The sequence below is a fragment of the Mesorhizobium sp. B2-3-7 genome (assembly GCF_006442695.1).
In the GTDB taxonomy this organism is placed as follows: domain Bacteria; phylum Pseudomonadota; class Alphaproteobacteria; order Rhizobiales; family Rhizobiaceae; genus Mesorhizobium.
The window spans coordinates 1-57,157 of sequence record NZ_VFVV01000020.1 but is presented as its reverse complement, the minus strand read 5'-3'; the positions used below and the strand labels follow the sequence as shown (position 1 = coordinate 57,157).

Below are 57,157 nucleotides of genomic sequence, written 5' to 3'. Positions count from 1 at the left end.
CCGGCCGCGCCGTCACTGATGCTCTTGCCGTCCTTGCCACAGTCGGCGCCCGCCGCATCGGTGCCGTTGCGGCAGTCGATCTTTCCCCGGTTGGCATTGGCGTCGTTGCCCTGCGCCGACGCAGGCCCGGTGGCGATCGTCATCGCTGCCGCAAGAATTGCCGCAAATCGGATGACCGCCTCAGCCGCCATCGGCCGGTTTCCTTCCCTCGATCACGGTGTCGGTGAAAGGCTGGGCGGCAACAAGGCCGAGTTGCCTGGTGTAGTCGGCCGCGTTGGCGGCCGGAATGCCGAGCCGGAACACGCCCCCGGCGGTCGGTCCGTCCAGGATCTTCAGGCCGCTGCTGCCGAGAAAGGCGGCGATGTCGGACATTTTCGCGTCGGGCTTGAACTTGACCAGGGCGAACGGCATCTTCGCCATCTCGTCCTGCGCGCCCGCGATCTCGAAATTGCCGTCCTTGCCGCCGGGCTGCACGAACGACTGCACCATGACCAGCGCCAGCAGAGCCGCGGCCGCCGCCCAGGCGACGCCGACCGGCAGCGCCATGAAACGGCCCCAGGCCTGCGCCAGCCAGGACGAACCGGCGGCGGCGCGCGCCGGGCCAGCCTCCGCATCGAGCGCCCTGGAAAAGCGGCTCAGCGCGTCGGCCGGCGGACGGATCGCCTCATTGGCGGCCGCGGTGCTGGAGAATTCAGCCTCCGCCTCGCCAAGGGCGGCCATCGCCGTCGGATCGCTGGCCAGCCATTCCTCGACGGCCTCCAGTTCCGAGCCTTCCAGCGAACCGTTCAGGTAGAACGGCAGCAACGTTTCCATTTCGTCGCGGCGCGACATCTTTTCAGCGGCGCTCATGGCCACCCCCTGTCGTAACCGGCGGCCTTGAGGGCTTCGCCGAGTTTCTTGCGGGCATAAAACATGCGGGTCTTGACGGTCGCGACCGGGATGTCGAGCACCTCGCCGATCTCGGTCACCGATTGCCCCTGATAATAGGCGAGATCGATGACCACGCGATGCTCGCGCGGCAAGGCATCGATGAAGCGGCGCAAGGCAGTGCTCTTGTCCTCCTTCATGGCAACGATCTCGGGCGTATCGGCGCCGTCGGGCACCGCGGCTGCGGCCTCGTCGTCGATCCAGTCTTCCTTTTTCTTGCGCAACAGGGACAGCGCCTTGAAGCGGGCGATGCCGAGCAGCCATGTCGAGACTTCGGAACGTCCCTCGAAACCCGGCGCCTGGCGCCACAGTTCGAGGAACACCTCGTTCGCGATGTCGTCAGCCATCATTTCCGATCCCGTCTGGCGCGCCACGAAGCGGTATATCCGCGCGTGGTGGCGCATGAACAGGAGCCGCACGGCGGCCCGGTCGCCCTTCGCGACCCGCTCGACAAGCGCGCGATCGGTCTCCATCGCGCCGGTCATGACCGATCGAGCCGCCTGGCTCCTGCCTGCTCTGTCGCTGATCGGCTCAAAAAGGTTCATCCTCCGCCAAGGAATTTGCGGAGGCTAACCGAAGAAGATGAGCCTTGCCAGTGGGTGAAGGGGAAGCTAGCTCAGGAAGGGCTTCGCCTTCATCGTCTCGGGTATCGCCACCCCAAGCCGGCTCAGAACCGTCGGTGCCAGCTGCAATTGGTCGAGCAGCGTGTCGGCATCCGGTCCGTTGCCGCCGCCGAAATAATACAGCGCGAAATCCTGCATCTCCTCATCATGGCCGCCATGGTGGCCGCGGTCGGTCTGGCCGTGATCGGCGGTGACGATCACTTCATAGCCGGCGTCGCGCCAGCGCGGCAGGAAAGCGGCCAGCATGCCGTCCATCGCGTAGCAGGCATGGTCCATCTCGTGACAGTCATGGCCGAAACGGTGGCCCATCGAGTCCAGCGTGCAAGTGTGCAGGATGCCGTAGTCGATGCCGTGGCGGCTGCTCAGCATGGTCAGCGTGGCGAACAGGTCGACGTCGCTCGGCGTCATCTGGTTGCGCGCGTTGTAGCCGGTCATGGTGTGGAAGCGGCCATGCGTGATCGGCCCGCCCGGCTCGTCATACTCCATGTCCTCGACGAGGTCGAACGGGTAGGAACGGAAGAACTCCGACCAGTAGGAGTGGGTGACCGCGCCGGTTATTCCCCCGGCCCTGGTGACCTCCGAGAAGATGTCGGGCTGGCTGACGCGGAAGCGGTTCTCGTTGGAAAGAATGCCATGCGCCTGCGGCGGCACCCCGGTGTGGATCGAAGCATAACAGCAGGCCGAGGTCGACGGCAGCACCGAGCGCATCCTCCATACCCGCGCTTCGCCCGACTGCACCCAGCCTTCGAGGTTGCCCATCAGCCGGCGCCAGTTCCGGTAAGGCACGCCGTCGAGGATGATCAGCAACAGTTTGGTCTTGAGCGCCACGAGCTGCTCCATGCGATTGTCGGGGGAACGAGCACGCCACGTGTCGCACGGACACGCGGCGCTTTCGGCGGGAACTTGATGTCAGGCGTTCAGCCAGCATTCGGCGAGCGCGTAGCCGTCCATCATCTCGCCGATCGGGCTCTTGGCGAAGCCGCCGATCTTGTTGGTGGCGGCGTCGATGAACTGGTTGAAGAAAGGCACGATCAATCCGCCTTCGTCGCGCATCAGCACGGCCATGTCGTGATAGATCGCCTTGCGCTTGTCCTGGTCGAGCTCGCCGCGCGCTGCAAACAGCATCTTGTCGAACTCGGGCCGCTTGAAACGCGTGTCGTTCCAGTCGGCGTTCGACACATAGCCGGTGGAATACATCTGGTCCTGCGTGGCACGCCCGCCCCAGTAAGACAGCGAGAAAGGCTGCTTGTTCCAGACTTCCGACCAATAGCCGTCGCCAGGCTCGCGCTTGATCTCGATCTTGATGCCTGCCTTGGCGGCGCTCTGCTGATAGAGCTGTGCCGCATCGACGGCCCCGGGGAAGGCGACGTCGGAGGTGCGCAGCAGGATCGAGCCGCTGTGGCCCGACTTCTTGTAGAGCGCTGCAGCCTTTTCCGGGTTGAACTTGCGCTGTTCGATGGCTGAAAACAGCGGATAGGCCTCGTTTATCGGGAAGTCATTGCCGACCGAACCGTAGCCGCGCAGGATCTTTTCCAGCATCTCGTCGCGGTCCATGGCGAGCTTGAGCGCCATCCTGAGATCGCCGTTGTCGAAGGGCGCGGTGTCGCAGAACATGTTGAACGGGTAATAGCCCTTGCCCGAAACGTTCTCGATGCTGACGCCGGGGATGCGCTTGACTAGGTCGACCACCTTCGGCTCGACGCGATTGATCATGTGCACCTGGCCGCCTTGCAGGGCCGCCAGCCGCGCCGTCGCATCGTTGATGACGACGATCTCGACCTGGTCGGCATGGCCCGCCTTGTCGCCCTGCCAGTAATTGGCGAAGCGCTCGCCGCCATGGCGCACGCCGGGCTGGTTGACGGTCACCTTATAGGGGCCGGCGCTGATGCCCGCGTTCGGATCGTCCTTGCCGCCATTGGGCTGGATGACGAGATGATAGTCGGCCATCAGATAGGGGAAGTCGGCATCGGCGTCGGCAAGCGTGACGACGACCTCCTTGCCGTTGGCCTTGATGCCCTTGATGTTCTTGAGAATGCCGAGTGCGCCCGACTTCGACTTCTCGTCGGCGTGGCGCTCGATGGTGGCCGCGACATCCTCCGCGCCGACCGTCTTGCCATTGTGGAACTCGATGCCGTCGCGGATCTTGATCGTCCAGGTCTTGGCATCCGGGGAAGCGCCGATGTCCTCGGCGATCAGGTTGACCAACCTGTTGTCGGGGGTGAGGCGAACCAGATATTCGCCCCACTGCTTGCCGAAGCTGAAGGTGACCTGGCTGAGGTTCAGCGCCGGATCGAGGCTGTTGGTCGATTCGCCGCCCTGCAGGCCGGCCTTGAGAATGCCGCCCTTGACCGGCGTCTGCGCGAAGGCTTTCCCGGCCAGCGTCGTTGCCAGCGCCGCCGACATGCCCAGCGCCGCGGTGCGCCCGAGAAAGTCACGCCGCGATATCCGACCTTGGCCGGCGAGTTCAGCGAGATGGTCGAGTTCAGTCTTCATGTCCTACCCCTTTTTGAAACAACCGCACACAGGCGATGCCGTCCGAAGGACGTCTGGCCCTCCAGTGTTGCATCCGGATGACGTTCGTCATCTCCTTGACTGGCGAACCGCTGGCTAGTTCCCGGCGCTCGCCATGCGTCGCCCCTTGATCGCCTTTTCCAGCCAGCCGATCTCCATTTCCGGAACCGAGGACAGCAGGAGGTCGGTATAGGCATCGAAAGGCGGTGTGAGCACCTTGCTTTTGGAACCGTAACGGACCACCTCGCCGCGATACATCACCGCGATCGAATCGGCGATCGACCTTACCGTCGCAAGGTCGTGGGTAATGAAGAGATATGCGACCTTCTCGTGCTGCTGCAGGTTCAACAAAAGCTTGAGAATGCCGTTGGCCACCAGCGGGTCGAGCGCCGAGGTCACCTCGTCGCAGATGATCAGCTTCGGTTTGGCGGCGAGCGAGCGGGCGATGCAGACGCGCTGCTTCTGGCCGCCCGACAGCTCCGCCGGATAGCGGTCGAGGAAGCCTTTGCCCATCTCGATCTCGTCGAGCAATTCGGCGACGCGCCGGTCGCGCTCACGTCCCCGCATGCCGAAATAGAACTCCAGCGGCCGGCCGATGATGGTGCCGACGGTCTGGCGCGGGTTCATGGCCACGTCGGCCATCTGGTAAATCATCTGCAGCTGCCGCAGATCCTCCTTCGGCCGGTCGGCAAGCCGGTTGGCAAGCGGGCGCCCGTCGAAGGTCACCGTGCCCTGTTCGGGCGGCAGGAGCCCTGTGATGGCGCGCGCCAGCGTCGACTTGCCGGAGCCGGACTCGCCGACCACCGCCAGCGTCTGGCCGGGATAGATATCGACGGAGACGTTCTTCAGCACCTTGACATGACCGCCGCCATAAGCGGCGGTGACGTTCTTCACGGACAGGAATGGCGAGACGCCGGGTTTCTGCTCGGCGTGTTCGATCTCGTGCACTGACACCAGAGCGTTGGTGTACTCCTGGCGCGGCTCCTTGATGATCTGGCGGGTGCCGCCCCATTCGACCAGCCGGCCGTGGCGCAGCACCATGATCTCGTCCGACACCTGGGCGACGACGGCGAGGTCGTGGGTGATGTAGAGCGCGGCCACATGCGTGTCGCGGATGGCGTCCTTGATCGCCGACAGCACGTCGATCTGCGTCGTCACGTCGAGCGCCGTCGTCGGCTCGTCGAAGACGATCAGGTCCGGTTCCGAGCACAGCGCCATCGCCGTCATCACACGCTGCAGCTGGCCTCCGGAGACCTGGTGCGGGAAACGCTCGCCGATGGTTTCGGGATTGGGCAGGCTCAGCTTCTTGAACAGCGCGACGGCGCGTTTCTCGGCCTCCGCGCGCGTCGCCCTGCCGTGCAGGAGGGTGGCTTCGACAACCTGGTCCATCAGCCTGTGCGCCGGGTTGAACGCCGCTGCCGCCGACTGCGCGACATAGCAGACCTCGCGGCCGCGCAGCCTGCGGAAACCTTCCTTGCCGCCCTTGAGGATGTCGCGGCCGTTGAGGAGCACCTCGCCGCCGGTGATGCGCACGCCGCCGCGCCCATAACCCATCGAAGACAGGCCGATGGTCGACTTGCCGGCACCGGATTCGCCGATCAGGCCGAGCACCTTGCCCTTTTCCAGGGTCAGCGAGACGTCGTGGACGAGCGTGATGGTCTTTGGCGCTTCGCCCGGTGGGTAGACCATGGCTTCGATGCGCAGGTTGCGGATATCGAGGAGCGGGCTGGATTTCGCTTTGCTGTCGGCCATCATCCGCGTCCTCCTTTCAGGCTTGTCGTGCGGTTGAGCACCCAGTCGGCGACGAGATTGACCGAGATCGCAAGCGCCGCGATCGCGGCCGCCGGTATGAGCGCCGCGGCAATGCCGAAGACGATGCCGTCCTTGTTTTCCTTGACCATGCCGCCCCAGTCGGCATCCGGCGGCTGTACGCCGAGGCCAAGAAAGGAGAGCGTCGACAGGAACAGCACGGCATAGATGAAGCGCAGGCCGAGTTCCGAGACCAGCGGCGACAGCGCATTGGGCAGGATCTCGCGGAAGATGATCCAGGTGCTGCCTTCGCCGCGCAGCTTGGCGGCTTCGACATAGTCCATGACGTTGATGTCGACGGCCACCGCGCGCGACAGGCGGTAGACGCGGGTCGAGTCGAGAATGCCCATCACCAGGATCAGCGTCACCAGGTTTGTCGGCAGCACCGAGAGCACGACAAGGCCCATGATCAGCGTCGGGATCGACATCAGGAGATCGACGAGGCGCGACAGCAGCGTGTCGAACCAGCCGCCGAACACCGCCGCCGAAAAGCCGAGAATGGCGCCAAGCGAGAAGGACAACGCCGTGGCGAGCACTGCGATGAAAAGGGTGATGCGCGCACCATAGATCATGCGCGACAGCAGATCGCGGCCAAGGTTGTCGGTGCCCAGCCAGTGCGCCGCCGACATGGGCTCCCAGACGTCGCCGACGATCTCGCCATTGCCGTGCGGCGCAAGCCACGGCGCGAAGATGGCCGCCAGCACGAACAGGGCCGTCAGCACCAGGCCGACCAGCGCGGGCACGGGGATGCGTTTGATGTCGAGCATGCCCGCCCTCTTCATTTGGGATGCCTCAGGCGCGGATTGGCGACGATTGCCGCTATGTCAGCGATGATGTTGAGGCCGATATAGACGGCGGCGAAGATCAGTCCGACCGCCTGCACCACCGGCACGTCGCGCTTGGTGACGTGATCGACCAGATACTGCCCCATGCCGGGATAGACGAAGATCACTTCGACCACGACCACGCCGACGATCAGATAGGCGAGGTTGAGCATGACGACGTTGATGATCGGCGCGATGGCGTTCGGGAAGGCATGTTTGCGGATGACCGCGAAAGCCGAGAGCCCCTTGAGCTCGGCGGTCTCCACATAGGCCGATTGCATGACGTTTAGGATCGCCGCGCGCGTCATGCGCATCATATGGGCAAGCACCACCAGCGTCAGCGCCGCCGCCGGCAGCGCGATCGCCTGCATGCGTTCACCGAAAGGCATGCCGTCATAGACGGTCGAGATGGCGGGGAACCACTGATGCTGAACCGCGAAGTAGAAGACCAGCAAGTAGCCGATGAAGAATTCCGGGAAGGAGGTCGAGGCGAGCGCCAGTCCCGAGATCAGCTTGTCGACCCAGCCATTGCGGTAGCGCACCGCGATCAGGCCAAGCGTTATGGCCAGTGGAATGGCCACGATCGCCGCCCAGAAGGCGAGGAAAAGCGTGTTCCACAGCCGGCCCTTGATCGATGTCGCGATATCCTGTCCGCTCGACATGGCGGTCCCGAGATCGCCGGTCAAAACGCCGCCGAGCCAGCGGAAATACCTGATATAGGCCGGGTCGTTGAGCCCAAGCTGCTCACGCAGATTGGCGAGCGATTCCGGTGTCGCCGACTGCCCTAGGATGGCTTGCGCGACGTCGCCGGGCAGGATCTGTGTGCCGGCGAAGATCAGGACCGAGACGGCCAACAAAAGGAGGATGCCCAGCGCAACGCGCTGGGCCACCAGTTTCACGATGGGTGAGGACATCTGGGCAAGGCCGGCTCAGGCTTCGAGCCAGCACTTTGCCAGGGCATAGCCATTCATCAACTCCTGGTGCGGATCGTCCACCCAGCCGCCCACCTTGGCGCCGGTGGCGTCGATGAACTGGTTGAACATCGGCAGGATCAGGCCGCCTTCGTCGCGCACCATGACGGCCATGTCGTGATACATCGCCTTGCGCTTGGCCTCGTCCAGCTCGGCGCGCGCCGCCAGCACCATCTTGTCGAAATCCGGGCGCTTGAAACGCGTGTCGTTCCAGTCGGCGGTCGACAGGTAGGCGGTCGAGTACATCTGGTCCTGGGTCGAGCGTCCGCCCCAATAGGAGGCGCAGAAGGGCTGCTTGTTCCAGACCTCGTTCCAGTAGCCGTCGCCCGGCTCGCGCTTGAGCTCGATCTGGATGCCGGCCTTGGCCGCGCTCTGCTGGAAAAGCTGGGACGCGTCGACGGCGCCGGGAAAGGCGACGTCGGAGGTCCTGAGCAGCACCGCACCGTCATGCCCCGACTTCTTGTAGTGGAACTTGGCCTTGTCCGGATCGTATGTGCGCTGCTCGATCTCGGTGAACAGCGGGTAGGCGGCATTGATCGGGAAATCATTGCCGAGCGAACCGTAACCGCGCAGCACCTTCTTCAGCATTTCTTCGCGGTCGATCGCCAGCTTCAGCGCCATCCTGAGGTCGTTATTGTCGAACGGCGCCGTGTTGCAGTGCATGATGAAGACGTAGTGGCCCGGTCCCGCATGGTTGCGGATGGTGACGCCCGGCACGCGTTTGATCAGGTCGACGATCTTCGGCTCGACGCGGTTGACCATGTTGACCTGGCCGCCCTGCAGGGCTGCCGTACGGGCCGTGGCGTCGTTGATGACGATGATCTCGATCTGGTCGGCATGGCCCATCTTGTCGCCCTGCCAGTAGTTGGCGAAGCGCTCGCCGCCATGGCGCACGCCGGGCTCGTTGGTGGTGATCTTGTAAGGGCCCGCCGAGATGCCGGCATCGGCCTTGTCCTTGCCGCCATTGGGCTGGACGATCAGGTGGTAGTCGCTGAGCAGGTAGGGCAGATCGGCATTGGCCTCCTTCAGCGTCAGCACCACTTCCTTGCCGCTGGCCTTGATGCTTTCGATGCCTTTCATGTAGCCGAGCGCGCCGGACTTCGACTTCTCGTCCGAATGACGCTCGAGCGTGGCGGCGACGTCTTCGGCGGTCACCGTCTTGCCATTGTGGAATTCGACGCCGTCGCGGATCTTCAGTGTCCAGACCTTGGCATCGTCGGACGAGCCGATCTCCTCGGCGATGCGGTTCTCGAGCTTGCCCTCGGGGGAAAGCTCGACGATCAGTTCGCCCCACATCTTGCCGAAGGCGAACGGCACCTGCGTCATGAACAGGGCTGGATCCAGGCTGTTGGTGGACTCGCCGCCAACCAGGCCTGCCTTGAGCGTGCCGCCCTTGACCGGGCCGGCTGCGCGCGCCGCGCTCGAAAGCAGCGAGTTGGCGAAGGTCGCGGTGACGCCGAGCGCTGCCGCCCGGCCGAGAAAATCACGACGGCTGAGCTTGCCTGAAGCGACACGTCGGCTAAGGAATTCCAGTTCGTTTGACATTTTGAGTTCCTCACTCTGTTGGTTCGACCTTAGTGGTCGTTTTCTTGTTTCTTGTGAGGGGAATAATGACCGCAAGGGAAAGCGGTAAGCAAGACCGAATGCGACATGCCGTGGCGTAAATGGCACGTCGCATTTGGACCAATGCCTTGCCGCTCAAACAAGCGAGCGCGGAACCGCCTGTTCAAAATCGCGTTCGAAGACGAGTTTTTCGCCTTCGTAAGCTTCAATTCGGGCGCTTACGATGAAGTTTTTGGCGTCCGAGCGTATTTCGGCCGATGTTTCGGTGCGCACCGACCATCCGCTTCGCGACAGGGTTTGCGTCCAATGCGTCCGTCCCCCAGCCGACAACGGATCGTCCGGATGGATCGTCCAGGTCTCGCGGGCGATGCTGCCGTTCGCCAGGCCATGTGCAAGATCGCGCACCTCGCCGAAATCGTCTTCTATGGAAAGCGTGACGATGCCGGTCTTCTCGTCGCGGTCGACGCGGCGTTCCGAATTGGCCGGGCGGATCGTCTCGGTTGCCCAGGGGGAAGCAGCCTCCGGCGCGGCGAACGTGACCTCGTCGCCCGTCGCCAGCGGGCGCAGCGGCAGCTTCAGCGTCGCCGCCGACAGGCTCAGGCGGACCGGCTCCGGCGAGGGCCAGATCATGGGCCAATAGGCGTTCGAGACGGCTATGCGCAAATGGTGGCCGGCCGGCACGCGATAGGCGCACTGGTCGAGCACGACGCGTGCCGAAACGCTCTCGCCGGGGACAAGCGCTTGCGGGAATTCGTGCGAGAGGCGATGCGTCAGGTTGAGCACGCCATAGGAGATCAGTTCGGAGGCGCCATCGGGATGCACGTCGCAAAGCCGCACCGCGATGTTGGCCTGCGGGCGGTCGCAGGATAACCGGACGTCGACTTCCGGTGCGCCGACGACGTCGATCGCCTCGGCGAGTTCCGGCTGGTCGAAACACACCGACAGCGCGTCGTCGGGACGCTGGTCGCCCGGCAATTCCGGGCCGAAGGTGAACGGGAAATACTCACCGCCGGCCAGCCCACAGCTTTGCGGCGAAGCGATGGTGACGGATTTACCGCCCGCCGGGATCAATTCGATCGTTTGCGTCTTGATGTCGGGCGAAGGCCACTGCCGCTCCGCCACCCAGCGGCCCGGCCGTTCCGGATGCCAGCGCGCCGGCCGCACGCTGTCCATCACATAGGCGCGGTAGGCCGGGTCGGCCTCGACGCCGGTCTCGACGCCCTTTAGCCAGCGGTCCCACCAGCGTAGCGCTTCCTGCAGGAAGCCGATTGCCGGCTGGGGCCCGGCATAATGCGGGTATTTGTGGATCCAGGGGCCGACGATGCCTTTGACCGGCGCCTCGATGTTGGCGACGAGATGCGAGATGGTGTTGCGGTAGCCGTCATGCCAGCCGCCGATCGACAGCACCGCGGCCTTGACGGCGGAGAAATCCTCGCAGATCGAGCCGCGTTTCCAGTAGGCGTCGCGGTGCTGGTGGCCAAGCCAGAGCGGCAAAAGGAACGACTGGTTCTCCAGTCGGCTGAGCCACAGGTCGCGCCATCTGTTGTCGCCCGCCAGCAGCGGGTCCGGCGGCCGTGACGAATAGGACAGCATTGTCGAGGCCCAGCCGAAATTTTCCAGCAGCAGGCAGCCGCCCTTGTAGTGGATGTCGTCGGCATAGCGATCAACGGTCGAGCACAGGCTGATGACCGCCTTGAGCGCCGACGGCTGCATGGCTGCCACCTGCAGGCAGTTGAAGCCGCCCCAGGAAATACCCATCATGCCGACATTGCCGTTGCACCAGGGTTGAGCCGCCGCCCAGGCGATGACGTCGCAGGCGTCCTGCAACTCCTGCTCGGAATATTCGTCGTCCATCAGCCCTTCGGAATCGCCATTGCCGCGCATGTCGACACGGATCGAGGCATAGCCGTGGCCGGCGAAATAGGGATGCGTCAGCTGGTCGCGAAAGATGGTGCCGTCGCGCTTGCGGTAGGGCAGGTGCTCGAGGATGACAGGCACCGGATCGTCGCCGGCATCTTCCGGCATCCACACCCGCGCCGACAGCCGGCAGCCATCCGGCATAACGATGCCCATATCAGGGAATTCGACGACCTTGCGGGGAAACTCGGTGACGGTTTTCATGGCGCGCATAACGCCTCGCGGCGCGGCAAGTTTCAATCGCCATTCGCGACTGGAGCAGTGGAATATGCGACCTGTGCCGCTGCTTGGTGCCCTCAGTTCAGCGGAATGTCGATCTCGGCCTTGTTGGCCTGGTAGTCGCCAGAGAGCGCTTCATAAAGTGCTGCAATCTTGCCGATGCGCGCCTCCAGCCGCCCGCGTTCCGCCTCGGGCAGCGCCCGCACCAGCCTGCGGATCGAAAAGCTCTTCCAATAGGCGTTCTCGGCATTGTAACCGCCGGGATCGAGGGTGAAGACCTCTTTCAGGATTTTCAGATCGTGCGGGATGGCAAAACTGTCGCGCGAATCCTCGTGGCTGAACAGATAGTAGAAATTGTCGAAACCGGTCCAGGTGATCGCCGACAGGCAGAGCGAACAGGGCTCGTGCGTGGCCAGGAAGATGGCCTCCTTGGTGTCGACACGTTCGGCTTTGGGCATTTCGTAGAAGCGTTTCAGGCAGTGCACTTCGCCATGCCAGAGCGGGTTTTCGATCTCGTTGTTGGTTTCGGCCAGCACCAGCGAGCGGTCGCCTTTCTTCAGGATCGCCGCGCCGAACAGCTTGTTGCCATGGGCGACGCCTTCCTGCGTCTTCGGCACGATGTCGTGCTCGATGACGTCGAGCAGGCGGTCGATCAGCGAAATGTCGGTCATCAAAGGATCTCGTCGGGGAGATGAATCTCGTAGGCGTGCGAAAAATGGAATTCTTCGAGATTGGAGCCGTCGCCGCCACGGTCGACGATCAGGAAATCCTGGGGCTCACCCAATGGCGTCAGTACGCCGTGCCATAGATTGCGTGAATAATTGATGCCTTGCCCTGGCTTGGTGATGAAGGCATGCGGCTCGGCCGGACCGTCCTTGCCGTCATGACAGACGACGACCAGGAACGGTCGTGGCGACAGCGGGACAAAGGCCTGGCTGCCGAGCGGGTGACGCTCGACCATGGTCAGCGCCAGCGGCAATTCGTAAGGCGTGCCGCGCACCATCGAGATCAGCACGCGCGCATTCGGCCCCACGGCCTCGGCGGTCGCCAGATCATGGTAGCGCTCGGCCTTGCCGCCATTGATCGGGTAGTGGTTGTCGCCGCCCATGTCGATGACATCGCCGAACGGGGCAAAGCCCTCGCGGGTCAGCGGCCGCGCGACGATGCGGGTCACGGCGCACGCCCTGCGATCCCGGCACTGCCGAGCTTGGCGTGCCGGTTGACGTCCTTGTAGAGCAGATAGCGGAATTTTCCCGGTCCGCCGGCATAGCAGGCCTGCGGACAGAAGGCGCGCAGCCACATATAGTCGCCGGCCTCCACCTCGACCCAGTCCTGGTTGAGCCGGTAGACGGCCTTGCCTTCCAGGACATAGAGCCCGTGCTCCATGACATGGGTCTCGGCAAAGGGAATGACCGCGCCCGGTTCGAGGGTGACGATGGTCATGTGCATGTCATGGCGCATGTCGGCCGGATCGACGAAGCGCGTCGTCGCCCAACGGCCGTCGGTACCGGGCATCGGCGTCGGCCCGATGTCCTGCTCGTTGGTGAAGAAGGCTTGTGGGACCTCGAGGCCGCTGACGGGCTCATAAGCCTTGCGTATCCAGTGAAAGCGGACAGCCGCATTGCTTTCGTTGCGAACAGTCCAGCCGCTCGACGGCGGCAGGAAGGCGAAGCCGCCCGGCCGCAAGACATGTCTTTCGCCGGCAAGCAGGACGGTCAGTTCGCCTTCGACCACGAACAAGGCGCCCTCGGCGCCGGCATCGGGTTCCGGCCGGTCGCTGCCACCGCCGGGCGCGATCTCGACGATGTACTGCGAAAACGTCTCGGCAAAGCCCGACAGCGGCCTCGACAATATCCAGACGCGGGTCTTGTCCCAGAATGGCAGGGCGCTGGTGACGATGTCCTGCATCACGCCCTTGGGGATGACGGCATAGGCCTCGGTGAAGACGGCGCGGCCGGTCAGAAGCTCACTCTGGCCGGAATGGCCGCCATGTGGAGCATAATAGGTTCGCTCGGGCATTCTGATCGTATCCATGGGTTCAAACCTATTGCGGAAGCATGTCCTTGAGGCGGAAGAGTGCGATGCGCTCGACCTGTTTGCAGGCGGTCTCGAATTCGACGCCGCGGCTGTTGCCGATGCGCCTTTCGAACTCCGCCAGGATTTCTTGCCTGGTCTTGCCCTTCACCGCGACGATGAACGGGAAACCGAAGGTGGTGACGTAGGCGGCGTTAAGCTTGGAAAACAGCTCGCGCTCCTTGTCGGTCAGCGCATCGAGGCCGGCCGAAGCCTGTTCCCTGGCTGATTCCGCCGTCAGCCGCCTGGCCCTTGCCAGCTTGCCGGCAAGGTCTGGATGGGCGTTGAGCACGCCCAGCCGCTCCGTTTCGCTTGCGGCGCGGAAAACGCGGCAGAGCGCATTGTGCAGGCCGCCGGCGCTGTCGTGCGCCGGGCCAAGTTCCAGCTCGTAGGCGCGCTCGGCTATCCACGGCGAATGTTCGAAAACGCCGCCGAAAGCATGCACGAAGGCCTCGAATTCCATCCTCGAAGGGCGCAGCACCGGCTGCTTGTATGGATGGGTCTCGCGCCAATGCCTGGCGATGTCGATACGCCGCGCCAGCCAGACCTTGTCGTGCGACTTCACATAGTCGACGAAGCGCTTCAGCGCCGCCACCCGCCCCGGCCGCCCGACGAGGCGACAGTGCAGGCCGATATTCATCATGCGCGGCCGCCCAGCCTTGCCTTCGGCATAGAGCGTGTCGAAACTGTCCTTCAGATAAGCGAAGAACTGGTCGCCCGAGTTGAAGCCCTGCGGCGTGGCGAAGCGCATGTCGTTGGCATCGAGCGTGTAGGGGATGATGAGCTGTGGCCTGTCGGTCCCGTCATCCGCGAACCAGTAGGGCAGTTCGTCGTCATAAGTGTCGGAGACGTAGTCGAAGCCGCCTTCCTCCGCCACCAGCCGCACGGTGTTGACCGACGTCCGGCCGGTGTACCAGCCCGTCGGGCGCGTGCCTGTCACTTCGTAGTGCAGCCGGATCGCCTCCTTGAGGTCGCGGCGCTCGTCCTCGGCGCTGTGGTCGCGGTAGTCGATCCATTTCAGCCCGTGCGAGGCGATCTCCCAGCCGGCATCCTGCATCGCCGTCACCTGATCGGGCGAGCGGGCGAGTGCCGTGGCGACGCCGTAACAGGTCACTGGCACCTCGGCCTCGGTGAACAGGCGAAGCAGCCGCCAGAAGCCTGCCCGCGCCCCATATTCGTAGATCGATTCCATGTTCCAATGGCGTTGGCCCGCCCAGGGAGCCGCGCCGACGATTTCCGACAGGAAGGCTTCCGAAGCCTTGTCGCCATGCAGGACGCAGTTCTCGCCGCCTTCTTCGTAATTGACGACGAATTGCACGGCCACATGCGCGCCACCGGGCCATTTGGGATCCGGCGGATTGGCTCCGTAGCCGCGCATGTCTCTGGTGTAACGCATCGTCCCTCCCACGGGGCATCGCCCGAAGTATGATCAGGATATCGAAAGGGTGCTTCTCGCATTCCCCCGAAAATTTTTGAAAGTGTTTTTGTCGCACTCCGCTCGACCGGGACTTATGCATCGCCTTTAATTGGCGCACAATTCATCAGCAATGTTTGGCTGTACCGGCCGGTTTGTTCGTATTGGAATGGGAGGCGGACAATGGCAGAAACGTCGAAAATCGATGGCGGGCGTCTGACGACCCATGTCCTGGATACGGCAACCGGCAAGCCCGCGGCGGGATTGTCGATCGCGCTCTACCGGATCGATGGCCCGGCCAGGACGCATCTGAAGACGGTCGCCACCAACGCCGATGGCCGTTGCGACGCACCGCTTTTGGCCGACGCGGATTTCCAGACCGGCGAATACGAGCTGGTTTTCGCCGCTGGCGACTATCTGCGGCGCCAGGGAACGAAACTGCCCGAGCCGGCCTTCCTCGACACCGTGCCGATCCGCTTCGGCATGGCGGATGCCGTGCACTATCATGTGCCGCTGCTCGTCTCGCCCTACGGCTATTCGACTTACAGGGGGAGCTGAGACGTGGCCGAGGTCAAGATCCGTAACGATATTCGTGTTATCCTCAACGGCAGGGATGTCGTGCTGTCATCCGTGGCGCCTGACGCGACCTTGCTCGACTGGCTGCGGCTCGACCGATCGCTGCGCGGCACCAAGGAAGGCTGCGCAGAGGGCGATTGCGGCGCTTGCACCGTGCTGGTCGGCAGGCTTTCCGCCGGCGAACTGGTCTATGAAAGTGTCAACGCCTGCATCCGCTTTCTGGGTTCGTTGGACGGCACCCATGTCGTGACGGTCGAGCATCTCCGTGGAACGCCGGGCCAGTTGCACCCGGTGCAGCAGGCGATGGTGGATTTCCACGGTTCGCAATGCGGCTTCTGCACGCCAGGTTTCGTCATGTCGCTTTACGGCTTGTGGATGAAATCACCGGAACCGTCGGACGCGGCCATCGAAAAGGCCTTGCAGGGCAATCTCTGCCGCTGCACCGGCTATGAGGCGATCATGCGCGCGGCTCGCGCCATCTCCAGCTACGGCAAAGCACAGAAGGATCCGCTGGCGCTGGAGCGTCAGTCGATCATGGCCAGACTCGAGGCGATGGGCGACGGCGCACGGATCGAGATCGGCGCCGGCAAGGCGCGGCTCGTCGTGCCGGCTGACGTTGACGATTTCGCCGCCGTGCTCGACAAGGAACCGGGCGCCACCATCGTCGCCGGCTCGACCGATGTCGGTCTCTGGGTGACCAAGCACATGCGCGATATTTCGCCTGTCATCTTCATCGGCAATCTCGACGGGCTGTGCGCCATTGCCGAGGACAAGGACGTGATCTCGATCGGCGCCGGCGTCACCTATTCCGATGCCTTCGCGATGCTGTCGAAACGCATCCCGGCGCTCGGGCCATTGTTCGATCGCATCGGCGGCGAACAGGTGCGCAACATGGGCACGATCGGCGGCAACATCGCCAATGGCTCGCCGATCGGCGACACACCGCCGCCATTCATCGCGCTCGGCGCGCGGCTGACGCTGCGCCGTGGAAGCAAGCGGCGCACGATCCCGCTCGAGGATTTCTTCATCGCCTATGGCAAGCAGGACCGGCAGGCCGGCGAGTTCGTCGAGGCCGTGCATGTGCCGGTTCCGGCAAACGAAACGAAGTTCGGCGTCTACAAGATCACCAAGCGCCGCGACGAGGATATCACCGCCGCCCTCGGCGCGTTTTTTCTGACCTTGGCCAGGGACGGCACCGTGGCCGATATCCGCATCGCCTATGGCGGCATGGCGGCGACGCCGAAGCGGGCTGCGGCGGTCGAGAAAGCTCTGCTCGGCAAACCCTGGACCGAAGAAACAGTCGAGGCGGCGATGACCGAATACGCAACGGATTTCACGCCGCTCACCGACATGCGGGCAAGCGCTGAATATCGGGCTTTGGCGGCGAAAAACTTGTTGCTGCGTTTCTTTGTCGAAACCACCGGCACCAGGGCACCGTTCCAGGTGTCGCGCAACGAGGCGGCATGATGAACAAGCACGCCAGCGCCAATTTAAAGGCCGAAAAGATCGTCGGCGGCGTCGCCACAGACCAGCGCCATGATTCCGCGCACAAGCATGTCAGCGGCAGCGCCGTTTACATCGATGATATGCCCGAACCGGCGGGCACGCTGCATGGCTGCCTCGGCTTGGCCACGGCCACGCATGCCGCCATCGCCAAAATGGACCTGTCGGCGGTGCGCGCCGCCCCCGGCGTGATCGACGTGCTCACGGCAAAGGATGTGCCGGGCGAGAACGACATTTCGCCGACCGGGCGCCATGACGAGCCGGTACTCGCCGACGGCAAGGTACAGTTTTTCGGCCAGCCGATCTTTTGCGTGATTGCCGAGACGCGCGAGCAGGCGCGGCGCGCCACGAGGCTGGCAAGGGTCGAATACGAGGAATTGCCTTTCGTCACCGACATCGGCGCGCTTGATCCGAGCAAGGACAAACTCGTCACGCCGCCTCTGACGCTGAAGCGCGGCGACGCGGCTGCTGCGATCCGTCAGGCCCCCCGCCGGCTGAAAGGAAAAATGCGCGTCGGCGGCCAGGAGCATTTCTACCTCGAAGGGCATATCGCGATGGCGGTTCCCGGCGAGGATCAGGACGTCACCATCTATTCCTCGACGCAGCATCCGAGCGAAGTCCAGCACATGGTTGGTCATGCACTCGGCGTGCCGAGCAACGCCATTACCGTGGAAATGCGTCGCATGGGGGGCGGCTTCGGCGGCAAGGAAACGCAGGGCAACCAGTTTGCAGCGCTGGCCGCGATCGCAGCCAAGAAGCATCATCGGGCAGTGAAAATCCGGCCCGATCGCGATGACGACATGATCGCCACCGGCAAGCGGCACGATTTCCTCATCGACTACGAAGCCGGCTTCGACGATGAGGGCAATATTCTCGGCGTCGACTTCATGTTCGCGGCGCGCTGCGGCTTTTCTGCGGACCTTTCAGGCCCGGTCACCGACCGCGCGCTGTTCCACTGCGACAACACCTATTTCTGGCCGGCTGTGCATGCACAGTCGGCGCCGCTCTACACCAACACGGTCTCGAACACCGCCTTTCGCGGCTTCGGCGGCCCTCAAGGCATGGTCGGCGCCGAGCGTATCATCGACGAGGTGGCGTTTGCCGTCGGCAAGGACCCGCTTGAGATCCGCAAGCGGAATTTCTATGGAACCGCCGACCGCAACGTCACGCCCTACCACCAGGCGGTCGAGGACAACATCATCCACCGCATCGTCGCGGAACTGGAAGAAAGCGCCAGCTATGCAAGGCGCCGGCGCGAAATCTCGGCCTTCAACAACAACAGCCGCTTCATCAAGCGAGGCCTCGCACTGACGCCGGTCAAATTCGGCATCTCGTTTACCGCCACGCATTACAACCAGGCCGGCGCGCTGGTGCATGTCTACACCGACGGTTCGGTGCATCTGAACCATGGCGGCACCGAGATGGGGCAGGGCCTCAACGTCAAGGTGGCGCAAGTGGTGGCGCAAGAGTTCCAGATCGATCTCGACCAGGTGAAGATCACCGCGACGACCACCGGCAAGGTGCCGAACACCTCGGCCACCGCCGCGTCGTCCGGCACCGACCTCAATGGAATGGCGGCGCAGAATGGCGCCCGCCAGATCAAGGACCGGCTGACCGATTTCGCCGCCGAGAAATACCAGGTGCCACGCGACCAGGTGCTGTTCCTGCCCAACAGGGTGCGAATCGGCAACCAGGAGATACCTTTCGCCGACCTCGTCAAGCAGGCCTATATGGCCCGCATCCAGCTTTCGGCGGCCGGCTTTTACAAGACGCCGAAGATCCACTGGGACCGCGACAAGGGCGAGGGCCGTCCTTTCTATTATTTCGCCTATGGCGCCTCCTGCTCGGAAGTCTCGGTCGACACGCTGACCGGCGAATACATGGTCGAACGCACCGACATCCTGCACGAGACGGGCCGCTCGCTGAACCGCGCCATCGACCTCGGCCAGGTCGAGGGCGGCTTTATCCAGGGCATGGGCTGGCTGACGACCGAGGAACTGTGGTGGGATGACAAGGGCCGGCTGCGCACGCATGCGCCCTCGACCTATAAGATCCCGCTGGCGTCGGACCGGCCTAAGATCTTCAACGTGACACTGGCCGATTGGCCGGAGGCCGGTGAGCCGACGATCCATCGCTCCAAGGCGGTCGGCGAGCCGCCCTTCCCGCTCGGCATGTCGGTGCTGCATGCCCTGTCCGACGCGGTGGCAAGCGTCGCCGACCACAGGATCTGTCCACGTCTCGATGCACCTGCGACACCGGAACGCGTGCTGATGGCGATCGAGCGGCTGAAGAAAGAGGCGAAGACCTGACTCCGGCAAAACGTGCAAAACAGGCCGAAAAGGCCTATATTTCCCGACAGGGAATGTAAAAAATGAACACGACTGTGCAAAGCCTGAAAGCCTTTCTTGGCCAAACCGGCCGGGTCGCGCTCGTCGAGGTCGCGGCGACGAAGGGCTCGACGCCGCGCGAGAAGGGCGCCTTCATGCTCGTCTCGCAAGCAGCGACATCGGGCACGATCGGCGGCGGCCAACTGGAATATATGGCCATCGACAAGGCACGGCAGATGCTGGGCTCTTTACCCTCCTCCTTGCGGGGAGGGTCGGCGAGCGGACGCCGCGAAGCGGCGTCAGCGAAACGGGGCGGGGGAGCGGCGTTCACAGATCCCTCGACGACGACGTCGTCCAACCCTATCCACAAGGGGGAGGGTGAAGAGACCCGCCCCGACGCCCACGTGATCCTCGACGTGGCGCTCGGTCCGGAGATCGGCCAATGCTGCGGCGGGCGCGTCGAGGTGTCGATCCGCCTCGTCGATGCGACGTTGGCGCAGGAGCTGATTTCGGCCGCGGAAATCGAGCAGGCTGAACTGCCTTATGTCTACATTTTCGGCGGCGGCCACGTCGGCCAGGCGCTGGCCTCCGCGGTCGCCCTTCTCCCTGTGCGTGCCGTCGTCATCGAAACACGGGCCGACGCGCTTGAAGGAATGCCGCAAGCCATCGAGACGCGGCTGACCCCGATGCCTGAAGCCGAGGTGCGCAACGCGCCTGCAGGCAGCGCCTTCGCCATCCTCACCCATGATCATGCGCTGGACTTCCTGATTGTCGCCGAAGCCCTGAAGCGTGGCGACACCGCCTATGTCGGCATGATCGGCTCGAAGACCAAGAAAGCGACGTTCAGGAACTGGTTGCTGAAATCGGCGGAGGGTACGGAAGCGCAGTTTGCCCGCCTCGTTTCCCCAATTGGCGGTGACGCCGTGAAAGACAAGCGCCCATCCGTCATTGCTGCGCTAGCGGCCGCCGAGATCATGACGGCGCTGGTCAATCACGGCGCCGCGTCAAATGCCGGACGTCAGATGCCGCATGATAGGACGTTGGCCGGGTAAGGTCACGTCGCGGCTATACCGGTTGCTTCAAGCCCAGATGATCGCGCAGTGTGCGGCCCTCATACTCCCTGCGAAACAGGCCGCGCCGCTGCAGCTCCGGCACAACTAGGGTGGCGAAGGCATCGAGTTCGCCGGGGAAATATGACGGCATGACGTTGAAGCCGTCCGCCGCACCGCCCTCGAACCGGGCCTGGAGTTCGTCTGCGATCTGCACCGCGGTCCCGACGATGCGCCAATGGCCGCGTGCGCCGGCGAAATGGCGGGCAAGCTGGCGGATGGAAAGGCCGTCGCGGCGCGATTGCTCGATGACCAGGGCCTGCCGGCTTTTCATGCCTTCGCTCTCCGGCAATTCGGGCAGCGGCCCGTCGAGCGGATAGCGCCGAAGATCGGAGATGCTGAGATAGCTGGACAGCAGCGCTACGCCGACGTCATCGGGGATCAGCTCCTGCAGCTCCTCGTATTTCGCCCGCGCTTCCGCTTCGGTTTCCGCCACCACCGGGGCGACGCCGGGCATGATCTTGATGTCGTCCGGTTCGCGTCCATAGGCCGCCAGACGGCCCTTGAGATCGTCGTAGAAAGCCTTCGCTTCCGCGAAAGTCTGCGCGGCGGTGAACACCACATCGGCGGTGCGAGCGGCGAGATCGCGGCCGACATCCGAGGCGCCGGCCTGAACCATGACCGGGGCGCCCTGCGGCGAACGCGGCAAATCGAGTGGATCGCACACCGAAAAGCTCTGGCCGTCATGGCCGGAGGCGCCGAGCTTGCCGTGCCAAAGCCTGGTGACGACTTCGGCGAATTCTCGTGCCCGTTCATAACGATCGGCGTGGGGTCTGAGACCCGTTGCGCCGAAGTTGGCGGCCTCGATCGGGCTGGCCGACGTGACCAGGTTCCAGCCGGCGCGCCCGCCGCTCAGCTGGTCGAGCGAAAGGAAGGTTCGTGCCAGCCCGTAAGGCTCGTTGTAGCTGGTCGAAGCCGTGGAGACGAGGCCGATGCGGCTGGTCTGGACAGCGAGTGCGGAAAGCAGGCTGATCGGCTCGAAGCCGATCGAACGCGAGGTCTGGCTGGCGATGCTGACATCGGCTTCGCGCAGGCCGGCCGCATCCTCGCAGAACAACAGGTCGAATTTCGCCGCTTCCGCCGTGCGCGCCAGCGCGACGTAATGATCGATGTCGATCCCGGCCTTCACATGGGCCTGGGGATGCCGCCAGGCGGCGATATGGTGGCCCGTCGCCCACAGAAAGACGCCGAGCTTCATCTGGCGCGCGGTCATCGGTCGCCTCCGCCGCTGAGTCCCAGATGCGAGCGCAGCGTTGTGCCCCCATGGCTCTGTCGAATCACGCCGCGCCGCCGCAGCTCCGGCAGAACGCGATTGGTGAAATCGTCGAGCGCTGAAATGTGCGCGGACAGCCGGATGTTGAATCCGTCGCAATTGTTCGCCCGGAATTCTTCCTCCATCCTGTCGGCCAGCCCGGCGACGCCGTTGGCGGCGAGGGATATGTCAGCCAATATTCTCACGGCATCCGGTTCGCGCCCGGACGCGGAAACGCGGCGCCTGAATTCGTCATGGCGTGCCCTGCGCCGCGCTGCCTGCCTTTCGTCCAGCAGGATGACATCGGCTGTGCGCGCGGCAATGTCGAGGTCGCCTGCCGCCAGGCCGGACAGGACCAGAACCGGCGTATCCTGCGGCGAGCGCGCCACGTTCAGCGGTCCGCGCACGGCGAAGAATTCGCCCTTGTGGTCGAGTTGGTGCATTTTTCCGGGATCGTGAAAGCGGCCGCTGTCTTTGTCGAACAACAGCGCGTCCGCCTCCCAGCCATTCCACAAGCCCTGGACGATGCCGATGTATTCCTCGGAGCGGCGGCGAAACTCGTCGCTGGAAAATCCATCCGGCCGGCTGAAATTGGCCGCCTCGCTCGGCGCCTGCGCCATCGTTGCGTTCCATCCGGCGCGACCGTGGCTGATGATATCGAGCGAGGCGAACCGGCGCGCCAGATTGTAGGGCTGGTGGGCAACCATCGACGCGGTGGCGACCAGCCCGATCCTGCTCGTCACGGTCGCCAGTGCGGCAAGCAGGGTCGTCGCTTCGAACGGGTTGCCCGACCCGGCCCTGCCCGGCGGCGCATCGTCGAGAACAATCATGTCCAGCCCGGCCGCTTCCGCCCGCTGCGCGAAGCCGGCCAAGTCGCTGAAGGTGAGCGCGCCGGCCTGCCCGGCCGTGGAGGCAATGTTGAGCGAAACGGTGAGATGCATTGTGGCTAGCTCGTCAGTCGGCGCAAAGCCCATCGGCCATGAGGCGGCATCCGCGAACCTAAGTTCGCCTTCGCGCAAGGCAACCCTTGCGACTGGGCCAGGAGCCGCTCACTTGCCGACCAGTATGTCCTTGATCAGCCGCTGGCAGCGCTCGGCCATGAAATCCAGCAGCAGGCGCACCTTCGGGTCCTGCAGCTTCTTGTGCGGATAGACGGCGGCGAACTGCACCGGCGTCGGCGGCGTGCCGGCCAGGATGATCCTCAGCCGCCGGTCGCGGATGAACGGCTCGACCTCGAAGCGCGGCTTGTTGATGATGCCGCGCCCCGACAGCGCCCAGCCGGTCAGCACGTCGCCATCGTCCGTATCATAGGGCCCGTGCACCTCGAATTTCTGCGGTCCGTTCGGCGTCTGCAAGGTCCAGACATATTCGCGCGCGCCGGAATAGCGCAGCATCAGGCAATCGTGCTTCCTGCTGATCAGTTCCTGCGGCTCGGCCGGCTCTCCGCGCGCCTCCAGATATTTGGGTGCCGCCACCAGCACCCGCTCGCATTCCATGATGCCGCGCATCCTGAGGCTGGAATCTTCGATGATACCGAGTCGGAAGGCGACGTCGATGCCCTCTTTCATGATATCGACATTGTGATCCGAGAGCCTCAGCCGCACTTCGATATCAGGATATTTGTCGTGGAAATCGGGAATACCCGAGGCGACCAGGCGGCGGCCGAGGCCGAGCGGCGCGGTCACGCGGATGGTGCCGCGCGGCTGACCGGAAAGGGCCGAAACCGCGGCCTCCGCCTCGGTGATCGCTTCCAGCACCTGCTTGGCGCCGGTGTAGAACACCGTGCCATGCTCGGTCGGCATCAATTGTCGTGTCGTGCGGTTGAACAGCCGCACACCAAGGTGCTTCTCCAGCTCCTTGATTCGGTTGGAAGCAACCGCCGGCGAAATGCGCATGTCGCGCCCGGCCGCCGACAGATTGCCGAGCTCGACCACGCGGACGAAGACGGCGATGTTGTCGAGATAGGCCATGCGGTTCAGGGGCTTTCAATCAAGCTGTGTGCGAGCAACCTAGTATTTTCCAATTTTTTTTGAAAGTCATCGCACACCTCGCCTCTTTCCGTTTGCGCGCCACACCGTAAAGTCGCTTCATCGGCAGGGACGACTTCAATGATGGATTTCGCTATTTTCTGGGACTGGCTGAGCTTTGCCGTGCGCTGGCTGCACGTCATCACCGGCATCGCCTGGATCGGCTCGTCCTTCTATTTCGTCGCGCTTGATCTCGGTTTGCGCCAGCGACCGGGCATGCCTGTCGGCGCCTTCGGCGAGGAGTGGCAGGTGCATGGCGGCGGCTTCTATCACATCCAGAAATACCTGGTCGCGCCGGCCGAGATGCCGGAACACCTCACCTGGTTCAAATGGGAATCCTACGCCACCTGGCTGTCCGGCTTCGCCATGCTGTGCGTGGTCTACTATGCCGGGGCCGACCTGTTCCTGATCGATCCCAACGTGCTGCCGATGTCTGTGCCGGTCGGGATCGTCCTGTCGATGGCGACGATCGGCGTCGGCTGGGTGATTTATGACCTGCTCTGCCGTTCGCCGCTGGGCAAAAGCGATACAGGCCTGATGCTGGTGCTCTACTGCGTGCTGGTGTTCATCGCCTGGGGACTGACCCATCTGTTCACCGGCCGCGCCGCTTTCCTGCATCTGGGCGCCATCACCGCCACGATCATGTCGGCCAATGTCTTCATGGTCATCATCCCCAACCAGAAGATCGTCGTTGCCGACCTCATCGCCGGCCGCAAGCCGGATCCGAAATACGGCAAGATCGCCAAGCAGCGCTCGCTCCACAACAATTACCTGACGCTGCCGGTGCTGTTTCTGATGCTGTCGAACCATTACCCGCTGGCGTTCGGCACTGAGTTCAACTGGATCATCGCCTCCCTGGTGTTCATCATCGGCGTGTTGATCCGCCACTACTTCAACACCGTGCACAAGCGCGCCGGCAACCCGCACTGGACCTGGCTGGGCGCCCTTGTCCTGTTCCTCATCATCGTCTGGTTGTCCACCGTGCCGAAGGTGTTGACCGGCGAACCGAAGGCGTCCGCCTCGGCGCAAGTCTATATCGCTTCGGCCCATTTCCCGGCCGTGCGCGACACCGTGCTCGGCCGCTGCTCGATGTGCCATTCACAGGAGCCGGTCTACGAGGGCATCTACCATGCGCCCAAGGGCGTGATGCTGGATACAGACGCCGGCATCGCCGAGCATGCCCGCGAGATCTATCTGCAGGCCGGCCGCAGCCATGCCATGCCGCCCGCCAATGTCAGCCAGATCACCGACAAGGAGCGGGCGCTGCTGGTGGCCTGGTTCGAAGGCGCGGGGAAATAAGCATGACATCGACACTTCTGCGTGGCCGCACGCTGTCCTTCGTGCGCTGGCCTGAAAGCATCGATGATCATTCCGCCTGGCGCTACGAGGAGGATGGCGGCCTGCTGATCCACGACGGCGGGATCGTCGCTGCGGGCGCTTACGTCGATGTTGAAAGGAAGGCAGGCGAGACAACGAGAAGGATTGATCACCGGCCGCATCTGCTGCTTCCGGGCTTCATCGATGCCCATGTGCATTTCCCGCAGATGCAGATCATCGCCTCCTACGGCGCGGAACTGCTCGATTGGCTGAACGCCTACACTTTCCCGGAGGAGACGAAGTTCGCCAATGCGCAGCATGGCCGGCGCGTCGCGCGGCTATTCCTCGACGAGATGGTGCGCCACGGCACCACGACGGTTGCCGCCTACTGTTCCGTGCACAAGGCCTCCGCAGAAGCTTTCTTCGCCGAGTCGCATGACCGCAACATGCTCAACATCGCCGGCAAGGTGATGATGGACCGCAACGCGCCCGATGGCGTGCTCGACACGCCGCAATCGGGCTATGACGACAGCAAGGCGCTGATCAAGGAGTGGCACGGCAAGGGCCGGCAGCTTTATGCCATCACCCCTCGCTTCGCGATCACCTCGTCGCCGGAGCAGATGGAGATGGCCGGCGCGCTATGCCGCGAATACCCCGACCTGCACATCCAGACGCATCTGTCGGAAAACCATGCCGAGATCGCCTTCACGCAGGAGCTTTATCCGTGGTCGCGCGATTACACCGACGTCTATGAGCATTACGGGCTGTTGGGTAGAAAGAGCCTGCTCGGCCATTGCATCCATCTGTCGGAGCGGGAAGCGGACGCGCTTTCGGACAGCGGCTCCGTAGCCGTGTTCTGCCCGACCTCGAACCTTTTCCTCGGCTCCGGCCTGTTCGATTATCAGCGCTACCGCACCCGCGATAAAGCCCTCCGCATCGCCGCCGCCACCGATGTCGGTGGCGGCACCAACTATTCCATGCTGCGCACCATGGACGAGGGCTACAAGGTGATCGCGCTGAACGGCGAGAAGCTGAACCCGTTCCAGTCCTTCTGGCAGGTCACGCGCGGCAACGCCGAGGCGCTGTCGGTGGCGCAAAGGATCGGCACGCTGGAGGAAGGCACCGATGCCGATATCGTCGTGCTGGACGCCAGGGCGACGTCGTCGATGCGGCTCAGGATGGAGACCGTCGAGACGCTGGCGCAGGAACTCTTTCTCTTGCAGACGCTGGGCGATGATCGCGCCGTGCGCGAGGTCTATGTGGCGGGTCGGCCGGCAAAAACCGATTTGGCAATTTAGAACGTGACGGCGCGTTCCTTGCTTGACCCGGGCTTGACCCAGCGGCAACCATCCGTCAAAGCGTGCGGCGACGTTGAAAGGGGAACGACATGGCCGTTGCCGAAGACATCGCTCTGATCAAGAGACAGGAGGAAGTCCTTGTCTTTCCCGCCTTCGACGAGGCAGTCGCGTTCAGTGTCGGGTCCGCGATCCGCGACAGGGCGCTCACCGAGAATCTCCCGGTCATAGTCGACATCAGGACCTTCGACCGGCCGCTGTTCTACGCCGCCATGCCGGGCTCGAACGCTTCCAATCCCGACTGGGCGCGGCGCAAGATCAACGTCGTCAAGCGGTTCCTGAAAAGCACTTACCGCATGGTGCTGGAACAGCAGCGCCCCGACCGCACTTTCAAGATCGGCGAGGGCCTGGATATTGCTGACTACGTGCTGGCCGGCGGCGGCTTTCCCGTCACGGTCAAGGGTGTCGGGGTCATCGGCGTCATCGCCGTCTCCGGGTTGCCGGAGCGCGAGGATCACGGCGTGGTGGTCGATGCGCTGTGTAATCATTTGGGCCTCGACAAGCGCGAACTGGTATTGCCGCCGGAAGAAAAATCGTGACATCGGCGCCGCCCCTCATCCGCCTGCCCGTCCTTCGCAGCAGCTGCGCTGTAGCTGCTGCGGGTGGAAGTGAAACGCTCCACCGCTGGCTATCCCCCTATGCCCGTTCTTCACGGGGAGAGGGTCGGGGTGAGGCGCAACGTCAGCTCTGCAAGAATGCGCGAAACGCTGCTGGCTGCCGGATATGACCATTCTCGATCCCAAATCCTTCCTCACCTCCATCTTCAACGCCGCCGTCGCCGCCGCCGATCCGGAAAAGACCATCCGCTATCATTTGCCGGTCAGGCCCAAGGGCCGCACCATCGTGATCGGCGCCGGCAAAGGCTCGGCGCAGATGGCGGCGGCCTTCGAGAAAGCATGGGACGGCCCGCTCGAAGGACTGGTCGTCACCCGCTACGGCTATGACGCGAAATGTGAGCGCATTGAGATCATCGAGGCGGCGCATCCGGTGCCGGACGCCGCCGGGCTCGAGGCTTCGCGGCGGCTGCTCGGGAAGGTGCAAGGGCTGACCGCCGACGATCTGGTGGTGGCGCTGATTTCCGGCGGCGGTTCGGCGCTGCTGCCGTCACCGGCAACCGGCCTGACATTGGCCGACGAGATCGCCGTCAACGAGGCGCTGCTGGCGTCGGGCGCGCCGATCGCGGCGATGAACACCATCCGCAAGCATCTTTCCACCATCAAGGGAGGCCGGCTGGCCGCCGCCGCCTGGCCGGCCAAAATGGTGTCGCTGGTTGTCTCCGATATTCCCGGTGACAATCCGGCGCTGGTCGCATCCGGCCCGACCGTTCCCGACACCGGCAGCCGGGCGGATGCGCTGGCGTCGATATCAGCCTACGGCATGAACCTGCCGGCCTCGGTCATGGCGCATATCAATTCACCGGCCGCCGATGCACCAATTCCCGGGGATGAGCGCTTTTCGCGCAACGAGGTGCATCTGATCGCCTCCGCCGGCGTGTCGCTCGAAGCAGCCGCAGCGGAAGCGAGCCGACAGGGCATGGAAGCTGTCATTCTCTCGGATGCCATCGAAGGCGAAGCCCGCGAGGTGGGCGGGGTTCACGCGGCCATCGCGCGCGAAGTAGCGACACGCAATCGGCCTTTCTCAAAGCCGGTGCTGATCCTGTCCGGCGGCGAGACCACGGTGACGCTGCGTGCCAAGGGGAAAGGCGGCCGCAACTCCGAATTCCTGCTCGCCTTCGCCATCGGCATCAATGATGTGAAGGGCATTCACGCCCTGGCCGCCGACACCGACGGCATCGACGGCTCGGAGGACAATGCCGGCGCCTTCGCCGATGGTTCCACGGTCGCGCGCATGCGCGCGGCCGGCATCGACGCCAAGGCGATGCTGGCAGGCAACAATGCCTGGACGGCTTTCAACGCGGTCGGCGATCTGTTCGTGCCCGGTCCGACCGGCACCAATGTCAACGATCTCAGGGCCATCCTGATTCGCTAATCGTTTGGATCAGGCAGCCATCAGCCGCTTCACCTGCTTCATGTCGTCAAGGAACCGTTCTCGCTCGGCCTCCTTGTCCGCACGGTCACGGATGCGCAGGATGAAGGATGGATGGATGGTGATGAACACACGCGTGCCATCTTCCCGCTCGATCGCCTGGCCGCGCATCTTCGTCACCGGAACCGCCTTGCCGAGCAGCGACAATGCCGCCGTTGCGCCAAGCGCCACGGCAAGGTTCGGTTTGATCAGTCCGAATTCCTGGTCGAGCCACCAGCGGCACGCCTGAATCTCGCCGGCGTTCGGCTTGGAATGAATGCGACGCTTGCCGCGCGGCTCGAACTTGAAGTGCTTGACCGCATTGGTGACGTAGACTTTCTGGCGGTCGACCCCGGCGTCGTCCAGTATGGCGTCGAACACCCTGCCGGCCGGGCCAACGAAGGGAGCGCCGGCGAGATCTTCCTGATCGCCGGGCTGCTCGCCGACGAAAATCACCTTGGCGCCGTCAGGCCCTTCGCCGAACACGGTCTGCGTCGCATCGCGCCACAGCGGGCAGCGGTGGCAAGCCTTCGCTACCTCACGCAGCTCCGAGATCGAGGTGACATCTGGCAGTGGCTCGTCGGACGGCCCGGAAATGCGCCTGGCCGGCCTCTTCGCTTCATGCGTTTGGCCTGTGGTCGCCATCATCCTGTCCTGTCGGTTCTGACACTGAAATGGACGGGAAGGGCGATGGTTCCTCCGAGGGCTCAGACCTCGTGCAGATAGAGGTGATAGTCCAGCTCGCTGACCGTGCGCGCCACGCGCAGGTATTCGGACTGCTTGATCGCCACGAAGGTGCGGTGCAGGTCTTCGCCAAGCGCGCCTTTGAGGAAGCTGGACGCTCTGGCCGCCTCGATCGCCGCGCGCCAGTCGACCGGCATGGTCGTGCGCGTCACCGCCGCCTCATAGCCGTTTCCGGTCGTCTCGGGGCCGGGGTCGAGGCCTTCGTCGAGCCCTTTGACGATGCCGGCAAGCACGGTTGCCGCGATCAGATAGGGGTTGGCGTCGACGCCCGACGGCCGATGCTCGATGCGCCGGTTCCTGGCGTCGCCCGCCGGCACGCGCAGCGCCACCGACCGGTTGTTGACGCCCCAGGTCGGCGCCACCGGTGCATAGGATTGGGAGACGAAGCGCCGCCAGGAATTGGCGTGCGGCGCAAACACCAGCATCGATTCCGCCATGGTCTGGATCAGGCCGCCCAGCCCGCGCAGCAGTGGCAGCGACCAACTCTCGCCACCGGCCTCCGAAAAAACGTTTCGGCCAGCCTTGTCCTGCAGCGAGACGTGGAAATGCATGCCGGAGCCGGCATATTTCTCGATCGGTTTGGCCATGAAGCAAGCGGTGACGCCATGGCGGCGCGCCTGCGCCCGAACCAGCCGTTTCAGCATGACGAGGTCGTCGGCCGCCCGCATCACATCCTTGCGGTAGTTCAGCGTCAATTCGTACTGGCCGGGCGCATATTCGGAAATCACGGTCTCGGCCGGAATGCCCTGTGCCTTGGCCGCGGCATAGATGTCGGTAAACAGCGGCTCCATGCCGTGCAGATGGTCGACCGAGTAGACCTCGGTCTTGCCCGAGACGCGGCCATCCAGCACGGCGTGCGCCGGCTGCACCTTGCCGTCGCTGTCGCGCTCATTGGCGAGGAGAAAAAATTCGAGCTCGAAGGCGCCGGCCGGGTACAGCCCCTTGGACGCCAATATGTCGACCTGCCTTGCCAGCGCCAGCCGCGGGTCCGATGACATCGGCGCGCCGTCGAGATGATACATCGCCATCAGCACCTGGCCGCGCGGCGGGTTGGTCCCGTGGAGCGGCACCAGCGTGCCAGGAATCGGCCAGGCGCGCAGATCGCCGTCGCCGGTGGTCCAGATCAGCCCGGTCTCGTGCACGTCCTCGCCGGTGATGTCGAGGCCGAGGATCGAGATCGGCATGTGCCGGCCGCCTTCGAAGATGGCTTTCAGCTCGTGCCGGCGCACGATCTTGCCACGGCCGACGCCGTTGGCATCGGTCAGCACGATATCGAAGGCTTCGATCTCAGGATGGGCGTCGAGAAAGGCCTGCGCCTCGGTGGGCGTCGAGCCCGAAGGTGAAGTCATGATGGAGCCCGGCCTGGCTTGCGCGCCTGTCTGTTGGGTGGCTTGTCTCATGCCGCAAGCTCCGCCGCAACTGCGCCGAAGGCGGTGATCAGCCGGTTGACCTGGGCGCCAGTGGTCGCCGGAGAGATCAGCATCATATTGTGGAAGGGCGCGATAAGCACGCCGCGATTGACCAGCGCGACATGGATGGCGGCTTCGAGTTCCGGCGCTTGCGCGGCCTCCGCCTCCGCCCCATTGCGCAGCGGGCCCGGCGCGCAGATGAATTCGACGCGGGCGCCGACGCGGGCGACATGCCATGGCAGGCGGTAGCGGTCGATGACCGTGGTCAGCCCGGCATCGAGCCGCCGCGCCAGATGATCCATGCGGTCGTAGTTCTCGACCGTCATCACTTCTTCGAGCGCGGCGCGCATCGCGGCAAACTGCAGAGGATTGGCCGAGAGCGTCGTGCCCATGCCGGAATAACCCGGCTCTTTCGTCCTGTTGTAGTCGGCGTAGCGCGAGGCGACCTCTTCGCTCATGCCCCATACGCTTGCCGGTACACCACCGGCGATCGGCTTGCCTAGCACGAACAGGTCCGGCTCCAGCCCGTATTTCGCGGAATAGCCGCCCGGTCCGGTCGAGATCGTATGCGTCTCGTCGATCAGAAGCAGCGTGCCGGCCGCGCGGGTCAGCTTTCGCAGCGCCTCGTGGAAACCGGGATCGGCCAGCACCATGCAGGAATTGGTCAGCACCGGTTCGGCGATGACGCAGGCGACATCCTTGTCCCTGAGCGCTGCCTCCAGCGCGGCAACGTCGTTGAACTCGATGACCTTGGCCGTGCGGGTCAGGTCGCGGAATTCTCCGGCCAATCCGGGCCGGTTGGCCGGCTTGCCGTCGATCAGCCGCACCATCGTCTCGTCGACAGAGCCGTGATAACAGCCGTTGAAAACCAATATCTTTTCTCGCCCGGTGACGGCGCGGGCAACGCGCAGCGCGAAGCGGTTGGCATCGGTCGCCGTCGTGGCGATCTGCCAGAACGGCAGGCCGAAGCGCTGTTGCAGCAGCGGTCCAATGGCGAGCGCATCTTCCGAAGGCAGCATGTATGTCAGGCCGCGTCCGGCCTGCCGGCGGATGGCGCGCGCTATCGCCGGCGGCGAATGGCCGAACATCGATCCGGTGTCGCCGAGGCAGAAATCGTCGAGCCTGTTGCCGTCGATGTCGGTGATCGTAGCGCCTTTGGCGCTCTCGACCAGGATCGGAAACGGCGTCGGCCAGTCGTTCATCCAGTGCATCGGCACGCCACCGAAGAAGCCGGGCAGGCCGTTGCCGGCCTTGGCCTGCGATTTCGGCCGCGCCTTGCGGAAGCTGGCGCCTTCGGTATCCCGCAATGCGGCAATGCGGTCGCGGCTGACGCCGCCAATGGACGTGTGGGCGCTGTGCATGAAACCCCTCTCTGGCGCAGTAGTGGAGTAGTGGGGTAGGCGCTCAACGGCCCGGATGCTCTAAACCCGCTCCCATATTGCCCTACTCCCCTACTCCCCTAACCCGTGATGTCGATAACGCCGCAGTCGCCGGCGGCACTGCCGAAGGCGATGCGGCGTTCTTCCCTGTCCCACATCATCGAGGTGATGGCGCCCTTGCCGGGGCGACGCAACAGCACTTCCTTGGCGTCGGAAAAACGCACCGCCATCACCATGCCGTCCTCATAGCCGATGGCGACGACATCCTGGCTCGGATGGCAGGCGACTGAGGTCACCATCGCATTGCCGCGCGTACCGAGTTCCAGCGGCGCCTTGCCCATTGGCCCGTCCTTGCCTGAAAACGGCCAGACGATCGCCGCCGGCGCGCCGGAACTCGCCAGCCACTTGCCTTTCACGCTCCATGACAGGCTTTTGACCTTGGCGGGATAGCCGCTCATGCGCATGTGCTTGCCGTCCGCCAGCTTCCAGCCGTGCAACGCGTTTTCCTGCATGGTGGTGACCAGGAAGGCGCCATCCGGCGAGAAGGTGATGCCGGTATGGGCGCCGGCCCATTCGAGCTCCACCGGCTTGCCCTCGGCGGCCGGGAAATGCAGCGTCGCGCCATTGTAGCGCGCGACGCCGAAGCGCATGCCCTTGGGCGAAAATGCCAGCCCCTCGACCGAACGCGGATGGGCGAAGTCTTTTGTGTGGCCGTCGGCAAAGCGCACATAGGCGGTCTTGCCTGTAGCGTAGGCGATGGCGCCTTGCGGGCCAGCGGCGACGCTGGTGACCCACTTCTTGCCCGCGCTCGCCAATTCCTTGGCCTCGCCGCCCGCTTTCACCGCAAACACCTTGCCGTCTTCGCCGCCGGTGAGCAGCCGGTCATTGGCGGCATCGTGGAAGGCCGCGAGCAGCCCGTCATTGGCCTGCACCGTCTTGTGGCCATTGTCGAGCCGATGGACGGTGCCGTCGGCCAGCGCGAAATGCGGCACGTCGCGGAGGAAGGCGGCGGCAAGGCAATGGCCTTCGAGATCAAGCGGGGCGACGGTCGGCATGTAGGACAGGTCCATTCCAGATTGTTGCTGGTCGTCTCGGGAGCCGCCAGCGCGCCAGGCGCGGCCCCACCCTCTCCCGCAAGGGGAGAAGGAAGAGCGGGCAGCGCTACCGCCATAAAGTCCGGAAATCAAGCGGCCTGGCAGGCCTCGAAGCTCTTCCTCAGCCGTTCGGGGTCCAGTTCGCGACCGATGAACACCAGCCGGCTCTCATGCTTCTCGCCGTCTTTCCAGGCGCGCTGGTGGTCGCCCTCGATGATCATGTGCACGCCCTGGATGACGTAGCGCTCGTCGTCGCCCTTCAAGGCGATGATGCCTTTCAGGCGCAGGATGTTCGGCCCCTCCATCTGGGTGACCTTCTCGATCCAGGGGAAGAATTTCTTCGGATCCATCTCGCCTCCCCGCAGCGAAACCGACTGCACCGTCACGTCATGGATGTCGGATGGGTGCGCGTGATGGTCGTGTCCATCGTGGTCATGATCGTGCCCGTCATGATCGTGGTGGTGATGATCGTGGTCGTGGTCATGATCATGATCATGACCATGGTGGTCGTCATGCGCCTCGAGGAAATGCGGGTCGTTCTCCAGCGCCCTGGACAGGTCGAAGGCGCCGCGGTCGAGCACTTCCGACAGCGCCACGCCGGCGCGGGTGGTGCGATGGATCCTTGCGGCCGGGTTGATGGCGCGGATCGTCGCTTCCACCTTGGCCAGTTCTTCTGGTGTGACGAGGTCGGTCTTGTTGAGCACGACGACGTCGGCGAAGGCGATCTGGTCCTCGGCTTCCTTGGAATCCTTCAGCCTGAGCGGCAGGTGCTTGGCGTCGACCAGCGCCACCACGGCGTCGAGCTTCGTCTTGGAGCGCACGTCGTCGTCCATGAAGAAGGTCTGCGCCACCGGCACCGGATCGGCGAGACCCGTGGTCTCCACCACGATGGCGTCGAAGCGGCCGGGCCGGCGCATCAGGCCCTCAACGACGCGGATCAGGTCGCCGCGCACCGTGCAGCAAACGCAGCCATTGTTCATCTCGTAGATTTCCTCGTCGGACTCCACGATCAGGTCGTTGTCGATGCCGATCTCGCCGAATTCGTTGACGATGACGGCGTAGCGCCTGCCGTGGTTTTCCGACAGGATGCGGTTGAGCAGCGTCGTCTTGCCGGCGCCGAGATAGCCGGTCAGAACGGTTACGGGGATCTGCGTCTGTGCGTCGCTCATGGCTTGCCTCGAATGGATGGGCCTTGAAAGATTTCGGCGGCCTCGAAAGGGATTGTCGGCTCCATATAGGATGCGCGGCGGGCTTTTGCACGAGGCAAACCGCGAATGGCTGCGGTCCAATCCCTAGGTCAGCGTCTCGTCGAACTAGGCGGCTGGCGGCGCCCTGCAGGCCATGCGGTATCGGTGCGCAAAAAGAGCCTGTGGACGACCACGGCCGGCCGATCCACCGCAATCGCTTTCGCGAAAAGTCGTTTGTCATCTAACTGAAATAATCATCTGGCATTAGCCACGGCGGGTACCGCAATGCTTGCCGGCAAAGCTGTTTCAGGCGCCGGAATCTTTTTTGATCGTCGATTGCCAACCGGCCGGCTGCGTCTATGCTGCCCGCACCGGTATGGCCGAAGAGGGATGACCATGGCCAAGGCGGACAAGACTGCGACAATGAGCCGGCTGCATTCGGCGGCAAGGCTGGCAAGAACAGCGCTTGCGGCACGGCTGCTGGCGCATGGCTTCTATGCCGGCCAGGACCAGATCATGCTGGCGCTCGACCGCGAGGACGGCCAGACCCCGGGCAATCTGGCTGGCCGGCTCGGCGTGCGCCCGCCCACCATCACCAAGACCATCAATCGGCTGCAGGCACAGGGTTTTCTGCAAAAGCGCGCCTCCGACGCCGATGCCCGCCAGGCGCATATCTTTCTCACCGACACCGGTCGCGAGACCATCCGCGCCATCGAAAAGTCGGTGAAGAAGACCGAAAAGCAGGCGCTGAAGGGCCTCGACAAGAAGGACCAGAAGGCACTGTTCAAATTTCTTGCCCGCATCGAGGCCAATCTTTCGAACGAAGACCTGGCCTTGATCGACGACGACGCCGAGTCGGACGACTGACCGCCGGTTGCGGTGATCAGGCCACCGCGGCGGACCCACGGATCAGCGAAGACCAGCGTCCCGGCGTCATGCCGAATGCCTTCTTGAATTGCCTGTTGAAGTGGCTTTGGTCGCTGAAACCGGCTTCGGCCGCGATCTGTGCCAGCGGCTCGCCGGCGGCGATCATGCGCCGCGCGCGCTGAAGCCGGCGCATCAAAAGGAAACGATGCGGGCTGGTGGAGAAAGCGGCGCGGAAATGCCTGGACAAGGCATAGCGGTCGAACCCGGTAACCGCCTCCAACTCGTCGGATCGCACGGGCCGGGCAGAGTTTTCCGTGAGATAGTCGCGCGCCAGAGCGGCCGCCCGCCAGGCCGTTCCCGGCACCGCTCTCGCCGGCTGGCCGGCATGGCGGGCGAGCCCTTGCATAAGTTGCGCCAGGAAGTCGGCGACGAACAACTCGTCGAGTTCCTCCTCCAGTGGACCCAGCGCCGAAAGCAAGGTCGCGCGCAGGCGTTCGTCCGCCACCACGGCTTGCCTGACGAAAGGCAACGATGCGCCGCCGAGGCAGTCCAGCATCAGCGACGGTTCCAGATAGAGGATCCGGTAGCGCAGCCCGTCCTCGGTTCCCGCGCCGCCATCATGCAGTTCGTCGGGATGCAGGACGATGATCTGGCCAGGCAGGCTATGCCGCACCGCACCGCGATAGCGAAAGCTCTGCACGCCTTGCAGCGTCACCCCGATCGCATAGGTGTCGTGGCGATGCAGGTCGAAGGCGCTACCGTGGAATCGCGCCTCGATGCGCTCCATGCCGGCGGGGTCGCGGGCGGGAATGATGCAGTTTTCCGCAGCCTCCGCGCACAAACGTCCAAGACCCTGGAACGCCTGGCTGCCTAGATCGAGCGACATCGCTTCCTTTCGCCTTGAAAGGGGCATAACCACGAATGGTCACTGTCTCATGTTCGATACGAAATTTGCAATCGTGCTCAGGGATGATCTGCCGGTCTGGCAAAAACTCAACGTCACCGCATTCCTGACCAGCGGCGTCGTCGCGCAGTTCCCCGATATCATCGGCGAGCCCTATCGTGACCGCGCCGGCAATGTCTACAATCCGCTGTCGATCCAGCCCGTCATCGTGCTGTCCGCCGACCAGGTGACACTCGGCGCGATCCACAGCCGCGCCCTGGAGCGCGGAGTAACGAGCTCGCTCTATGTCGAGGAGATGTTCTCGACCGGGTTCGACGCCGCCAACCGCGCCGTCTTCGCCGAATTCGCGCCGGAAGACGCCAAGGTGGTCGGCATTGGATTGCGCGCCGACAAGAAGACGGTCGACAAGATCACCAAGGGCGCTCGCATGCATCCCTGACGGCGCCGGCCTGAGCCTGTCGGCGCGTCTTGTTGTGCCAGCCGCTTTTGGCTTGCCGCACGCCCGCAATTGCCGCAAAAGGTGGGCCTCAGCCCAGCTTTCCATCCGGCCTGCAAGTGAGTGCTCCCCAAACATCTTCAGAAAGCGCGACGCCGCCGGTGGCGATCCTGTGCATGCTTTCCACCTATGTCTTCTTCACCTTTCTCGACACCAGCAGCAAATACCTCGTCCTAGCCGGCGTCTCCGCGCTTGTCGTCGCCTGGGTGCGCTTTGCCGTGCATGTCGTGCTGGTCGGCGCGCTATTGCGCGGCTGGCGTGAAGCGGCGCGGTTCCGTCCGGCCAACCTGCCGGCTCATGTCCTGCGCGGGCTGTTCCTGTTCGGCTCGACCATCTTCAACGTGCTGGCCCTGCGGTCCCTGCAACTGGCCGAGACGACATCGATCTATTTCTTCGGGCCGATGGTCATCACCGCACTTGCCGGCCCGCTGCTTGGCGAATGGGCGGGCTGGCGGCGGTGGCTGGCGATCCTGGCCGCGTTCGCCGGGGTTCTGATCATCACAAGGCCGGGAGTCGGCGTTTTCGGCATCGGCCACCTGTTCGCGCTCGGCTCGATGCTGTCGAACTGCTTCTATGTGATCATGACCCGGCGCATGTCGGCGACCGAGACATCGGAAAGCCTCATCCTGTTTTCGGCACTGGCCCCGGCGGTGGTGCTCCTGCCCATGCTGCCGTTCTCGTTTTCCCTGCCGCATGATGGCTGGCACTGGTTCATCCTGCTCATGCTCGGCGTCTTTGGCGGCGTCGGTCATTGGCTTCTGGTGCAGGCCTATCGCATGGCCACCACCACCGCGCTCGCCCCCTATCCCTATTCGCAGATGGTGTGGATGATCCTTTCCGGGCTCATCGTCTTCAAGCAGTTCCCCGACCGCTGGACGCTCGTCGGCGCCGCCGTCATCGTCGCCAGCGGTCTCTACATCGTCCATCGCGAGCACCGGCTGCGCCTGCGCAATCGTGCGGTGCTGGACGTCGAGGCGGAAGCGCTGGCAAAAAAACTTTGATTTAGCCTCGAAGGGTGGCATAAGGCCGCCTTTAAACAGTTTAAAAAAACGACGGGGGAGGGGAAGGCTGGCACAGAAGATCAAGCTGTCGACGATCGCGGATGCGCTCGGTGTGTCCACGGCCACGGTATCGCTGGCGCTGCGCGACAGCCCGCTGGTCGCAGGCGGCACCCGCGACCGCATCAAGGAACATGCCCGCGCCATCGGTTACATCTACAACCGCCGTGCCGCCAGCCTGCGCACCTCGCGTTCGGGCATTGTCGGTGTCGTCGTACATGACATCATGAACCCGTTCTTCGCCGAGATCCTGCGCTCGATCGAAAGCGAGCTCGACCGCAGCCGCCAGACCTTCATCCTGTCCAATCACTACGACCAGCTCGAGAAGCAGCGCACTTTCATCGACACGCTGTTGCAGCTCGGTGCCGACGGCGTCATCATGTCGCCGGCCATCGGTACTCCGGCCTCGGATATTCTGATGGCCGAGGAAAACGGCCTGCCGGCGGTGCTGATCGCGCGCACCGTCGAGGGCGCCGACGTGCCGGTTTTTCGCGGCGACGATGCCTATGGCACGGGGCTTGCCACCAATCACCTGATCTCGCTCGGCCACAAGCGCATCGCCATGATCGGCGGCACCGACCAGACCTCGACCGGCCGCGATCGCTACCAGGGCTATGTCAACGCCATGGAGGCCGCCGGGCTGGAAGTGCGGCCGGCCTGGCGCATCCCCGGCCCGCGCACCAAGCAGGCTGGCTTCGAGGCCGCCGGACAGTTTCTGGCCCTGAAGGACAAGCCGACAGCCGCCTGCTGCTGGAACGACCTCGTCGCCATCGGCCTGATGAACGGCATCGCGCGCGCCGGCCTGGTGCCCGGCCTGGACATATCGGTCACCGGCTACGACGATCTCGAGGAGGCGGCAATCGCCACGCCGGCGCTGACCACCGTGTGGAACGGTCAGCGCGAGGTTGGCCGCCGCGCCGCCAGCGCCCTGCTCGACAAGCTGAACGGGCAGACGGTGCGGCCCTCTCAGGAACTGATCAAGCCGGAACTGCATGTGCGACAGTCGACCGGCAAGCCGGTGGAGCGTGCATGACAAAGCCCGAGCAACTGCAAACCGTCGCCATCCTGGTGCCGGGGCATTTCAACGACCACGCGGTCGAGCGCATCGACCGGACATTCAGACGTGTCGGGATCGAGCGCGCCGACCCGTCCCTGGTCACCGATGAAATGCGTGACAACGTGCGCGCCATCGCCTCGTTCGGCGGCATCAGCGCGGCCTTCATGGATGCATTGCCCAAGCTTGAGATCGTCGCCAGTTTCGGTGTTGGCTACGATTCGGTCGATGCCCGCCACGCTGGCGATCACGGCATCATGGTCACCAACACGCCGGATGTGCTGACCGAGGAGGTCGCCGACACCGCCATCGGCCTGCTGATCAACACCGTGCGCGACCTGTCGCGCGCCGAAGCCTGGCTGCGCGACGGCAGCTGGCAGCGCAAGGGCAACTATCCCTTGAGCCGGCTTACCTTGCGCGGCCGCAGCGCCGGCATTTTCGGCATGGGCCGCATCGGGCTCGCCATTGCCCGCCGGCTGGAGGCGTTCGGATTGCCCGTCGCCTATCACAACCGGCGCCGGGTCGAGGGCCTGTCCTATCCCTATCATCCGACGCTGAAAGGCCTCGCCGAAGCAGTCGACACGCTGATTTCGGTGGTCCCGGGCGGCGCCTCGACGGAAAAGGCGGTCGATGCCGAGATACTGTCGGCGCTTGGCGCCAACGGCGTCTTCGTCAATATCGGGCGCGGCAGCACGGTCGACGAGGCGGCGCTTGCGACAGCCCTCGCCAAGGGCACTATCGCCGCCGCCGGGCTCGATGTCTTCGCCGACGAACCGAACGTGCCGCGGGCGCTGCTTGACGCGACCAATGCCAGTCTGTTGCCGCATGTCGGTTCGGCGTCGGAGCACACACGTCGCGCCATGGCGGATCTGTGCGTCGACAATCTGGTGTCCTGGTTCAGCGAGCGCCGGTCGATCACACCTGTGCCCGAGACCGCGCATGTGAAGGCGCGCGGCTGAGCGGTCGGGCTGCCATATTTATTAACGTCAGCTTAACCCTTTGAAATCATTCTTCATCCTGTCCGTACGCATGGATGAGGATCACCATGAAAACGCTTTCCGTACTGATCGGAGCCGCCGCCCTGTTTGGCGGCGTTCAGCTGTTTCATGGCGGCACTGGCGAAAGCGTCGCTGAAGAGGCCGCGCCGCCCGACACCTACAGGCTGGTCGCCAATGGTGATGAGGGGGTTTGCGCAATCAAACGCGGCGCCACCGTCTCGGACGGCCTGTCGCTTTTGACGGTGGCTCCGAACTGTAGCCGACTCATGCCAGGCATCGAGCGGGCGAAATTCTGGCGCGAGCAGGAGGACGGCACGGTCGCCTTCAGCGTCAACGGCGTCGATCCGATCGTCACCTTCGCGGTCGCCGATGGCGACGGATTCGAATCCTACGCTCCTGCACTGCCGCTGCTGTCGCTGGCGGCCGCCGGGGACCCGAGCACCGACGACTGATTACTCCGCCGCCGCGCGGGCGCCGGCCTTGGCAGCCGCATGCAGGCGAACCGCGTCGCCGAAGGCCCGGAAGATCTTGGCCGAGTTACTATCCGACTTGACCCAGTATTCGGGATGCCACTGGACACCGACCGCGAAAGCGCGGGCATCCTTTACAGAGACCGCCTCGACGGTGCCGTCGTCGGCCACGGCTTCGATCTGCAGCTTCGAACCAAGCCGGCCGATTGCCTGGCGGTGCAAAGAGTTGACCTTCATGTCGCCGGCCCCAAACACACTGGCCAGGCAACTGCCCGCCTTGATCGAAACGGTCTGGTGAATCGCGAAACGTTCGTCCTGATTGTCGCTCACCGGCGCGCGGTGGTCGAGCGAGCCTTCACGCTCCTGGATTTCAGTGCCCAGCGTGCCGCCCAGCGCCACGTTCATCTCCTGGATGCCGCGGCAGATGGCAAGCAGCGGCACGCCACGCTCGATCGCTTTGCGAATCAGCGGCAAGGTGGTGGCGTCGCGTGCCGGGTCATAGGGGCCGTTCGCCTCGCTGGCATCGCCGCCATAGAGCGAGGGGTCGACATTGGATTTCGAGCCGGTCAGCATGACGCCGTCGACCGACGACAGCAGCTCATCGAAATCGAGCCGATCGCCGAACGAGGGCACCAGCACCGGAAACACGCCGGCGCCGGCGATCGCCGCCTCCAGATATTGCTGTGGGGCGGCATGCCAGGTGTAGTTGTCGAATTGACGGACGTCGGTCGATATGGCGACGAGCGGCTGCTGCATTTTGGCTTTGTTTTCCATCTGGGCCGGGGAATCCTGCCTTCAAAATAGGCGATCCCAGCACATTTTTCCATGACAAGTTTCGGTCCGTCGGATGGGCCACCAAACGGCCCGTTAGACTATAGTTGCAAGGCCCTGCGCACACGCCGTCAAATCAGGCCGCCACGCTGGACTCGACTCCTTGCCCGTGTATTGTTTCGCCCAGCCGTGCGGGGCATCGAGCATGCGCCGCACGTCGGTTTGTTGATCCAAAAGGGAGGACTTCATGGATCGTCGTTCATTCATCCGCAAGGCCGGGACGACCGGCGTTGGCGCCGCTGTGGCCGCCGCCACGCTCGCCGCGCCGGCCATAGCCCAGTCCAATCCAAAGGTGACCTGGCGGCTGGCGTCGTCCTTTCCCAAATCGCTCGACACGATCTATGGCGGCGCCGAGGTCTTCTCAAAGATGCTTTCGGAAGCCACCGACGGCAACTTCCAGATACAGGTCTTCGCCGCTGGCGAGCTGGTGCCCGGCCTTCAGGCGGCCGACGCCACGACCGCCGGCACGGTCGAGGCCTGCCACACGGTGGCATATTATTACTGGGGCAAGGATCCGACCTGGGCGCTGGGCGCGGCGGTTCCGTTCTCGCTCAACGCGCGCGGCATGAATGCCTGGCACTATCATGGCGGCGGCATCGACCTGTTCAACGAATTTCTCGCCACGCAAGGCTTGTTCGGCCTGCCTGGCGGCAATACCGGCGTGCAGATGGGCGGCTGGTTCCGCAAGGAGATCAACACGGTGGCCGACCTTTCCGGCCTCAAGATGCGCATCGGCGGCTTCGCCGGCAAGGTTGTGCAGAAGCTCGGCGTCGTGCCGCAGCAGATCGCCGGCGGCGACATCTACCCGGCGCTCGAAAAGGGCACCATTGACGCAGCCGAATGGGTCGGCCCCTATGACGACGAGAAGCTCGGCTTCTATAAGGTTGCGCCCTACTACTACTATCCAGGCTGGTGGGAAGGCGGCCCGACCGTCCACCTGATGTTCAACAAGGCGAAATACGAAGAGCTTTCGCCGACTTACAAGTCGCTGCTGCATACCGCCGCGCAAGCCGCCGATGCCAACATGCTGCAGAAATACGACTATCTCAATCCTGCGGCGGTGAAGCGGCTGGTGGCCGGCGGCGCCAAACTGCGTCCGTTCAGCCAGGAGATCATGTCCGCCTGCTTCGAGAAGGCCAATGAGGTCTACGCCGAAATGGAAGCCTCGAACGCGCCGTTTAAGAAGATCTGGGACTCGATCAAGGGCTTCCGTAAGGAGCACTATCTCTGGGCGCAGGTGGCCGAGTACAATTACGACACCTTCATGATGGTCCAGCAGCGCAACGGCAAGCTGTAAGGTTTTTCTGCCTCCTTTCGAAGACCCCGGACTCGGTAGTCCGGGGTTTATTCGTTGGGCGTCGGTGCTGGAAACATCGATAGTCGAAGGCGTCGAAACTTGCGCCGCAGGGCCGGGGGTCGAACGGGTTCGAAGCGACAGCGGCACTCAGCCTCGGTCCGGCACCACCACCACCTTGACCTCGCCGGCGGCAGGCGGGTTGGCGATTACCGCGGCGGCCTCTTCCAGCGGCACCTGCCTGGAGATCAGCCGGTCGATCTCGATCGCGCCCGAAGCGATCAGCTCGGCGGCGCGGCGGTGCGTGTAGGGATTGAGGAAGGAGCCGAGAACCTTCAACTCGCGAAACAGAAGATCGAAGGGCTCGAACGCCGCCTTCATTCCTTGCGGCACCACGCCGACAATGACGACCGTGCCGCCGGCCCTCGCCAGCCGCAGCGACTGCTCGACCGTTTCCTGGACACCGGCACATTCGAGCACCACGTCGACACCGCCGGGCACCAGTCCCGCTGGCCCGGAGATGGCATCGATGACGTCGGCGGCGCTTGCGTCGACCGTTGCCGTCGCGCCGAGCTCCTCGGCCAGTGCGCGCCGTGAGGCCTGTCGCGTCGACAGGATGATGGTCGTCGCCCCTGCAAGCCTTGCCAGTTGCACTGTGAGCAGGCCGATCACGCCGCCGCCAAGTATGGCGACCGAGGAGCCGGGCTTGATCTCGGCCAGATCCACGCCGTGGAGACAGCAGCCGAGCGGCTCGCAGAAGGCGCCGTGCGTCGGCTTCAAGTCCGCGGGCAGGATGAAGGCCTGTTTTTGCGGCAACACGACGTAGTCGGCGAAACCGCCGTCGCGATGGATGCCGATGGCATTGAGATTGCTGCACAAGTTAACGCGGCCGGCATGGCAATGGCGGCAGCGTCCGCAGGCGATGTTGGGGTCGCCGGTGACGCGGTCGCCGAGCGAGAAGCCGCTCACCGAATGTCCCATTGCCTCGACGATGCCGGAGAACTCATGGCCGGGTGTTACCGGCGGCCGGCAGGGAAACTCGCCGTGGAAGAGATGCCGGTCCGTGCCGCAGACGCCGCAGGACTCGATGCGCACCAGCAGATCGTCAGGCCCGGGAACCGGCTTGGCGACCTCGCGCAGCGTGATGCTGCCAACCGCTTCCAGCCGTACCGCTTTCATGATTTTGCGACCTCCGGCATCAGTTGAAGTTCGGCGGCTGCGACAGATCCGGCTGTGGTGCCGCCGGTTTGGCGGGCGCCGTGTCGCCGAAGTTCGGCGGTTGCGACAGGTCGGGTGCGGCACGCGCGGCGGGCGGCGCGGCGCCAGTGGCGGGTGCGGTTCCGGTACCGGCCGGCGGCGTGCCGAGCGGCGTCAGTCCCGGCACCTCCGGCACCGTATAGTCGATCGTGCCGGAATCGACCGCTGTGCCCTTGTAGTGCATCACCATTTGCGGGAAGGCGATGGTGAGCCCGATCATGATCACCTGGATGCAGACGAACGGCACGGCGCCCCAATAGATCTGGCCCGTGGTCACCGGCGCGATCTGCTTGCCGGTCAAGCGGTCGAGATAGGGCACCCGGGCGGCGACCGAGCGCAGGTAAAACAGCGCGAAGCCGAAGGGTGGATGCATGAAGCTGGTCTGCATGTTGACGCCCAGAAGCACACCGAACCAGATCAGGTCGATGCCGAGCTTGTCGGCGGCCGGTGCCAGCAACGGCACGATGATGAAGGCCAGTTCGAAGAAATCGAGGAAGAAGGCAAGCACGAAGACCAGAATGTTGACGCCGATCAGGAAGCCGACCTCGCCGCCCGGCAGCGAGGTCAGGAGATGCTCGACCCAGATGTGGCCGTTGACGCCGTAGAAGGTGAGGGAGAAGACGCGCGCGCCGATCAGGATGAACAGCACGAAGGACGACAGCCTTGTCGTCGAAGCGAGCGCCTGCTTGACCACGTCGAGCGACAGCCGGCCTTTGATCGCCGCCATCGCCAGCGCGCCGACAGCGCCCATGGCGCCGCCCTCGGTTGGAGTGGCGATGCCAAGGAAAATGGTGCCCAGCACCAGGAAGATCAACGCCAATGGCGGGATCAGCACGATCACGACCTGCTGCGCCAGCCGCGACATCATGTTGATTTTCAGGCGCTGATCGGCGATCGCAACGATATAGATCACGGCCACGCCGATGCTGGCGCCGAGGATGTCGGCATTGTCGCCATGGGTCGGTGCGAGATAGCGGTAGGCCGCGTAGGAGATCGCCACCGTCGCCAGCAACGCCACCAGCAGCGACACGACGCCATGGCCGAGCGTGCGTGCTTCCAGCGGCAGCGCCGGCATCGAATTCGGCCGGACGATCGTCATGATCAGGATGTAGAGCATGTAGAGGCTGGTCAGCACGATGCCGGGGATCAGCGCGCCCGCATACATGTCGCCGACCGAGCGGCCGAGCTGGTCGGCGAGCACGATCAGCACCAGCGACGGCGGGATGATCTGGGCGAGCGTTCCGGACGCGGCGATGACGCCGGACGCCAGCCGGCGGTCATAGCCGTAGCGCAGCATGATCGGCAGCGAGATCAGCCCCATGGCGATGACCGATGCCGCCACCACGCCGGTCGTCGCGGCCAGCAGCGCGCCGACGAAGATCACGGCATAGGCAAGCCCGCCGCGGATCGGCCCGAACAGCTGGCCGATCGTATCGAGCAGGTCTTCCGCCATCCCCGATCGCTCGAGCACGATGCCCATGAAGGTGAAGAAAGGGATCGCCAGCAGCGTGTCGTTCGACATCACCCGGCTGCCGTAGAAATTATCCGGCAACGCATGCAGCAGCGGCCAGGCGAGATTGATCGAGCCGCCCGAATAGGGTGAGACCAGGACTCCGATGAAAAAGAACAAAAGTCCGTTGGCGGCGAGCGAGAAGGCGACGGGATAGCCGATCAGCAGGAAGAGGACCAGCGAGGCGAACATGATCGGCGCCATGTTCTGGGCGATGAACTCGATCACGAGCGCACCTCGTCGGCCAGTGCCTTGGCTTCGAGTTCCGCCTGCTCATGCGCCGATATGAACGGGGTCGGGTCGTCCATGTCGCCGCGCATGATGGCGATCTTCTTGATGATCTCGGAGATGCCCTGCAGCGCTAGCAGGAAGAAGCCGACCAGCAGGATCGCCTTTGCCGGCCAGATGATCAGCCCGCCGGAATTGTTCGACATTTCACCGCTGCGGAACGAAAGCGACACGTAGGGGACGAAATAGATCACCATCAGCGTCACGAACGGCATCAGGAAAAAGACATGGCCGAAAAGGTCGATCCAGTGCTGCACGCGGCGCGGGAACAGGCCGTAGACGATATCGATGCGGATATGGTCGTTCTGCTTCAGCGTATAGGCCGCCGCCAGCATGAAGGCGGCGCCGAACAGGTACCATTGCAGCTCCAGCCACGCATTCGACGAGGTGTCGAACACCTTGCGGATGGTCGCGTTAGCGGCGCTCACCAGGATTGCCAGCAGGATCAACCACGATATCCATTTGCCGATGAACTCGTTCACACGGTCGATCGTCCTGGATAGAGCGAGAAGCCCTGCCATGCATTCCTCCCTGTTGGCCGAGGCGCGACGGCTCCCCCTTGTTTTCCGCCGCGCCGCTGTGGCCTAACCGTATGCCGTGCGTGGCAGGACGGGTCAACACAGGAGCGGCGCTGTCAACGCGGTTGTGAGACGAGGAAGCCGACGAAGCGCAGGGCTGCGGCGCAGGGCTCGGAAAACCGGAACCGGCTTCCGGCAGGGTTCGTGGGCAAAATCAAAGCGTTAAGGAGATCGTTTCGTTGCCGAAACAGGCTCATCGGTGGCAGGCGTCATGCAACCAAAGTCTGATGCTGATCACGCGATCTTGGTCTGGTCGCGGCCAGCGCCGATCAGCACCAGCATGGCGACGAGGAACAGGTACATCCATGCGTCGCGCCATTCCACCGGGAAATAGCCGGCCCACAGCGACTCGGCCATGCCGAAGGCGGCAGCGCCCAGGGCCGCCCGCGGCGGTGAGAGATAGCCGCCGACCGCCGTCACGAACAGGATCTTCAGCCCGTAGACGAGGCCGGAACCGAAACTGACATTGCCGTAATAGAGGCCGGCCATGACGCCGGCCAGCGCGGCGCAGAAACCGCCGAACAGCACTGCGTGGCGGAACACGGCGCGCACATCGACGCCGCACATGGCGGCCGCCTTGGGATCGTCGGAGACGGCGCGCCAGCGCCGGCCGAAATTCGAATGGGCAAAGGCCCATGCCGCAAGCGCCACCGCCGCCAGCACCACGGCGCAATCGAGCAGCTGGATCAGCGTCAATGTCGCCTTGAAGCGGGCATCCTGCGCGAAAACGACAGGCTGCGCCAGCATAGGCGGCAGCCACAGATCATGCGTGTCGGCCGCGATGCGGCTTGCTTCCGACAAAACCAGCAGGATGCCAAGCGTGGTCACCACGATCGCATTGGGCGAGCGGTCGGCCAGCGGTTCGAAGACGCTGCGCGACAGGACGCGGCTGATGAGCGCGGCGTAGAGGAAAGCCGCTGCGACGCCGAGCACCACCGCCGCCGTCAGCGTCAGCCACAGCACCTGATAGCCGAAGGCGGCGGTCAGGATCATCGTCTGTCCGCAAAAGGCGAACAGCGCGCCATAGGCCAGGTTGGTGCGGTGCAGGATGCCGTTGGTCAGCACATAGCCGAACGCCAGCAGCGCATAGAGTGCGCCTGAATGCAGCCCGTTCAGGACCTGCTGGAACAGATACAGCATGCGAAAATCCTCGGGGGCATGTCGCCCAAAGCGCATAGCGGTTTTGGGACGACGATACGCTCCAGACAGAGAGCGGCAATACCCGCTTCAGGGCAGACTTGCATCGTCGAATCTAACTTGTCAAATGCCATTTATCGGTTAGATTTCGGACATGACGGTATCCTGGACCCCGCACCGCTTCACCGGCGGCCTGCTCGCGCTCGACACGGCGAACACCGTCGTGCTGCGTGCCGATCCCGAGAGGACCTTCGACCGTTTTGACGATCCGCGCGAGATCGCCCGCTTCGCGGACGCGGCGAGCGGCTTTCGCGCCGCCGAGCTTGGCGGCAGGCGGCTGGCGGTCTCCGCGCCGGCTGCAATCGCGCCTGTCGTGCTGGCGATCCGCGAGGCGACGGACCGGTTGTTTCGCCACGCGGTGTCGAAAGGCACCGTCGCTACCGATCATCTCTCAGGCTTGCTGGGGGCCTGCGCCGGCGGTCTTGCCGGCAGCCGGACCGAGATCGCAACGCCCGGAAAGCCGTTCGGCGATCCGGCAACGCCGATCGCATTCGAAGCGGCACTGGCGGTTTCCGCCCTGTCGCTTCTGCGCGAGGACACGGTCGCCAGGCTCAGGATCTGCCCCAATTGCTCCTGGCTGTTCGTCGACCGCAGCCGCAATTCCAGCCGCCTGTGGTGCGACATGGCGGTCTGCGGCAACCGCCAGAAGGCAAGCCGCCACTATCGCCGCCGCAGGGCGGCCAATGACGTCAACAATGTCCAGGATTAGCTCTCGTTCAGCCCTGCTCGGCATGGCGCTGATCGCGGCGATGGCGCTCGGCGCCTGCCGCGACACCGCCAAGGACGGTGAAGGCAAGTTGTTCGAGATTTCGGGCAAGATATTCGTCTTCAACTATCGTCTTGCCAGGGCGACCTATGTCGTGACGCTGCGGCCCCTGCGGCCGATGGGAGAGGGCCAGGTCGCTGTCGCCAGCTTCCAGGATCCGGCCGGCGGCGCGCCGTTGGTGGTCGAGCAGAAGGTCTGGCCCAAGCTCGACAAGGTGACGCTGGAGAGCCCGGCTTTGACCTGCGTCGTCAAGAACAAGCCTTATACGATCGCCATCGCTATCAAGGGCTCCGACGGCGCGGTCCTGCAGAAGATCGACACCACGCTGATGTCCACCGAAGACCAGTCCATCCTGCCCGACCGGCCGCTCGTCATTGACCAGCTCTACACCGCCAATCCCGATCTCGTCGGCCACCCCGACGGCAAGCTGCCGGGCGAGCCGAAGCCCGACTGCTCCAAGGGCACCTGACGCTCGCCGCCAAGCCGAAAAGCAAGCGAAATTTTCGTACGCCGGACATTGCTCGCGGGGCGATTTCATACCGGGCAAGGGATGACGGCGGATCGTTCGTTGCGCGTTGCCTGGCACGTCCGATTTCGTTTGACCTGTCTTGCAAGGGGAGAAAGGATGCGTCATCCGATCCCGACGCTGGCTGCCTGCCCCCGCGCGGCCTCCGCAGAGGAAATGCCTGATGACGCTGCACGACGTCGCGCTCGACGACAAGTTCGACCTGGGGAAGGAACGCATCTTCCTGTCCGGCGCCCAGGCGGTCATCCGCATGCTGCTGATGCAGCGCGAGCGCGACCGCCGCGCGGGCCTGAACACGGCCGGCTTCGTCTCCGGCTATCGCGGTTCGCCGCTGGGCGGCCTCGACATGCAGCTGTGGAAGGCAAAAAAACAGCTCGCTCAGGCCGACATCGTCTTCCAGCCCGGCCTTAACGAGGAACTCGCCGCTACCGCCTGCTGGGGATCGCAGCAGACGGAACTGCTGGGCGAAGGCACCCATGACGGCGTTTTTTCGGTTTGGTACGGCAAGGGTCCGGGGGTCGACCGCTCCGGCGACGTCTTCCGCCACGCCAATCTGGCCGGCTCGTCGAAACATGGCGGTGCGCTCGCTTTGATGGGCGACGACCACATGGCCGAATCCTCGACCAACGCGCACGCCACCGAATTCCTGTTCGTCGACGCCATGGTGCCGATCCTCAACCCGGCCGGTGTCCAGGAGATAATCGATTACGGGCTCTACGGTTTTGCCATGTCGCGCTTCGCCGGCACATGGGCGGCCATCAAATGCGTCAAGGACAACATCGAATCGACGGCCTCGGTCGATGCCTCGATCGAGCGTCTGAACATCGTTAATCCCGAGTTCGACATGCCGCCCGGCGGCCTCAACATCCGCCACGAGATCGACATGCTCGGCCAGGAGGAGCGGCTGCATGAGTACAAGCGCGCCGCCGCGTCGGCCTTCATCCATGCCAACGGGCTGAACCGCGTCGTCTATTCGGGCGGCCGCAATCCCAGGATCGGCATCATCACCATCGGCAAAAGCTATCTCGACGTCCGCCAGGCGCTCGAGGATATCGGCATCGACGAGGCGGCCGCCGGCCGCATCGGCGTGCGGCTGTTCAAAGTCGGTTGCCCCTGGCCGCTCGATTTCCAGCACATTGCCGAGTTCGCGCGCGGCCTCGACACCATCGTCGTCGTCGAGGAGAAGCGTTCGCTGATCGAGGTGCAGCTTCGCGAGAGCCTCTACGGCACCGCCACGCAGCCCGTCATCGTCGGCAAGAAGAACGAGCGCGGCGACTGGCTGTTTCCGGCCAAGGGCGCGCTCGACCCCAACGAAATCGCCATTGCCCTTGGCGAAAGGATCGTGAAAACCATCGGTCCGTCGGAAGAGATTTCAGCGCGGGTGGCGAAGCTGCGCCAGTTCCAGGCCATGCTCGCAGACGCGTCGGACATCGGCTCCCGCACGCCCTTCTTCTGCTCCGGCTGCCCACACAATTCCTCGACCAAGGTGCCGGATGGCTCGATCGCCGCGGCCGGCATCGGCTGCCATTTCATGGCACTGTGGATGGACAGGAACACTGTCGGCTTCACCGCCATGGGTGGCGAGGGGGCGCAGTGGGTCGGCCAGGCGCCCTTTTCCAAGCGCGACCACATTTTCCAGAATCTCGGCGACGGCACCTACAACCACTCCGGCACGCTGGCGATCCGCTTCGCGCTGTCGTCGGGCGCCAACATCACCTACAAGATACTCTATAACGACGCGGTGGCCATGACCGGCGGCCAGCCGCATGAAGGCGGCCTGACGGTGGACATGATCGCCAGGCAGGTGCGAGCCGAAGGGATCGAGCGCATCGCCGTCGTCACAGACGAACCCGACAAATATGCCGGCAAGGTCGAGTTCCCGGCCGGCGCCACCATCCATCACCGCGACGATCTCGATCTCGTCCAGCGCGAGCTGCGCGGCGTTAGCGGGGTTTCGATCCTGCTCTACGACCAGACCTGTGCCGCCGAAAAGCGCCGCCGTCGCAAGCGCGGAACCTTTCCCGATCCCGACAAGCGGGTCTTCATCAACGAACTGATCTGCGAGGGCTGCGGCGACTGCGGCGTCCAATCGAACTGCGTCTCCATCCAGCCGGTGGAGACCGAGTTCGGCCGCAAGCGCCGGATCGACCAGTCGAGCTGCAACAAGGATTTTTCCTGCGTCAATGGCTTCTGCCCGTCCTTCGTCACGGTGCATGGCGCCAAGATCCGCAAGGCCGAAGGCATCGCCGGCAAGACCGATCCGCTCGACGGCGTTCCAGCAGCCGCCGAATTCCCGCTCGGCGAAAAGGGCTGGGCGGCGATCATCGACGGCGTCGGCGGCACCGGCGTCGTCACCGTCGGCGCCGTGCTCGGCATGGCGGCTCATCTCGAAGGCAAGGGCTGCGGCATGATCGACATGGCCGGGCTTGCCCAGAAGGGCGGTTCGGTGTTCACCCATGTCCGCATCGCCCGCACGCCCGATGACATCCATGCCATCCGTGTCTCGGCCGGCAAAGCCGATCTCGTGCTCGGCTGCGATCTCGTCGTGTCGGGCGCCAAGAAGGTGCTGGCCGCGGTGCGCGAGGGCCACACCATCTTCCTCGCCAACACTGCCGAGATCATGCCGGGCGAGTTTGCCCGCTCGGCCGATTTCTCGCTGCCCATCGAGCGCTTGAAGAAGGCGATCCGCACTGCTGCCGGCGACGACAAGGCGCATTTCTTCGACGCCACCCGCACAGCCACCGCCCTGTTCGGCAATTCGCTGGGCGCCAACATGTTCATGCTCGGCTTCGCCTTCCAGCATGGCGGTCTGCCGCTGTCGGCGCAAGCCGTCGAAAAGGCGATCGAATTGAACGGCGAGGCGGTGGGGATGAATATCGCCGCCTTCCGCTGGGGCCGCCGCGCCGCGCATCAGCCGGATTTCGTGCGTGGCCTCGTCCAGCCGGGCAAGGACGGCCAACCCGCCACGATTGCCCAGACGCTGGACGAAATCATTGCCCGCCGGATCGCTTTCCTTTCCGCCTATCAGAACGCCGCCTATGGCAAGCGCTACGCCGGCAGGATCGCTGCCCTGCGCGCGGCCGAAGCCAAGGCCGCGCCCGGTTCGAGCGCCGTGACGGAAGCGGCGGCCAGGAACCTGTTCAAGCTGATGGCGATCAAGGACGAATACGAGGTGGCGCGCATCTATACCGACGGCTCCTTCGCCGCCGAACTCGGCAAGCAGTTCCAGAGTTACGAAAAACTCGAATTCCACCTGGCGCCGCCGATCCTGGGCCGTCGCGGCAATGACGGCAAACCGAGGAAATCGAGCTTTGGTCCCTGGATGATGAAAGGGTTCCGCATACTGGCGGCGCTGAAGGGCCTGCGCGGGACAGCATTCGACCTGTTCGGCTACACCGCCGAGCGGCGCATGGAGCGGCAATTATTGGCGCAATATGAGGCCGACCTGCAACGCGTCGCCAACTCGCTGGCGCCGGACACCATCGAGGCCGCCACGGCCCTCGTCTCGGTGCCGGCACTCATCCGCGGTTACGGCCATGTTCGGCAAGCCAGCGCTCAAAAGGCGGCCGGCGAGCGCCAAAGACTGCTCGAGCGCCTGTCCGGCACGTCAGCGAGGGTGGAACTCCAGGCCGCCGAGTGATGGCCTTGTTTACCTAAAGCCCAATTCTCCCAGTCTGTCCTGCTTTGCGCGCCTTCGGCAAGCCGCCCAAAACCGCTGTTCTAAGCCTTTCTTAAGGCGGATGTGAGATGACGAGGCCTAGCGTTGGGCCGACGACATGGGCAGAACAAAGACCGAAAACATCCCAGCGGATGTTTATATCCAGTTTGTGCGGTCGTTGTTCGACAACGCCCACATGCTGGTGATCGGTGGCGTGTGCTACTGGATCCTCGGACTAATGATCTACTTGCGCACGAACAATCCGTTGTTCCTGGCTTTCTCGTTTGTTCTGCTGTCCATCTGCCTTTACCGCTATTTCGGCATTCGCGCCTTCCGGAAGGCAGGCGGTGTAATAGCCGACGTCCAGGAGGCGCATCGGTGGGAGCGCAACTACATCCTCAAGGGCAGCGTGCAGGGCCTAACGTTGGGCGCACTGTGCTTCATATCGATCTATGTCTATCCCGATCCCTTTGCCGAACTGGCCGCGACGTCGCTGGCCATCGCGACCTTGGTGACGGTTGTTGGCCGGAACTACGGCTCTCCCATTATGGTGCGGGTTTTTTCCGTGACCTTCATTGGTCCGGCAGCACTTGCACTTTTGCTGCGCATGGATGTGCCTTCGGTCATTCTCGGTCTGATGATCATCCCGTTGACTTTCGTCACGATCAACAGCGCCGACCACGTCCGCGATGTGCTTTTCTCGGCTGTCATCGGCCACAAGGAAGCGAGGAAGCTCGCGCTCAGATTCGATCGCGCGCTCAATACCATGTCGCATGGCCTCGTCATGCTTGGCCCGGACGGTCGGGTGGCGGTCGCCAATGCCGAGGCCGCGCATCTGATGTCGCTCAAATCGGCCGATGCGCTGCTTGGGCGGTCAATCCATGGTCTCTTGATGCGCGGCGTCGTGGGCGGCATGCTGGCCCCAAAGGACTGCCGCTACATCGAAGCCCAGCTGACGCGTGCATTGCGCGAGGGCCGCGACCGTAAGGTCCTGGTTTCGCTCGCCAATGGCCAGCACTACGAATTCTCCGCCCGCGAAGGCAGCCAGGAACTCGGGGTCATCACCTTCGAGGACGTGACGGCGCGCGTCGAGGCGGAAGACAAGATCCGCTTCATGGCGCGCTATGACAATCTCACCGGCCTGCCCAATCGCGCCTATTTCCACGAACTGATCGGCGAGGCGATGGCGTCAGGCGACCGTGACCGCCTCTGCGGCCTTGCCGTGCTCGACCTCGACGATTTCAAGAGTGTCAACGACACGCTCGGGCATCCGATCGGCGATGGATTGATCTACGCGGTGGCCGAGCGTCTTGCCGCCATTGCGGGACAAGGCATCACCGTCAGCCGCTTCGGCGGCGACGAATTCATGGTTTTCTTCGACCGTATAGAGGATGAAAGCCATCTGACCCTTCAGATCGACGAGATCTTTGCAGCGTTGCAAGGGGAGGTGGACGTCGCCGGCCACGGGCTGCGCATCCAGGCCAGCGCCGGCGCCGTGCTGTCGCGGGTCAGGGATACCGACGTCGACGCCATGATCGTCAAGGCGGACCTGGCGCTCTATAAGGCCAAGGAGCTCGGCAAGAACGGCTGGCGGCTGTTCGAGGCCGCCATGGACGCTGCGTTCCGCAACCGCCAGCTGATGAAGGCGGATCTGCGCAGCGCGGTGGAAGGCAAGGCCCTGCGCGTCGTCTACCAGCCGATCGTGGCGATGAGCACGATGCGCATCGCCAGCTGCGAGGCGCTGTGCCGCTGGGACCATCCCGACCTCGGGCCGATTTCGCCCGGCATCTTCATTCCGCTGGCGGAGGAAATGGGCATCATTTCCGAGATCAGCACCTTCGTGCTGCAGGCAGCCTGCACCGAATGCGCCAAATGGCCGGACCACACCAGCGTCTCGGTCAATCTCTCCGCCAAGGATTTCCGCAACCGGGACGTCATCCAGAAGGTTCGCGACGCTCTGGCCAGCTCCGGCCTTGCCGCCGGCCGGCTGGAGATCGAGGTCACCGAAACGGCGCTGCTCGATGACAAGTCGCTGACACGTCAATACATCGAGGAACTGAAGCAGATCGGTGTGCGCATCGCACTTGACGATTTCGGTACCGGCTATTCGAGCCTGAGCTATCTGCACAAGCTGCCGCTCGACAAGATCAAGATCGATCGCTCCTTCTTGATGGACGTCACCCAGAGCAAGCGTTCGCTGGAGCTGCTGAAGGGCATTGTCAATCTGTCGCGGCCGCTTGGACTTTCGGTGACTGTCGAAGGCGTCGAGACCTTTGAGCAGCTCAAGATCCTGGCCTTGCAAGTGAAACCGGATCTCGTGCAGGGCTTCCTGTTCGGTGCCGCGCTCAGTGCGTCGGGTATCGAGACGATGTCGAATGTCACCTGGCCATTCGCCGCTGACCTGCGTCGCACCGGTAAACGGACGGTCCGTTAGCGCCGTAATTTTCGACTTCGCTCGATTGGATTCCCCGCGCGTGCGAGTCGCACGATGCTCTTTGATGTCGAACTCAATCGTTCGATGACAGGATACGGTTCCGCCGTGATTTTGGCTTTGCGCAATGCTGCTGAAAGGTCTTCCTCACTACGCAGATGTATCGGAGGCATGATCCACATCCTCTCAGTGGCAATCGCTCGGACGATTGCTCAGTAAGATATTCTCAAGCGGCTCCCGGCCATTAAGGTTAACGGAATGTAAATCAACAAGATCTAAATTTCGGCTTGTGTCTCATTTCAACTCGAATAGCCTATCCTAGGTCGAATTCGAGGACAGACGATGGATGCTGCAACAGCTACAAGGAATGCGTCTGGCGGGGTAAGCACAGCCGGGGATTCGGTGCTGAATCGATCGATGATGCAACTGCTTGAGCATGTCGATTATCGCCTCATTACCGGGGGCGAGGATTTGGAAGCGATTTACCGGCTTCGCTATAAGTCCTATCTGCGCTCCGGCATGTGCGGCCCGCTCGCCAGCGGCATGTTCGAGGATCGCTGGGACAATCTACCCAATTCCTACCGATTCGGTGTCTATTGCTACGGCGAATTGGTGAGCACAATCCGCTTCCATTACATTTCCATCGAGCACCCGAATTCGCCCTCCGTTGATGCCTATCCGGAAATACTGATCGAGCGGCTTGCCCGCGGAGAAACCTTCATCGACGGAACCCGCTTCGCAACCGATCCTGATGCCGCGCCGGCACCCGGAGTGCTGCCGTTTCTGACACTCAGGCTTGCCATGGTGGCCTCGCTCTATTTTGGCCAGAACTCTGTGCTGACGCCGGTCAAGGTCGAGCATTCCAATTTTTATTCTCGTTACTTCAATGCCGTGCAGAGGACCGAGGCTAAGGAGTTTCCGGGCGTTCTTACCCGGATCGCCCTGTTCGAAATCCCCGCCGGCGAAAATATGCGCCTGACGCTCGAACGTTTCCCATTCTTCAGGTCGACGCCCATGGAACAGCGGTTGATGTTCGCCAATCCGGCCATCAATCGGCTGACGCCCTTGTCTATCGTGCCGACGGCGAAATATTATCGTGAGGCCGCCTGAGGCCCCTGATTTTGCAAAGCTCCGGAGCTTTCCGGCCAGATCCGCGTTTTGATGACGGCGGCGCGTTGACGCTCCGCGTCTTCATTTCGACGTATCTGCCAAAAGGACCCCGACATGCATATTTCCCAGCTCGCGCTCACGCCGCTTATCTCGCTGATCGCCGGGGTGCTGATTCTGGTCATGCCACGGCTGCTGAACTACATCGTCGCGCTCTACCTGATCATAGCCGGCCTGCTTGGATTGTTTCCGCACCTCGCCGGCTAAAGACGGACAGCGCGGTTGACGCGCCAGCCGGCTTCGTCCGGGATTGCGCTAAAACAAGCAGCCGGAGCGGTTCGGCGATTCTGCCGAACGCAGGGGCGCTTTGCTTCAAATTTCCCTTGAGGCAGTTGTCGGCTGCGATGCGGCAATAGCGCCATTGCTCTCGGCGCGGCTTTTCGCTATGTGCCTGAAAGATGTCTTCGAAGGGGTATTCCTATGGCTGAGCACACGCCGACCGGTCCTGTCGAACTGGGCGCGAAGATGGACTATGCCGAGCACGACCGCACCTATGCGGGCTTCCTCATGCTGGCCAAATACGGATCACTCTTCTGCGGCGCCATACTTCTGGCAATGGCTTTCGGTTTCTTCGCGGGCGGCTTCTTCTCGGCGACTATCCTGTTCGTCCTGATCATGGCCGTCGGCGCCTTCATTCTGCGATAGTCTTTCCAAAACCCCATTGCCTTTGACGTCGCCGGACGCCCCGGCCGACACTTTGCGCAAACAGGTTCCAGCCGAAAGGATCATGCGGTGGGACAGACGGTTTTCATCCCTCGTGAGCTCGATGCGAACGAGCCGCGCGTCGCGGCTTCGCCCGATACGGTGAAACGGCTGGCCGGCCTGGGTCTTGAAGTGGTTGTGGAGGCCGGTGCCGGCACGCGATCGCGCATTCCCGATGAGGAGTTCGCCAAGGCGGGCGCTTCGATCGGCGAGGCCGGCGATGTGGCCAAGGCCGACGTGGTGCTGAAGGTGCGCCGGCCGACCGATGCGGAGCTGAAAAGCTACAAGTCAGGCGCTGCGGTCATCGCCATCATGGATCCGTATGGCAACGATGCCGCCGTCGCGGCGCTGGCCAAGGCCGGGCTGACGGCCTTTGCGATGGAATTCATGCCGCGCATCACGCGCGCCCAGTCGATGGACGTCTTGTCCTCGCAGGCTAACCTTGCCGGCTACCAGGCGGTGATCGACGGCGCAGCCGAATATGACCGGGCGCTGCCGATGATGATGACGGCGGCCGGCACTGTTCCTGCCGCCAAGGTGTTCATCATGGGCGTCGGCGTCGCCGGCCTGCAGGCGATCGCCACAGCGCGCCGGCTCGGCGCAGTCGTCACCGCGACCGATGTTCGCCCCGCCGCCAAGGAACAGGTCGCCTCGCTTGGCGCAAAGTTCCTCGCCGTCGAGGACGAAGAGTTCAAGGCGGCCGAGACCGCCGGCGGCTACGCCAAGGAGATGTCCAGGGAATACCAGGCCAAGCAGGCGGCGCTGACCGCCGAGCACATCGCCAAGCAGGACATCGTCATCACCACGGCGCTGATCCCCGGCCGCCCGGCGCCGAGGCTGGTGTCGGCTGACATGGTCGCCTCGATGAAGCCTGGTTCGGTGATCGTCGATCTTGCTGTGGAGCGCGGCGGCAATGTCGAGGGCGCCGAGGCGGGCAAGATTGTGACGAC

General features: G+C 63.8%; 51 protein-coding genes (1 of these 51 cut by a window edge). 23 read left to right on the top strand and 28 right to left on the bottom strand.

All coding sequences use genetic code 11. The features are described from left to right. From FJ940_RS27465 to puuE, 14 genes are all read right to left on the bottom strand, one after another. Positions 1-191, bottom strand: partial view of a S8 family serine peptidase gene (locus FJ940_RS27465; RefSeq protein ID WP_140658482.1) — the beginning only. 1,237 nt of this gene lie to the left of the window's left edge; the window shows 191 of its 1,428 coding nt (coding positions 1-191); its start codon is at positions 189-191; the stop codon falls past the left edge of the window. Further along, positions 181-849 carry an anti-sigma factor gene (locus FJ940_RS27460; protein WP_140558770.1) on the bottom strand — a complete coding sequence of 223 codons (669 nt, stop codon included), beginning with the start codon at positions 847-849 and terminating at the stop codon, positions 181-183. Before FJ940_RS27460 ends, FJ940_RS27465 begins: the two co-directional genes overlap by 11 nt. Next, entirely contained in the window at positions 846-1,412 is a 567-nt protein-coding gene (locus FJ940_RS27455; RefSeq protein ID WP_140512795.1) for a sigma-70 family RNA polymerase sigma factor, read from the bottom strand. Before FJ940_RS27455 ends, FJ940_RS27460 begins: the two co-directional genes overlap by 4 nt. A gap of 126 nt (positions 1,413-1,538) precedes the next feature. Then, positions 1,539-2,378, bottom strand: a complete 840-nt coding sequence (locus FJ940_RS27450) for an alkaline phosphatase family protein (RefSeq protein WP_140658480.1) — start codon at positions 2,376-2,378, stop codon at positions 1,539-1,541. An 81-nt stretch (positions 2,379-2,459) separates the two neighbouring features. Then, positions 2,460-4,043: an ABC transporter substrate-binding protein gene (locus FJ940_RS27445; protein ID WP_140658478.1), complete on the bottom strand. Its 1,584-nt coding sequence runs from the start codon at positions 4,041-4,043 to the stop codon at positions 2,460-2,462. A 114-nt stretch (positions 4,044-4,157) separates the two neighbouring features. Further along, on the bottom strand, positions 4,158-5,813 hold the full coding sequence (locus FJ940_RS27440; RefSeq protein ID WP_140501254.1) for an ABC transporter ATP-binding protein: 1,656 nt from the start codon (positions 5,811-5,813) through the stop codon (positions 4,158-4,160). Next, on the bottom strand, positions 5,813-6,637 hold the full coding sequence (locus FJ940_RS27435) for an ABC transporter permease (RefSeq protein ID WP_140501190.1): 825 nt from the start codon (positions 6,635-6,637) through the stop codon (positions 5,813-5,815). The genes FJ940_RS27440 and FJ940_RS27435 overlap by 1 nt, the downstream gene beginning before the upstream one ends. Before the next feature lie 11 nt (positions 6,638-6,648). Next, positions 6,649-7,608, bottom strand: coding sequence for an ABC transporter permease (locus FJ940_RS27430; RefSeq protein ID WP_140512803.1), 960 nt, complete (start codon positions 7,606-7,608; stop codon positions 6,649-6,651). A 15-nt stretch (positions 7,609-7,623) separates the two neighbouring features. Further along, positions 7,624-9,210: an ABC transporter substrate-binding protein gene (locus tag FJ940_RS27425; protein ID WP_140658476.1), complete on the bottom strand. Its 1,587-nt coding sequence runs from the start codon at positions 9,208-9,210 to the stop codon at positions 7,624-7,626. A 153-nt stretch (positions 9,211-9,363) separates the two neighbouring features. Further along, complete coding sequence (locus FJ940_RS27420; RefSeq protein ID WP_140658474.1) at positions 9,364-11,349, bottom strand: CocE/NonD family hydrolase; 1,986 nt, start codon at positions 11,347-11,349, stop codon at positions 9,364-9,366. A 92-nt stretch (positions 11,350-11,441) separates the two neighbouring features. Further along, positions 11,442-12,035, bottom strand: a complete 594-nt coding sequence (locus FJ940_RS27415; RefSeq protein WP_140658472.1) for a nucleoside deaminase — start codon at positions 12,033-12,035, stop codon at positions 11,442-11,444. Beyond that, a complete protein-coding gene (locus FJ940_RS27410) occupies positions 12,035-12,538 on the bottom strand; it encodes an ureidoglycolate lyase (protein ID WP_140501180.1) in 504 nt (167 codons plus the stop codon). The genes FJ940_RS27415 and FJ940_RS27410 overlap by 1 nt, the downstream gene beginning before the upstream one ends. Then, a complete protein-coding gene (locus FJ940_RS27405; protein WP_140658470.1) occupies positions 12,535-13,398 on the bottom strand; it encodes a bifunctional allantoicase/(S)-ureidoglycine aminohydrolase in 864 nt (287 codons plus the stop codon). The genes FJ940_RS27410 and FJ940_RS27405 overlap by 4 nt, the downstream gene beginning before the upstream one ends. 10 nt (positions 13,399-13,408) lie before the next feature. Then, on the bottom strand, positions 13,409-14,833 hold the full coding sequence (gene puuE, locus FJ940_RS27400; RefSeq protein ID WP_140658468.1) for an allantoinase PuuE: 1,425 nt from the start codon (positions 14,831-14,833) through the stop codon (positions 13,409-13,411). 201 nt (positions 14,834-15,034) lie between these two features. On the opposite strand from puuE, the gene uraH reads away from it, so the two are divergent. From uraH to xdhC, 4 genes are all read left to right on the top strand, one after another. Continuing rightward, positions 15,035-15,409: a hydroxyisourate hydrolase gene (gene uraH, locus FJ940_RS27395; protein WP_140501174.1), complete on the top strand. Its 375-nt coding sequence runs from the start codon at positions 15,035-15,037 to the stop codon at positions 15,407-15,409. 3 nt (positions 15,410-15,412) lie between these two features. Further along, complete coding sequence (gene xdhA / locus FJ940_RS27390) at positions 15,413-16,894, top strand: xanthine dehydrogenase small subunit (protein WP_140658467.1); 1,482 nt, start codon at positions 15,413-15,415, stop codon at positions 16,892-16,894. After that, positions 16,894-19,239 (top strand): xanthine dehydrogenase molybdopterin binding subunit, encoded by a 2,346-nt coding sequence (gene xdhB, locus FJ940_RS27385; RefSeq protein WP_140658494.1) that lies wholly within the window; start codon positions 16,894-16,896, stop codon positions 19,237-19,239. The genes xdhA and xdhB overlap by 1 nt, the downstream gene beginning before the upstream one ends. Before the next feature lie 62 nt (positions 19,240-19,301). Further along, positions 19,302-20,309 carry a xanthine dehydrogenase accessory protein XdhC gene (xdhC, locus tag FJ940_RS27380; protein ID WP_140658466.1) on the top strand — a complete coding sequence of 336 codons (1,008 nt, stop codon included), beginning with the start codon at positions 19,302-19,304 and terminating at the stop codon, positions 20,307-20,309. 13 nt (positions 20,310-20,322) lie between these two features. Here the strand turns inward: xdhC and FJ940_RS27375 are convergent, their stop codons facing one another. From FJ940_RS27375 to FJ940_RS27365, 3 genes are all read right to left on the bottom strand, one after another. Further along, positions 20,323-21,579: an LLM class flavin-dependent oxidoreductase gene (locus tag FJ940_RS27375; protein ID WP_140558763.1), complete on the bottom strand. Its 1,257-nt coding sequence runs from the start codon at positions 21,577-21,579 to the stop codon at positions 20,323-20,325. Further along, on the bottom strand, positions 21,576-22,559 hold the full coding sequence (locus tag FJ940_RS27370; protein WP_140558762.1) for an LLM class flavin-dependent oxidoreductase: 984 nt from the start codon (positions 22,557-22,559) through the stop codon (positions 21,576-21,578). Before FJ940_RS27370 ends, FJ940_RS27375 begins: the two co-directional genes overlap by 4 nt. 108 nt (positions 22,560-22,667) lie before the next feature. Then, complete coding sequence (locus tag FJ940_RS27365) at positions 22,668-23,588, bottom strand: LysR family transcriptional regulator (protein ID WP_140558761.1); 921 nt, start codon at positions 23,586-23,588, stop codon at positions 22,668-22,670. 138 nt (positions 23,589-23,726) lie between these two features. On the opposite strand from FJ940_RS27365, the gene FJ940_RS27360 reads away from it, so the two are divergent. From FJ940_RS27360 to FJ940_RS27345, 4 genes are all read left to right on the top strand, one after another. After that, positions 23,727-24,944: a urate hydroxylase PuuD gene (locus FJ940_RS27360; RefSeq protein WP_140658465.1), complete on the top strand. Its 1,218-nt coding sequence runs from the start codon at positions 23,727-23,729 to the stop codon at positions 24,942-24,944. A 2-nt stretch (positions 24,945-24,946) separates the two neighbouring features. Continuing rightward, positions 24,947-26,260, top strand: a complete 1,314-nt coding sequence (gene guaD, locus FJ940_RS27355; protein WP_140525601.1) for a guanine deaminase — start codon at positions 24,947-24,949, stop codon at positions 26,258-26,260. Between the two features lie 89 nt (positions 26,261-26,349). Beyond that, positions 26,350-26,856 (top strand): heme-degrading domain-containing protein, encoded by a 507-nt coding sequence (locus tag FJ940_RS27350; RefSeq protein WP_140580611.1) that lies wholly within the window; start codon positions 26,350-26,352, stop codon positions 26,854-26,856. Between the two features lie 184 nt (positions 26,857-27,040). Beyond that, positions 27,041-28,306: a glycerate kinase gene (locus FJ940_RS27345; RefSeq protein WP_140525599.1), complete on the top strand. Its 1,266-nt coding sequence runs from the start codon at positions 27,041-27,043 to the stop codon at positions 28,304-28,306. 9 nt (positions 28,307-28,315) lie between these two features. Here FJ940_RS27345 and FJ940_RS27340 read toward each other — a convergent pair whose 3' ends face one another. The 5 genes from FJ940_RS27340 to FJ940_RS27320 form a co-directional block, all read right to left on the bottom strand. Beyond that, complete coding sequence (locus FJ940_RS27340; protein ID WP_281405890.1) at positions 28,316-29,053, bottom strand: UdgX family uracil-DNA binding protein; 738 nt, start codon at positions 29,051-29,053, stop codon at positions 28,316-28,318. Further along, on the bottom strand, positions 29,050-30,435 hold the full coding sequence (locus FJ940_RS27335) for a glutamine synthetase family protein (protein WP_140501251.1): 1,386 nt from the start codon (positions 30,433-30,435) through the stop codon (positions 29,050-29,052). Before FJ940_RS27335 ends, FJ940_RS27340 begins: the two co-directional genes overlap by 4 nt. A 47-nt stretch (positions 30,436-30,482) precedes the next feature. Further along, positions 30,483-31,856, bottom strand: a complete 1,374-nt coding sequence (locus FJ940_RS27330) for an aspartate aminotransferase family protein (RefSeq protein ID WP_140658463.1) — start codon at positions 31,854-31,856, stop codon at positions 30,483-30,485. 98 nt (positions 31,857-31,954) lie between these two features. Then, positions 31,955-32,929 carry a WD40 repeat domain-containing protein gene (locus FJ940_RS27325; protein WP_140567820.1) on the bottom strand — a complete coding sequence of 325 codons (975 nt, stop codon included), beginning with the start codon at positions 32,927-32,929 and terminating at the stop codon, positions 31,955-31,957. Between the two features lie 128 nt (positions 32,930-33,057). Beyond that, positions 33,058-34,137, bottom strand: coding sequence for a GTP-binding protein (locus FJ940_RS27320; RefSeq protein ID WP_140501147.1), 1,080 nt, complete (start codon positions 34,135-34,137; stop codon positions 33,058-33,060). Positions 34,138-34,551: 414 nt separating this feature from the next. Here FJ940_RS27320 and FJ940_RS27315 point away from each other — a divergent pair, with 414 nt between their 5' ends. Next, positions 34,552-35,022: a MarR family transcriptional regulator gene (locus FJ940_RS27315; RefSeq protein WP_140525594.1), complete on the top strand. Its 471-nt coding sequence runs from the start codon at positions 34,552-34,554 to the stop codon at positions 35,020-35,022. A gap of 16 nt (positions 35,023-35,038) precedes the next feature. On the opposite strand, the gene FJ940_RS27310 is transcribed toward FJ940_RS27315, so the two are convergent. After that, positions 35,039-35,908, bottom strand: a complete 870-nt coding sequence (locus FJ940_RS27310) for an AraC family transcriptional regulator (RefSeq protein WP_140525593.1) — start codon at positions 35,906-35,908, stop codon at positions 35,039-35,041. Between the two features lie 49 nt (positions 35,909-35,957). Between FJ940_RS27310 and FJ940_RS27305 the strand changes: the two genes are divergently transcribed. The 5 genes from FJ940_RS27305 (at position 35,958) to FJ940_RS27285 (ending at position 39,984) form a co-directional block, all read left to right on the top strand. Further along, complete coding sequence (locus tag FJ940_RS27305) at positions 35,958-36,365, top strand: DUF2000 family protein (protein WP_140525592.1); 408 nt, start codon at positions 35,958-35,960, stop codon at positions 36,363-36,365. 173 nt (positions 36,366-36,538) lie between these two features. Continuing rightward, positions 36,539-37,423: a DMT family transporter gene (locus FJ940_RS27300; protein ID WP_181171821.1), complete on the top strand. Its 885-nt coding sequence runs from the start codon at positions 36,539-36,541 to the stop codon at positions 37,421-37,423. Positions 37,424-37,490: 67 nt separating this feature from the next. Further along, on the top strand, positions 37,491-38,513 hold the full coding sequence (locus tag FJ940_RS27295; RefSeq protein ID WP_140501249.1) for a LacI family DNA-binding transcriptional regulator: 1,023 nt from the start codon (positions 37,491-37,493) through the stop codon (positions 38,511-38,513). Beyond that, a complete protein-coding gene (locus FJ940_RS27290) occupies positions 38,510-39,493 on the top strand; it encodes a 2-hydroxyacid dehydrogenase (RefSeq protein WP_140658461.1) in 984 nt (327 codons plus the stop codon). The genes FJ940_RS27295 and FJ940_RS27290 overlap by 4 nt, the downstream gene beginning before the upstream one ends. 86 nt (positions 39,494-39,579) lie before the next feature. Beyond that, the gene (locus FJ940_RS27285) at positions 39,580-39,984 is read left to right on the top strand and encodes a hypothetical protein (protein WP_140501137.1); all 405 of its coding nucleotides are present in this window, start codon (positions 39,580-39,582) and stop codon (positions 39,982-39,984) included. Here FJ940_RS27285 and FJ940_RS27280 read toward each other — a convergent pair whose 3' ends face one another. Further along, a complete protein-coding gene (locus FJ940_RS27280) occupies positions 39,985-40,758 on the bottom strand; it encodes a gamma-glutamyl-gamma-aminobutyrate hydrolase family protein (RefSeq protein ID WP_140513543.1) in 774 nt (257 codons plus the stop codon). It lies immediately after the preceding gene. 262 nt (positions 40,759-41,020) lie between these two features. Between FJ940_RS27280 and FJ940_RS27275 the strand changes: the two genes are divergently transcribed. Then, positions 41,021-42,130 (top strand): TRAP transporter substrate-binding protein, encoded by a 1,110-nt coding sequence (locus FJ940_RS27275; protein WP_140525590.1) that lies wholly within the window; start codon positions 41,021-41,023, stop codon positions 42,128-42,130. Between the two features lie 147 nt (positions 42,131-42,277). Here the strand turns inward: FJ940_RS27275 and FJ940_RS27270 are convergent, their stop codons facing one another. The 4 genes from FJ940_RS27270 to FJ940_RS27255 form a co-directional block, all read right to left on the bottom strand. Then, complete coding sequence (locus FJ940_RS27270) at positions 42,278-43,306, bottom strand: zinc-dependent alcohol dehydrogenase family protein (RefSeq protein WP_140559783.1); 1,029 nt, start codon at positions 43,304-43,306, stop codon at positions 42,278-42,280. 19 nt (positions 43,307-43,325) lie between these two features. Next, the gene (locus FJ940_RS27265; RefSeq protein WP_181171820.1) at positions 43,326-45,122 is read right to left on the bottom strand and encodes a TRAP transporter large permease subunit; all 1,797 of its coding nucleotides are present in this window, start codon (positions 45,120-45,122) and stop codon (positions 43,326-43,328) included. Further along, positions 45,119-45,703 carry a TRAP transporter small permease subunit gene (locus tag FJ940_RS27260; RefSeq protein WP_140501131.1) on the bottom strand — a complete coding sequence of 195 codons (585 nt, stop codon included), beginning with the start codon at positions 45,701-45,703 and terminating at the stop codon, positions 45,119-45,121. The genes FJ940_RS27265 and FJ940_RS27260 overlap by 4 nt, the downstream gene beginning before the upstream one ends. Before the next feature lie 291 nt (positions 45,704-45,994). Further along, positions 45,995-46,900, bottom strand: a complete 906-nt coding sequence (locus FJ940_RS27255; RefSeq protein WP_140501129.1) for a branched-chain amino acid ABC transporter permease — start codon at positions 46,898-46,900, stop codon at positions 45,995-45,997. Positions 46,901-47,051: 151 nt separating this feature from the next. Here FJ940_RS27255 and FJ940_RS27250 point away from each other — a divergent pair, with 151 nt between their 5' ends. The 8 genes from FJ940_RS27250 to FJ940_RS27215 form a co-directional block, all read left to right on the top strand. Further along, positions 47,052-47,666, top strand: a complete 615-nt coding sequence (locus FJ940_RS27250) for a CGNR zinc finger domain-containing protein (protein ID WP_140658460.1) — start codon at positions 47,052-47,054, stop codon at positions 47,664-47,666. Continuing rightward, positions 47,653-48,192 (top strand): hypothetical protein, encoded by a 540-nt coding sequence (locus FJ940_RS27245; protein ID WP_140658458.1) that lies wholly within the window; start codon positions 47,653-47,655, stop codon positions 48,190-48,192. Before FJ940_RS27250 ends, FJ940_RS27245 begins: the two co-directional genes overlap by 14 nt. 220 nt (positions 48,193-48,412) lie before the next feature. Then, the gene (locus FJ940_RS27240) at positions 48,413-51,889 is read left to right on the top strand and encodes an indolepyruvate ferredoxin oxidoreductase family protein (RefSeq protein ID WP_140658456.1); all 3,477 of its coding nucleotides are present in this window, start codon (positions 48,413-48,415) and stop codon (positions 51,887-51,889) included. Positions 51,890-52,025: 136 nt separating this feature from the next. Further along, positions 52,026-54,341, top strand: a complete 2,316-nt coding sequence (locus FJ940_RS27235) for an EAL domain-containing protein (RefSeq protein WP_140580591.1) — start codon at positions 52,026-52,028, stop codon at positions 54,339-54,341. A 414-nt stretch (positions 54,342-54,755) separates the two neighbouring features. Continuing rightward, positions 54,756-55,448 carry a hypothetical protein gene (locus FJ940_RS27230; RefSeq protein WP_224619964.1) on the top strand — a complete coding sequence of 231 codons (693 nt, stop codon included), beginning with the start codon at positions 54,756-54,758 and terminating at the stop codon, positions 55,446-55,448. A 114-nt stretch (positions 55,449-55,562) separates the two neighbouring features. Then, complete coding sequence (locus FJ940_RS27225; RefSeq protein WP_140501117.1) at positions 55,563-55,712, top strand: DUF3096 domain-containing protein; 150 nt, start codon at positions 55,563-55,565, stop codon at positions 55,710-55,712. A 213-nt stretch (positions 55,713-55,925) separates the two neighbouring features. Further along, positions 55,926-56,150 (top strand): aa3-type cytochrome c oxidase subunit IV, encoded by a 225-nt coding sequence (locus FJ940_RS27220; protein WP_140501115.1) that lies wholly within the window; start codon positions 55,926-55,928, stop codon positions 56,148-56,150. Between the two features lie 87 nt (positions 56,151-56,237). After that, positions 56,238-57,157 (top strand): NAD(P) transhydrogenase subunit alpha (locus tag FJ940_RS27215; protein ID WP_140658454.1); only part of this gene is annotated, 920 nt, incomplete at its 3' end.

What these genes read in the sequence shown, in the direction of transcription:
- FJ940_RS27460 (WP_140558770.1), bottom strand. Translation starts at nt 849, where the DNA reads ATGAGCGCCGCTGAAAAGATGTCGCGCCGCGACGAAATGGAAACGTTG.
- FJ940_RS27455 (WP_140512795.1), bottom strand. Translation starts at nt 1,412, where the DNA reads ATGACCGGCGCGATGGAGACCGATCGCGCGCTTGTCGAGCGGGTCGCG.
- FJ940_RS27445 (WP_140658478.1), bottom strand. Translation starts at nt 4,043, where the DNA reads ATGAAGACTGAACTCGACCATCTCGCTGAACTCGCCGGCCAAGGTCGG.
- FJ940_RS27440 (WP_140501254.1), bottom strand. Translation starts at nt 5,813, where the DNA reads ATGGCCGACAGCAAAGCGAAATCCAGCCCGCTCCTCGATATCCGCAAC.
- FJ940_RS27435 (WP_140501190.1), bottom strand. Translation starts at nt 6,637, where the DNA reads ATGCTCGACATCAAACGCATCCCCGTGCCCGCGCTGGTCGGCCTGGTG.
- FJ940_RS27430 (WP_140512803.1), bottom strand. Translation starts at nt 7,608, where the DNA reads ATGTCCTCACCCATCGTGAAACTGGTGGCCCAGCGCGTTGCGCTGGGC.
- FJ940_RS27425 (WP_140658476.1), bottom strand. Translation starts at nt 9,210, where the DNA reads ATGTCAAACGAACTGGAATTCCTTAGCCGACGTGTCGCTTCAGGCAAG.
- FJ940_RS27420 (WP_140658474.1), bottom strand. Translation starts at nt 11,349, where the DNA reads ATGAAAACCGTCACCGAGTTTCCCCGCAAGGTCGTCGAATTCCCTGAT.
- FJ940_RS27415 (WP_140658472.1), bottom strand. Translation starts at nt 12,035, where the DNA reads ATGACCGACATTTCGCTGATCGACCGCCTGCTCGACGTCATCGAGCAC.
- FJ940_RS27405 (WP_140658470.1), bottom strand. Translation starts at nt 13,398, where the DNA reads ATGGATACGATCAGAATGCCCGAGCGAACCTATTATGCTCCACATGGC.
- puuE (WP_140658468.1), bottom strand. Translation starts at nt 14,833, where the DNA reads ATGCGTTACACCAGAGACATGCGCGGCTACGGAGCCAATCCGCCGGAT.
- uraH (WP_140501174.1), top strand. Translation starts at nt 15,035, where the DNA reads ATGGCAGAAACGTCGAAAATCGATGGCGGGCGTCTGACGACCCATGTC.
- xdhB (WP_140658494.1), top strand. Translation starts at nt 16,894, where the DNA reads ATGAACAAGCACGCCAGCGCCAATTTAAAGGCCGAAAAGATCGTCGGC.
- xdhC (WP_140658466.1), top strand. Translation starts at nt 19,302, where the DNA reads ATGAACACGACTGTGCAAAGCCTGAAAGCCTTTCTTGGCCAAACCGGC.
- FJ940_RS27375 (WP_140558763.1), bottom strand. Translation starts at nt 21,579, where the DNA reads ATGACCGCGCGCCAGATGAAGCTCGGCGTCTTTCTGTGGGCGACGGGC.
- FJ940_RS27370 (WP_140558762.1), bottom strand. Translation starts at nt 22,559, where the DNA reads ATGCATCTCACCGTTTCGCTCAACATTGCCTCCACGGCCGGGCAGGCC.
- FJ940_RS27365 (WP_140558761.1), bottom strand. Translation starts at nt 23,588, where the DNA reads ATGGCCTATCTCGACAACATCGCCGTCTTCGTCCGCGTGGTCGAGCTC.
- FJ940_RS27360 (WP_140658465.1), top strand. Translation starts at nt 23,727, where the DNA reads ATGATGGATTTCGCTATTTTCTGGGACTGGCTGAGCTTTGCCGTGCGC.
- guaD (WP_140525601.1), top strand. Translation starts at nt 24,947, where the DNA reads ATGACATCGACACTTCTGCGTGGCCGCACGCTGTCCTTCGTGCGCTGG.
- FJ940_RS27350 (WP_140580611.1), top strand. Translation starts at nt 26,350, where the DNA reads ATGGCCGTTGCCGAAGACATCGCTCTGATCAAGAGACAGGAGGAAGTC.
- FJ940_RS27345 (WP_140525599.1), top strand. Translation starts at nt 27,041, where the DNA reads ATGACCATTCTCGATCCCAAATCCTTCCTCACCTCCATCTTCAACGCC.
- FJ940_RS27335 (WP_140501251.1), bottom strand. Translation starts at nt 30,435, where the DNA reads ATGACTTCACCTTCGGGCTCGACGCCCACCGAGGCGCAGGCCTTTCTC.
- FJ940_RS27330 (WP_140658463.1), bottom strand. Translation starts at nt 31,856, where the DNA reads ATGCACAGCGCCCACACGTCCATTGGCGGCGTCAGCCGCGACCGCATT.
- FJ940_RS27325 (WP_140567820.1), bottom strand. Translation starts at nt 32,929, where the DNA reads ATGCCGACCGTCGCCCCGCTTGATCTCGAAGGCCATTGCCTTGCCGCC.
- FJ940_RS27320 (WP_140501147.1), bottom strand. Translation starts at nt 34,137, where the DNA reads ATGAGCGACGCACAGACGCAGATCCCCGTAACCGTTCTGACCGGCTAT.
- FJ940_RS27315 (WP_140525594.1), top strand. Translation starts at nt 34,552, where the DNA reads ATGGCCAAGGCGGACAAGACTGCGACAATGAGCCGGCTGCATTCGGCG.
- FJ940_RS27310 (WP_140525593.1), bottom strand. Translation starts at nt 35,908, where the DNA reads ATGTCGCTCGATCTAGGCAGCCAGGCGTTCCAGGGTCTTGGACGTTTG.
- FJ940_RS27305 (WP_140525592.1), top strand. Translation starts at nt 35,958, where the DNA reads ATGTTCGATACGAAATTTGCAATCGTGCTCAGGGATGATCTGCCGGTC.
- FJ940_RS27300 (WP_181171821.1), top strand. Translation starts at nt 36,539, where the DNA reads ATGCTTTCCACCTATGTCTTCTTCACCTTTCTCGACACCAGCAGCAAA.
- FJ940_RS27290 (WP_140658461.1), top strand. Translation starts at nt 38,510, where the DNA reads ATGACAAAGCCCGAGCAACTGCAAACCGTCGCCATCCTGGTGCCGGGG.
- FJ940_RS27285 (WP_140501137.1), top strand. Translation starts at nt 39,580, where the DNA reads ATGAAAACGCTTTCCGTACTGATCGGAGCCGCCGCCCTGTTTGGCGGC.
- FJ940_RS27280 (WP_140513543.1), bottom strand. Translation starts at nt 40,758, where the DNA reads ATGCAGCAGCCGCTCGTCGCCATATCGACCGACGTCCGTCAATTCGAC.
- FJ940_RS27275 (WP_140525590.1), top strand. Translation starts at nt 41,021, where the DNA reads ATGGATCGTCGTTCATTCATCCGCAAGGCCGGGACGACCGGCGTTGGC.
- FJ940_RS27270 (WP_140559783.1), bottom strand. Translation starts at nt 43,306, where the DNA reads ATGAAAGCGGTACGGCTGGAAGCGGTTGGCAGCATCACGCTGCGCGAG.
- FJ940_RS27260 (WP_140501131.1), bottom strand. Translation starts at nt 45,703, where the DNA reads ATGGCAGGGCTTCTCGCTCTATCCAGGACGATCGACCGTGTGAACGAG.
- FJ940_RS27255 (WP_140501129.1), bottom strand. Translation starts at nt 46,900, where the DNA reads ATGCTGTATCTGTTCCAGCAGGTCCTGAACGGGCTGCATTCAGGCGCA.
- FJ940_RS27250 (WP_140658460.1), top strand. Translation starts at nt 47,052, where the DNA reads ATGACGGTATCCTGGACCCCGCACCGCTTCACCGGCGGCCTGCTCGCG.
- FJ940_RS27245 (WP_140658458.1), top strand. Translation starts at nt 47,653, where the DNA reads ATGTCCAGGATTAGCTCTCGTTCAGCCCTGCTCGGCATGGCGCTGATC.
- FJ940_RS27240 (WP_140658456.1), top strand. Translation starts at nt 48,413, where the DNA reads ATGACGCTGCACGACGTCGCGCTCGACGACAAGTTCGACCTGGGGAAG.
- FJ940_RS27235 (WP_140580591.1), top strand. Translation starts at nt 52,026, where the DNA reads ATGGGCAGAACAAAGACCGAAAACATCCCAGCGGATGTTTATATCCAG.
- FJ940_RS27230 (WP_224619964.1), top strand. Translation starts at nt 54,756, where the DNA reads ATGATGCAACTGCTTGAGCATGTCGATTATCGCCTCATTACCGGGGGC.
- FJ940_RS27225 (WP_140501117.1), top strand. Translation starts at nt 55,563, where the DNA reads ATGCATATTTCCCAGCTCGCGCTCACGCCGCTTATCTCGCTGATCGCC.
- FJ940_RS27220 (WP_140501115.1), top strand. Translation starts at nt 55,926, where the DNA reads ATGGCTGAGCACACGCCGACCGGTCCTGTCGAACTGGGCGCGAAGATG.